Consider the following 57,671-nt stretch of genomic DNA (forward strand, 5'->3'; position numbering starts at 1 on the left):
AGTCCTCACTACAAACCAATCTTATTATGGTTGACGAGCAAGTTAAAATTGTCCTTTCTTAGATGCGGACTAAAGTCCTCACTACAAACCAATCTTATTATGGTTGACGAGCAAGTTAAAATTGTCGGTATAGATCACATTACTGCCAAGCCTGGGAATAAATATATATTTCAAGGGGAAGAGGAAGAAGTATGATGAACTGGGATTATCGAGTATTTTTGGAGGATGCTGGCTACACAATTCGCACGGTGTATTATGACGATATGGGTACGATCGCAGCCTGCGCCGAAAAAGAAACCGCACCTTTTGGAGAATTAGTCGAAGAACTTCAAGAAGAATTAAACTTATTTCTCGCTGCTCTAAAAAAGCCAATAATTTCCGCTTCCGATGTGCCGCTTCCAAGCGATCGCCCGAAAGCAAAAAGAGGAAAATCATTACAAGCAGTCCGGCAACAGCTTGGATTGCGATCGCCAATAACGAAAGAAAGTTCGTTCAGTTCAAAGGATTAATAAAAAACCGAGGTTATCGGTAATAGTTCAAAACTACTGGGTGCCGATATTCATATTTATACCAACTGCCATATCGGGCGCGGACATAAATAACCTGATGAATAGAGCCGATATCCGTTAAGCATAAATGGTTGGATTCCCGTACTGTCAACTGTCAACTGTCAACTGTCAACTGTCAACTGTCAACTGTCAACTGTCAACTGTCCACTGCTATATATGAATGATGATGATTTAAACGAATTAATAGATGCTTTTACCGCAGAAACCCAAGAGTTTCTCCAGTCAATGGAGACTCACCTGCTGGCGATGGAAGCTGCCGATTTGAAACAGCGACAAGCGGCTGTTAAAGAAATGTTTCGGGCGGCTCACTCGATTAAAGGTGCGGGTTCAATGTTGGGCTTTCAAGACGTGTCGGCGGCGGCTCACACGCTGGAGGACTGTTTTGTCATTTTGCGCGATCGCACGGACTTGTCGGCCCTGGAACCGGTCACTATAACTGTTTTGCTGCAAGGGGTGGACACTCTCAAAAAGATTGCGATTGAAGCGATCGGGCACTCGGATGTCAGCACTCCCGATCAAACGGAAAACCTGGAGGCGATCGCCCAAATTCACGCCCAGTTCGAGGCAAAGTACGGCAAGCCGGGGCCGCCACCAGTCCCCGCAGCCAGTCGATCGGCAGCCCCGGAAACCCTGAAACTGATTTTTGAACACGAATTGCCGCCAATCTTCAATCGCCTAGAAACCGAACTTTCCCAAGCTTCCGAGGCAGATTTAGCACAAAGCGTCACCGCCCTCAACCAGGTTTATTACCAACTTTCCGGCTTGGCTGGAATGCTGCAATTGCCGGATTTTGGGAAAGTCGCTGAACCCCTCAGAGATTTGATCGACTCTCCAGATTTGACTTTACAGCGGTTGCAGTCCGAGGGTTGGGCGATCGCCCAAAATTTGCAAACCGCACGAGGGCAACTATTGGAAGGAAGGGCGATCCTCTTCGAGGGCTGCGCTAACGAACTCCCCCAAATCTCCCCCCCACCCCCAAACCACCAGCAAGAACCGACAGCATCGGAGGAATTGGAGGAATTGGAGGAATTGGAGAAACCAGCACTCAAAACTCAAGGCGGGCACGGGGACACCGCCCCTAAAATACTCAAAACTCAGGGCGGGCACGCACCATCCACCGCCCCTACTCAATCTTCAGTCCCCAACCCGCAGCGACCAACAATCCGCGTAGACTTAGAACGCTTGACCGAATTGGTGAATCTAGTCGGGGAATTAGTCATCAACCGTACAAATTTGGAACTTCAAGAATCCGAATTGCGCGGCGAAGTCAAGCGAATTCGCCGCAGTATCGTAGATTTAAATCAATTCGGCGGCCAGTTGCGCGAAGAATACGACAGACTGAGTTTTGCAGACTGGAAAGGGGGAAACGGCAATTCGGGATTAGGAAAACTTGCAGGATCTGAAACAGAATTTCCACTGATTGCTAACGGCAAATCCTCGATCGACCACAATCACTTCGATATCTTAGAGATGGATCGTTATACAGAGTTCCACTCGACAGCCGCAGAAGTCATCGAAACCACCGAAGCAATTTCTCAATCCGCCACCAAATTAGACACCTTAGCAATGAAATTCGAGCGCAGTACCGACCAACTGCGCCGCATCACCGAACAACTTCGCAGCCGCGTCATGCAGTTGCGAGTCGTGAGTTTCAGTCGCGCCGTAGACCACTTACCGAGGGCGCTTCGGGATATGTGCCTCACCTACGATAAAGATGTCAACCTCTTGTTAGTAGGAAGAGATACCAAAATTGACGAAAGTTTGCTCGACGCTTTGCGCGATCCCTTAGTACATTTAGTCAGAAACGCTTTTGACCACGGCATCGAAATGCCCGAAGTTCGGCAAGCAATTGGCAAACCCGCCAGCGGTCAAATTGAAATAGAAGCCCGCCACCAAGGCGGTCAAACTATTATTACAATCGCCGACGACGGCAAAGGTATTGACCCGGAAATCATTCGCCGCAAAATAGTTAAAAAGGGTTTAGCGACGGAAGAACAAGCCCAAGACTTTTCCATTGCCGAACTCTATGATTTTCTATTTTGGCCCGGTTTTAGCACTGCTGAGGAAGTGAGCGACCTTTCCGGGCGGGGAGTCGGACTCGACGTGGTGCGAACAAATTTGCGGACTGTGCGAGGGACTGTGAAGGTGGATTCTCGCCTGGGAAAAGGTACGAGTTTTATCATCAAACTGCCATTGTTGCTGTCAATTACTGAGGCTTTGATGGTAAAGACCGATCGCAATAAAATAGCAGTACCGCTAGATGCAGTCGAGGAAATTCTGCATATTAAAGCTTCGGAAGTTCACACCGCCGGCAATCAGCCGATGCTGTGGTGGCGGGATGAATTTATTCGTTTGGTGCGACTGCAAGATTTGCTCGAATACAGCGTCGTCGGGCCCGATGGCCCCTCTCCAGATCCTTTGACTCAAGATCACATTCCCGTCTTGGTTTTGGCTTCTACCGAAGGAATGCTGGCCGTGGCCGTGGAACGCCTGATCGGCCAGCAGGAAATTGTGGTTAAACCTTTGCCGCCGCCTCTATCCAAGCCTCGCGGGGTTTTGGGGAGTACGATTTTGGGGGACGGTAAAGTTGTAACTATTTTGGATGTGGATGATTTGGTGGGTCAACCTTTATCCAATAGTTCGATCGCCCCTGTGTCTGGTAAAGTGCCACAAGTGGCGCCGACTTCGAGTCAGTCGCCCCAGATTTTAGTAGTAGACGATTCCTATACAATTCGGCAGTTGTTGTCTCTGATGCTGACTCGCGCCCGCTACCGCGTAGTTCAGGCTAAAGACGGCTTAGATGCGCTCGAAAAGCTGCAAAATGGTCTTGATTGCAGTTTGGCGATTGTCGATATTGAAATGCCCCGGATGGATGGATTTGAATTATTGCGCTCTATGCGATCGACCCAGCGGTTTGCTAAGATTCCCGTAGCCATGCTGACATCCCGCAGCGGCGAAAAACACCGACAAATGGCAATGGAATTAGGCGCCAATCAATATTTCACGAAACCTTATAGCGAATCTCAACTTTTAGAAGCAATACCAAAATTAATCAAAAATTAAATAAAGGTACGTTGTTGCGCTTCAGCGCTCTTTCATATATATACAAAGAGCGCTGAAGCGCAACAACATACCTAGAAAAACTTACTATTTCCCAGGCTGTGCCTGGTAACGAGTAGATTACCAATCTAAAATCCAAAATCGAATGACTCACGCCAATTACAATCGCCGCTTTCGCAGTAAGAAACAAGGCACTTCCAGAACTGCTCCTCGAAAACTTGTTTCCTTTGAACTTGGGAACGTTAATTATGCGGTTCCTATAGAAAAAGTGCAGCGCGTTGTCAAAGACTTTAATCCCTACGGTTTTTTAGATAGCGGTCAAAGTTTAGTGCGGCACCAAGAAGAACTAATTACCCTGATTAATTTATCTAAAATATTTCCCAGCAGTCGGAGTATTGCTGACTGCAACTACCTGATTGTTTGCAGCTTAAATAAAAGCGATCGATTGGGAATTCCCATTCCTGATATGCCGAAGATTTTGGAAATTCCCGAAGAAAGCTTCTGTGAAATTCCCGAACTGTACCGCCAACAGCAACTGCCTCCGGTAATAGAAAAATTAATTCGCGCGCCTGACGGTTCCGAAGTTTTTTATCTAAATTTGGATCTATTTAGCCCAACCTAATATAGCAACCGTAAAATTCATGAAGATTTGTAGGGGTAGTGCCCCGGTGCCTACCCCAGTAGCTAAGGGCAACCACGGGGGGATTGCCCCTACAAGAAACTATACAAATAATTTAGGATTGCTTTAGCAATTTTCAGTCATCATCCAAACGAGGAAGCCCAAAATTTGCTCAACCGGAAGCAGAGAATAATCAGTAAGATCGATAGATACGCATTGCTCTTCTAGTTTAAGAAACCGCCAAACTGTACCGCTAGTTACGGTTCCGTAAATAGTCGATATCGGCTGTTGCTTTTGTTGGTTAAAACGTTGAGCGGCAACCATTTCTGCAAGGCATTGCCCCAAACCTGGTTTAAGGTCTTCTTTCTTGGCTTCCACCAAGACAACCGCAGGGGCTTTAATAAATAGTTGTTCCGGGGAACGACTTAGGAGAAAGTCCACATAGCCTGTGAGTTCAGCCTCCGGTTCTACATTGAATTCTTCGCCGGAAAAAACGCTAATCTGCCCTTGAAGCTGCCGTTTGACTTCCAGCAACACAGGATTGATAATCCCCTCAGAACGAGCTTTTTCACTGCTGACTGCGATCGCCCAGGGAATCGTTTCTTTCAGAGTATCCCGAAGTAAAGGACTAGGAGTGACTGGGGCAATTTCTGGTAAGAAACGCGCGCCTTCAATAATAGTAAGATTGAAATCCTCTACAGCTTTACTGAGTGTGAATTTACTGTAAGGCATAGGTTGATTATTTGCGATCGCATATCGTAAAACTTTTAGCTTAAATCAAGAATGTCTTATTTTTGGCTTAATATACTCGATTGAGTGTACCATCTTTACATAGAATTTGCTGTAAATGGTATTCTTGCAAGCAAGAAGTTATTTATCTATGAAAAAAATCACAATATTGTCGATCGCCCTGCTAATTTTTGCCGCCACTCTAGAATATCCGAAGGTGGGGCTGCAATATCGGGCGATCGGGCAAACACCAACGCCCCAAGCACCAACATCTCAACCATCAATAATCCAACCACAAATACCCCAACCACCGACAACTCAACCACCGACAAGTCAACCACCAACACCCCAAGCACCAACACCCCAACCAAAAGCAGAAGATCCCAAAAAGCTCGGTTACGTCTCCCCAGAATTTGCCGAAAGGTTCTCCCAGCAACAAATTGACCAAATCAACGCCAACGTCGAAACACTGTTGCTAACCCAAAGCTGCGTCCGTTGCGACCTCCGAGCTATAAAATTAGTTAACATACGCTTAAAAAATGCGATCGTCACAGGAGCAGATTTCTCAGACGCCAGCCTCAGCGGTAGCACCTTCGAGATCTCAGATTTTGTCAACACCAATATGGCCCGCACAGACTTAAGCGGAGCCCAGTTAATCGGAGCGAGAATCAGCAACACCAACCTCCGCAAAGCCAACTTGACAGGAACCAATCTAGACGGTGCAGACTTGCGATTTTCCGACCTCAGAGACGCAAATCTGTCCAATGCGAACCTCCGGAATGCTAATATAGATGGCGCTAGTATCGATCGAGCCAGCATGGCCGGCACCACAATGCCCGACGGTCGGAAAAATTAATAACATCAAATCCAGCTTGAATATCCCCTTCATTCTTGAGTCCGCGTAGGCGGACTTCGTTTGTGTAGTTGCGGTTTCAACCGCCGAGTCTTATTGATTCGACATCAAACAGCCAAAAACCGCTGAATCACCTCATCACTCAACTCGCTAGTGCTTCCAGAAGCCACAATTCCCCCTTTCTGCATAGCATAATACCAATCAGCTTGCCGCACAAAATGCAAATGCTGCTCCACCAACAAAACCGAAATTCCCCTAGTAGCAACCACGCGGCGCACCGCAGCCTCAATGTCCAAAATAATAGAAGGTTGAATCCCCTCCGTCGGTTCATCCAAAACCAGCAACTTCGGCTCACCCATCAAAGCCCTAGCAATCGCCAACTGCTGCTGCTGTCCCCCGCTCAAATCGCCCCCCATGCGATCGAGCATAGTCTTCAAAACCGGAAACAAATCAAAAATCTCATCAGGAACTTCAGGATTTTTGGTCAGAGTTGGTTTCGCTTCCAAACCTAGTAATAGATTTTCTTTCACAGTCAAACGCGGAATAATTTCGCGCCCTTGAGGCACGTAACCAATCCCCAATTTAGCCCGCTGGTGAGTCAACTTAGAGACAATAGATTGTCCGCCAAAATTAATTGTGCCGCTGCGAGGTTGCAGCAAGCCCATTAAGGTTTTTAGCATAGTAGTTTTGCCAACACCATTGCGGCCGATCAAGCAAACCATTTGCCCCGCATTGACACTTAAATCGACACCGCGCAAAATGTGACTTTCGCCATAGTAAACATTCAAATCAGAAACTTGCAGCATATGATTAATAATTGGTAATTGGTAATTGGTAATTGATAATTTGTATCGTGTCCGTTGAATTACCGCGCTCAAATTTTGTCGCCAGGGCGGGTTTATGTAGATTGTCCGTGAGAATGAAAGATTGTTGGTAAACCCGCCCTTACAAATCTTGTGGTTAATTTACAGAACATGATATGACAACTGTCAACTGTCAACTGTCAACTGTCAACTATCTTCTGGTTTTCCCAAATATACCTCAATTACGCGATCGTCATTTTGCACCTCATCCATCGTTCCCTCGCACAAAACAGCACCCTGATGCAACACCGTCACCTGCCGCGCAATTTGCCGCACAAACTCCATATCATGTTCAATTACCAACACCGAATGACTTTCTGCCAGCGAAATCAGCAACTCTCCAGTTAACACAGTTTCCTCATCAGTCAAACCCGCCACAGGCTCATCCACCAACAACAAATCAGGAGATTGCGCCACCAACATCCCAATTTCCAACCACTGCTTTTCCCCGTGAGAAAGCAAACCAGCCAAAACATCAGCCTTAGCAACCAAACCAATAGTTTCTAACAAACCCGCCACCGTGCGCTTTTCAGCAGCAGGAGCAGGCTTAAACAGAGTTGGAAATACATTTTTATTGCCGTTGCAAGATAGCTCCAAATTTTCGCGCGGCGTTAAATTCAAGTAAACTCGCGGCGTTTGAAACTTGCGGCCAATACCCAGACGCGCAATCTGATACTCCGACAATTGGCGCAAATTTTTCCCCTTAAATATCACTCGCCCTTCCGTCGGCTGCACCTTCCCAGTAATCGAATCGAGAAAAGTTGTTTTCCCCGCACCGTTAGGGCCAATGATAACTCGGAGTTCCCCCGCATCCATGCTGAAATTTAAACCGTTGATGGCTTTGAAACCATCAAAACTAACAGTCAAATTTTCTATCTCTAATACTTTTCCCTTCATAACTTTAATTACGCAATATACAACTGATTTTTCTTGATTTTCCTTAATTGTAGTTGTAGGGTGCGTCAGTCAACAGTCTTTGGAAAAGGCGAAATATCTGCGGGCTGACGCACCTTGCTTAATATCATGTCCGGTCGATTGACCGCAATAAGTAATGTTCGTAGTGCGGACTTCAGTCCGCATTATGCGGACTGAAGTCCGCACTACAAACTTTGATTGTTATGATAACTGACCGGACATGATATAACTGGTTATCCTGATTTTAACGTCCTAGGTGCGTCAGCCAACAGTATTTAGAACAACCCAAAAATCTGCGGGCTGACGCACCCTACATCAGCACTAGCCGCGATTGCTCATAAAGTCAAGCGAAATACTGTTAGAAGTGCTCGTTACAGGAGCTGGATTTGCAGCCATAATCCGCTCAGCCAACTTCGAGAGCGGCAAACTTTGCAAATACACTTTACCCGGCCCGGTTAGCTTGACTAAAAACAAGCCTTCGCCACCAAATAAAGCATTTTTAAAGCCGCCCACAAACTGAATATCGTAATCTACAGTCGGCGCAAAAGCGACCAAACAACCAGTGTCCGCCCGCAACACTTCGCCAACTCCCAAATTTTTCTCAACTATTGTTCCTCCCGCATGAACAAAAGCTAACCCGTTACCCTGTAATTTTTGCAGAATAAAGCCTTCTCCGCCAAAGAAACCGGCACCCAGCCGCTTGGTGAAAGCTACCTCAATTTCAATCCCGTTGGCGGCACAGAGAAATGAGTCTTTTTGACACAAAAATTTACCGCCAAGTTTGCCTAAATCGAGGGGAATAACTTTACCCGGATAGGGGGCGGCAAAAGCGACGCGGGCCTTGCGATTTCCGGCGTTGACAAAGGTGGTAATGAAAAAACCCGCTCCTGTCAGCATCCGCTTGAAACCTTGAAATAGGCCCCCACCTGTGGATGTTTGCATTTGGATGTCGCCTTCCATGTATGTCATGGTTCCAGCTTCAGCCCTGACGCCTTCTTTGGGGTCGAGCTCAATCTCGATGAGTTGCAAATCGTCGCCGTAGATTTTGTAGTCAATAATATCTGCCATACGTTTCCCCTCAAATTTAAAAAAACGAAGCTGGTTGCTACTGATATCTAAGCAGGTGGACATATATATTGCATCTGGGGAGCGAGTCATGTTAACGAAGCGAGCCGCTCCGAAAGCTGGTCTCAAGTCTATGGCGATTGCTTCGTTTCTCTCTTCCGGGTGACATTTATTTATATCCGCCTACTTATATATACACGATATTTTTGCAATCAATGTTCAAGTTCTTCTTTTTCGTGCTGTACTTCGGGGTCTTGTTCCAGGCTGGGGTAAGTAGATACGTACTTCGGTTTTCTGAACAAGCGGCGAATTGGCTCAAAATCATGATATTGCACCCATCCGACTAACCCGTCTGGCAAGACTGTGACTACTATTAAAAATAGCGCGCCTTGGAAAAATAGCCATACTTCGGGGAATTGTTCGCTCAAGAAACTTTTGCCAAAGTTGACTAGCAGCGCTCCCAATATTGCTCCTGATAATGTGGCGCGACCTCCTACTGCTACCCAAATTACCATTTCGATGGAAAATGCTATATCCATTGCCTTTGGCGAAATAATTCCCGTTTGTACGGTGAATAATGCGCCTGCAATCCCCGCCAAGCCTGCGGAAATTGCAAATACTAAAACTTTGTATCCTGTGGGATTGTAGCCGGAGAAACGCAGGCGCACTTCGTCGTCGCGAATTGCTAATAGCAAGCGCCCGAAACGCCCGCTTGTCAGCCAGCGGCAGAGGGCGTAAGTTGCTGCTAGAAATAGTACGGTGAGAATGTAGAAAATATATTGAGTATCTCTGCCGTTTACTGTGGCTCCAAACAGGGTTTTAAAGTCGGTGAGTCCGTTGGTGCCGTTAATCAGTTTTTGCTGACCGTTAAAGAAGTTGAAAAATACAATTGTGGCTGCTTGGGTGAGAATTGAAAAGTAAACGCCTCGAATGCGGTTGCGGAATACTAAGTAACCTAAAAGTCCGCCCAAGATGGCGGGGATGATGAATATTGCGAGGACTGAGAAGGGAAATGAATAGAATGGTTGCCAAAACCAGGGGAGTTCAGTGACACCGTAGAGGTTCATGAATTCGGGTAATTGACTGCTGGTGTTTGGGGGGAATTGCAGTTTTAGGTGCATGGCGAAGGCGTAGCCACCGATCGCAAAAAATACGCCGTGTCCCAGACTGAGCAAACCTGTATATCCCCAAATTAAGTCTATACCGAGAGCTACAATCGCTAGTGCTAAAAATCGTCCCAATTGGTTGAGACGAGCGTCAGCAAGTATTCCTGGGACGATCGCGATCGCAATTAGGGCGATCGCCCCTACAATTGCTGCTTCTTTGAACAGAGCCGTTTTTTCTGTATTCTTCATTTTTTTGCCGCTCAAAGCTGTAGTTTTTAATTCTCAACAGTGCGCCCTTTTTGCGGAAAAATTCCTCCCGGCCGCACTTGCAGAAAAGCCATAATTAAGGCGAATACCATCACTTTTGCCATGCTGGTGGTGGCGAAAAATGTGAAGAAATCAGCTAAGGGCTTGACAGGAGCAAACATTAATGCAAGTGTTCCCGATCCGATGAGATAATTTGCAGTGCCGATCGCCATTGCAGCAACTATACTGCCCATAATCTTGCCCACACCGCCCACAACCACCACCATAAAGGTATCGACTATATAATTTTGTCCGGTATTTGACCCTACAGAACCAATCAAACTAATCGCGCACCCAGCGACACCAGCCAATCCCGAACCCAAAGCAAAAGTCAGCGCATCTACTTGTTCGGTAGGTATTCCCAAACAAGCACTCATGCTGCGATTTTGCGTCACAGCACGAATCCGCAATCCCCACACAGACTTTTGCAAAAATAGGTAAATTCCCACCAAACAAATGCCTGTCAGCGCAATAATAAAAAGTCGGGCGTAGGGTAACTGAAAAGTTCCCAGCGGTATGCCGCCGCGCAGCCATCCGGGCGCAGTCACATCAACGTTTTGAGCGCCAAACCAAGGTTTAGTTACTGCGAGTTGGTAAGTTTGTGCTAAAAATGCGCTCGCCGCCCACGAAATCCCGAGAGACAGAGGCAAAATTATGGCGATAAATGTGCTGCGAGTGCGATCGAAATCGGGGCGCCGCTTGAGCACCTGCAAGCCGCCAAAAAACAGCAAACAAAACACCGCAATTCCCGTTACCAAAACCCAACTGACGCTGCGGACAAACTGCTGTAAAATCAAACTTACGCCCCAAGTTGCCAGCAGAGTTTCTAGCGGCCGCCCGTAGAGATGGCGAATCACCCCTCGTTCGAGAATTAATCCTACTAATGCCGCCACTAAAAAAGCGAGGGGAATTGCAAATAAAATATAAGTTTCAAAGGCAAATTCTCCCATACCTTTGAAGACATTCTGCACTACAAAAGTTGTATAAGCGCCCAACATCATCAACTCGCCGTGAGCCATATTAATCACGCCCATCAGCCCAAAAATAATCGCTAATCCCAGCGCTGCAATTAGCAAAACAGCGCCGATGCTTATGCCATTAAATAAACCATCCAATATCGCCACTTGTTTTCCTCTTACTTTTTAGGTACAATAAATATTTTTTGTAGAGGTGGGTTTTATTTCATTCGTCTCAACTTAGAAGTGACATACTCCTACACTGACGCTCGTACAGTTAGCGTGTAGGCTTCTCACCAAATCCAGCTATTGCTTCGGATACTCGATGAGCTTTAAGAACGGAATGCCCTACCGCTCTGTTTTTGATATTTATTGCCGCATTAAGATCGCGGTCAAGACTACATCCACAATGCGGACAGTCGTGCCATCTGTCATGCAGTTTTTTAGGTACTTTCTCGCCACAATTGGAACAATCTTGACTGGTGCCAGATGCTTTAACTGGGACAACCAATAAACCAGCATTTTCGGCTTGGTTTTTTAGTATCGACAGAAAGCTTGACCATCCGGCATCAAGGACAGATTTTGCCAACCATGTACGTGCAAGTCCTTTGAAATTCAAATCTTCAACCGCGACAACATCATATTTTTTCAACAAGTTGTTAGCTGTTTTGAAATGAAAATCTTTGCGTTTATCGGCAACCTTTTTATGTCGCTTGCCTAACTGTTTCACCGCTTTTAATCTTCGATTGCTTCCTTTTTTCCGACGGGAAACACGTTTTTGAATAACTTTTAAACGTTTTTGAGACTTACGGTAATGCTGAGGTATGGCAACAGTTTCACCCTCAGAAGTTGTCAAAAACTCCTTTAAGCCAACATCAATACCAGTTATTAACTCTGGATTGAAATCGGGTTTAATTGTTGGAACTGTCGCATCTTCCAGGCTGAGAGTTAAATAGTAACCGTCAGCCTTTTTTGTAATAGACGCTGTTTTGATTTTAAAACCATTCGGAACGGGACGATGCAAAATAACTTTAACTTTTCCCAACATCGGAAGATTGATTAAGTTGCCTTGCAAGCATCCATCCTTCATCTGAGGATAAGTAAAAGTTCTGTAACGATCGCGAGACTTAAACCTCGGTTTACCGCTACGCTTCCCGTTACTGTCACCTTTCAAAAATCTGTCAAAAGTTACCTTGACTCTCTTGACAGTATCCTGTAGAACTTGTGAGTAAATTTCGCTATACCAAGGATGAGTTTTCTTCAGCTCGGGCAGTGTTTTCTTTTGACTGTAGTAATCGGGATTGTCCCGTAATTCTGGAAGGTTACAAAGCAGAGGACAGGCGTTGACAGGGCAACGATTTTGTTCGTACCAGTTAAATCTATCTGCCAACAAATAGTTATATTGAGCGCAAAGCATAGACAACCATCTATCTAATTCTATTGCTTGTTGCTTATTTGGGCGTAATTTATACTGGTATGCTGTCCTCATTTATTTCTACCTCCTATTGCTACTATGTTACCATAATTGTGTAACTCTTGATTCGCTACAAATACCCAAGATTGGCAATTCGTCATCGACCGACATCGCTGATTGAACTGCGTTCAATATTGCTCGTCGGTCAATTCCTCATTGCCTCGCATTCATCCCACACTAACCTGAGTACAAGTATAATGGGGATGAATGCTGTGCCAGCTAAAACCCGTATAATAGCGCTGCTGGCGAAGTCTCGATCGCCCTAGATTGCCTGCGGGAGGGAGACTTTGAAACAAAGATCTTGTCCCCCCCCCTCCCTGATGGGAGGTTAGGGGCGATCGAAGATCTGTTGCCAACATTAATTAATAAAATTGGTCTTGGCTACTTATGGTGTCTTGAATTTGCCACCTTTTGCGGGGTCAGACCAATCGCAGGAAAAACCTTTGGTTTCAGCGACAAACTGATTCCAAGGAATCGGCTTCACGGCTTCTGGCGTAGCAAAAGTGATGTTAAACAAACCATCTTCTCTCACTTCGCCCAACCGCACAAATTTAGAAAGGTGATGGTTAACTTCCAGGGTTACTTTGCCACCCGGGGCGTCAAAAGTTTGACCCAAAGCTGCTGCCCGCACTTTTTCCAAATCGTCTGGTGTTCCTGCTTTTTCGACGGCTTGCTTCCACAGGTAAACCATGATGTAAGCTGCTTCCATCGGGTCGTTAGTCACTCTGTCTTTGCCGTATTTTGCCTTGAAAGCTTCCACAAATTTTTTATTTGCCGGAGATTCCACAGTCATGAAGTAATTCCAGGCGGCGTAATGGCCTTTGAGATATTCTACGCCGATCGCCTTTACTTCTTCTTCTGCTATACTGACTGACATTGACGGATATTTGTCCGGGCCCAAACCTGCGCCCTGCAACTGTTTGAAAAATGCGACGTTGCTGTCGCCGTTGAGGGAATTGAAAATGACTCCACCCTCGGGCAAAGCTGCCTTGATTTTAGTAATAATTGGCGTGACTTCTGTACCGCCCAAAGGTATGTAATCTTCGCCAACTAATTCGCCACCTTTGGCTGCTAGCTGTGCTTTGATAATAGTGTTTGCGGTGCGAGGAAAAACGTAGTCCGATCCGACTAAGAAGAATTTTTTGCCCTTATTTTGCAGCAGCCAGTCAACTGCTGGTTCGATTTGCTGGTTCGGCGCAGCCCCGGTATAAAAAATATTCTTGGAACACTCTTGACCCTCGTATTGTACGGGATACCAGAGCATATGATTTTTTTCTTCAAATACTGGTAACACTGCTTTGCGGCTGGCGGATGTCCAGCAGCCAAAGACGGTGACAACTTTGTCTTGATCGATCAATTTTTTAGCTTTTTCGGCAAAAGTCGGCCAGTCTGAGTTGCCGTCTTCTACGATTGCTTGGATTTGTTTTCCGAGGACGCCACCAGCTTTATTGATTTCTTCTATTGCTAATTGTTCGGCCTCCACAACGCTTTTTTCGCTGATTGACATTGTGCCGCTCAAGGAATGCAAAATTCCTACTTTGATCGTGTTCCCACTGCTGGCTGCTGGTGTTGCTGGTGTAGTTCCTGCTGCTGTGGGAGAAGCGGCTGGGGTTGCGGTTGGAGTGGGAGTTCTACAAGCTTTTAGAAATAAACTTGATGTGAGGGTAGCAGAACTGTATAAGAGAAATTTCCGCCGATCGAATCGCTTTGTCATTTTTTCTAGTTACTCCTGAATAGCTCTGTCAGATGATTGAGAATAATAACACATAGCGACTTGATATTAAGACTCGCTTTAGAAGACTGTTGTACTTTTAGATACAAAACTTATTATTGATTGACAAAATCTTGATTTTGTGTGGATTGATAGTAATACCAATTTTTTATGAGGCCCCGTAGAATCTGATCCCCCCTAACCCCCCTTAATAAGGGGGGGACAAGATTCTTCTCAAAGTCCCCCTTCTTAAGGGGGATGCGAGGGGGATCGAGATATATGCAACGACCCATTAAATTGGTATAACTGCGCTAAAAATGAGGTTTACTAACGTATATACGTCTTTTCAGCAATCTGTCTAAAGTTGGAAACCCGGTGGTTTTTGTAGACAAAGACGTTATTGATGTTATGAGACGTGGCAGCAATCGGGTAATGGCAAACTCATAGCCAAATATCAAAGCAGATGCACATCGCCCTTTCTACAAATATAGCAACAGCCAGAGCGGTTGACAGCCAACAGCGACATCTACCTAGACACAAGAAAGAGGATTCGAGTAATGAATCGTCTTCTTTGGTCAACATTCCACTGATATATGGAGAATAGCGGACTCGAACCGCTGGCCTCTGCGGTGCGATCGCAGCGCTCTACCAACTGAGCTAATTCCCCTGATTGACTTTTAATTTAGCATTTTAAATGCCCGATTGCCGAATCTCAAAGCCTTACAGGTCGCATTTGTATTGACTTTGGCAGACAGTCAACTACGTTAGCACGTAACTGCTAAAAACGTCAAGTGTTTTATGCTGTTGGTGGAGTGGGGGCGATCGAGCAAAGTTGGGCTATTCTGTCCAATTCTAAATCCGCAAAATAGTCCACCGTCCAATTAGCTTGGCGTTGGATCATGTGAAACGGGTAAGTGTGAGTCACTCCCGCTACCTGAATCCCCGCTTTTTTTGCCGCTTCTATCCCTGCAAAAGTATCTTCTAATGCCAAACACTCGATCGCTTGCAAGTTAAATCCGGGATATTTCTGGTTGAGAAGTTCCACCGCCAACAGATAACCGTCGGGTGCTGGTTTGCTCGCGATCGAGTCGTCGCCTGCGACAATTAATTCAAAGTTGGCAGCCAAACCCGATCGATCTAACACTAATTCTATATCCGATCGCATTGCCGCGCTAACTACCGCCATTTTTAGTCCGGAAACCCGAATTTTGTCAATAAATTCTGCCACATCTGAATAAATGGGCAATTTTTCCAAACTATTGATTGCTTCCTGATAAGCTTGGGCCTTGCGAAGTAGCAAGCGATCGAGGTATGTTTCTGTCAGATATCGTCCCCGGCGCTTCAGCAGTTCGGTAATACAAGTGCGATCGCTCTTTCCCAAGCACACTTCCCGAAACTCCCCACGTTTGAGTTGGAGATTTTCGTCGAGCATTAGTCGATCGATTATTTTCTCGTGAATCGACTCGTCATTAATAATAACGCCATTAAAATCAAATAAAACTGCTTTTAGAGTCATTAGTCATTAGTTATTGATTCTTGGTTATTGGTTATTGGTTATTGATTCTTGGTTATTGATTCTTGGTTATTGGTTATTGGTTATTGGTTATTGGTTATTGGTTATTGGTTATTGGTTATTGGTAATCGGAACACCAACTATCAACTGTCAACTGTCAACCGTCAACTGTCAACTGTCAACTGTCAACTGTCAACTGTTAACTGTCAACTGTTAACTGTCAACTGTTAACTGTCAACTGTCAACTGTCAACTGTAAGCTGGAATTCCCGGTAAATCACCATCCAAATCAGGAACCAAATCGATCGGATTCCAAACCTTCGCCGCCCGCACCGGTTCCAAATCTTCCCCAGGAAGAGGTTTCACACCCTGCGTTACCTGATGCACCCACCAGTAATCCTGAGTTTGCACCGCCGCGAATCCAGCAGCCCCCGCCCAAGCATCAATACTACCAGTTGCATAAGACTTAATATAAGGCTCTTCAAAGATATCAGTCAGCCACTCTGTCTGCCGCAAAGTTTTTTGGTTTCCGTCCAAAATTGCCACTTGTCCCCCAACCTTCAGCAATCGGAAACTTTCTCGTAAAATTGCCCGCGATACCGCAGGTGGCGTCTCGTGAAACAGCAAGGAAGCTGCAACTAAATCAAAGCTGGCGTCAGCAAAAGCCACGCTTTCGGCATTTCCGTGCAACCACTCAATATTTAAGCCGGCTTTTTGCGATTTCATTTCGGCGACTACCAGCATATATGGCGACAAATCCAGGCCGACAACTTCCGCTTCGGGAAAGGCTTGTTTGAGCATCAGCGTGGTTGAGCCAGTGCCGCATCCCAAATCGATGATTCGGCGCGGCTTCACCCGCACACCGTCTATTAAGCCTTGTCTGACGACTGTTTCGTGGGGAAGCAAAACGTATTGCGTAATTGGATCGTAGGAAACCGCTGCACTGGGGTTGAGGTAGCCGCCTTCGATGCCGTGAAAGTTTTGGCTGCTGTAATATTCGGGATAAACTAGGTTAGGTTGTCGGTGGCGATCGCCCGCTGCTTCCCAGTCGATACCTTCGTAGAGTCGTTTCAGTGCTTGTTCGTCGATCGCCAGTCGTATCAGAGGCGACAAAAAGCGTTCAAAAATTGTATCCTTGCCAACAGCCATAAAACTCCTTGCACAACAACTATTTTAATTTTAGCCAAAGCCAGCCAACTTAGCATTCACTAAATTTACTTTGCCAGAAAGAATTGGTTGAAAGCCTCTCCCTTGGGCGTAGAAATTAAAATCAGACTATTCATTATTCCAATCCTCTTCCTTGTAGGTAGAGGTCGCTCTTAAACTGTCAACTGTCAACTGTCAACTGTCAACTGTTGAACTGCGTTGCAGTCATCCGTGGCGTTCCTTCCCTCTTCCTGCTTGCCTCTTGATACCCCTCCGCGATCGGAATTTTTATCAAAAACTCCGTCCCCCCGCCCTTAGGCTGAGCAATCTTGATACTGCCGCCATGTCCGTCCACTACAATTTTGTAGCTAATTGCTAATCCCAAACCAGTGCCTTGCCCGACTGGTTTTGTAGTAAAAAATGGGTTAAAAATTTGGTCTTGAATGCTTTCGGGAATGCCAGGGCCGTTGTCGGCAATCGTCACCTTCAGAAATTTACCGCCATTTTGTCGAACTACTCCCGTGGAAATAGTAATGATTTTATCCAGGCGCTCGATCTCGTTCAAAGCATCCATCGCATTGCTCAGCAAGTTCATAAACACCTGATTTAGCTGAGACGGATAGCACTCGACTGAAGGCACTTTTCCGTATCTCTTGACTATATAAATCCCATTCTTGATCCGGTTGGAGAGCAGCAGCAAGGTATTTTCGATACCTTCGTGAATGTCCGCCAGTTTTTTGTCAGATTCATCGAGGCGAGAAAAGTTTCGCAAAGAAAGAACTATGGTGCGAATGCGTTCGGTTCCTATTTTCATAGAATTCAACATATGCGGCAAATCTTCCTCAATAAAATCTAACTCGATTGCTTCGGCAAACTCTTCGATTTCCGGAGTCACTTCTGGGAATGTTTGTTTGTACAAACTCACCAAATCTAACAAATCTTTAGTATATTTGGTGGTGTGAGGCAAATTAGCCGAAATGAAGTTAACCGGGTTGTTGATTTCGTGAGCTATCCCGGCCACCATTTGACCCAGGGATGACATTTTCTCGCTCTGCACTAAATGAGTTTGTGTTTTTTTGAGTTCATCTAAGGCACTATTGAGCAGTTTTACTTGGTCTTGGGTTTGACTGTAAAGGTGAGATTGATTGATGGCGATTGCCAGTTGGTCTGCCACAGCTTTTAACAATTGGATTTCCTCCCCGCTCCAAAACCAATGGGTAGCATGACTGCAAATTAAATAACCCTGCCGCTCGTTGTGAGTCTGGACATGGACGGCTAAATAGCTATTAGCTTTAAGTTCGATCGGTTGACTTGCACTCTGGAACCCAGTGTCGCTAGACAGAAGAATTGGCTCGCATTTATCGCTGCGGACTGACGAATTTTCCGAAAAGTAAGGATCGAACTCGATCGCTTCTTTGGGACACTCAAATTCGCATGATTCCCACAGAATTTGTAAGGTTTTATTTTGCGGTTCGTGCCAACCAAAAGCCGCCCGTTCTAGGTGCAATAAATTAACTATTTCTTCCACTGTACTTTGCACAATTATGTCTAGTTCTAGGGAATCTTGAATGCGTCCGGCAATGCGGTTTAGCATGGCTTCTCGCTCCGCTTGAACGCGATTGTTTTCCGAGGAGTAAATTAGCCAAATTGCTGCTAGCATTGCCGGGACGAGCAGTCCGCCGACGACGGATGTCAGCAAATTTAATGCTTGGAGTTGGGATTCAATATTTTCGCGGGGAATTACTAGAGCCATTGACCAGTTAACTTCGCTGAGGGAAGCATAGGCTACATACACCCATTTGTCATCTATTTTTACGAGTTCGATATTCGTCTGATGGCTGGTCATATTGCGCGCAATTGCCGCTAATCCTGGGTCTTGTGATTTTAAAAAAGTTGGGGCTGGCAGGTCGATAGTTCCGATTAATTTATTGTTGGGATGAATAATTGGCACTCCTGCTGAATTAAGCACAAAAGCATAGCTGTCAGAACCGTACTGCAAGCTGTTAGCTACAGAGGCTACTCGGTCTACTTTAATGCTGCCTGCAAGAACTCCAATTACTTTGTTTGGAGTGGGAGGCAATTCCCAAAGTGGAGCTGCAATGATGATTGTTGAAAGCTTGCTGCTGCGTCCGATTAGCGGGTCGGAAACGTTGACCTTTCCGTTCATTGCCTTTTGAAAGTGTTGGCGGTCTTTGGTGTTGGTGTTAGTGCCTAAAGTGTTCTGCACCGATCCATCGGCTTGAACTAATGACAATAAGAAATACTCTTTTAACCTGTAGGTTTCTCCTTGCAAAATTGGTTCAACTAATTTCCAATCGAGAGTGCGAACAGTAGGAGAGTAAGCAATGGTTTCTATTTCTGCTTTGCGACTGCTGAGCCACTTATCGATTTCTTCACTGCCTTTTTCTAATTTTAATAGTGCTATTGCCTTTAAATTGTCGAGGATTAGTCCGCGCACTACGAAATAGCTAATGCAAGCAGTGGTGCTAATAGTTAAAGCCGTGCTGCCCAGTATTAGTAGTGTCAGCAAATGGCGGCGCTGCCGTCTGTGCTGCCAAAGACTGTGCGCTTGCTGCCACCGCAATTGAGCAGAATTACTTATTTTTTGCCACAAGCGGCGCAGCTTTTTTGTTTGATGGGGCGGCTGCACAGACACAGTTCGGGCTTGATTTGCTGGGTTTTGCATCATCAAATGTTCTCGTCGAGAGTCTAATAGATCAAACGGCATTTGTTATTCGTAATCCGGCAGAATTAATATTAGATAAATAGTGAGGGTTTGAGTCCTGATTGGTTATACCAATCAGGGGTTATACCACTTTTATTGTAGATTTTTGATTAAACAATTGAAAATGACTGATTAATCTTGGGATGAAGAACAGAGTTTACAGTGACGTTGTTTGAGAGAAATGGCATTACATTTCTGACTTCACAAATAAATTCCGATCGCGCGATAGCATTCGGTTTTAGCATCAACTTGATATTCAGACTTTCCCTTTGCTTACTTGATATTAGTGATTTAAGATATAGTGGTTGTCAATTTTCGTGAGGTACTTGTCAGTGATCTTACGAATTGCCAATCTGTGACCTGAATCACTTGAGAATTGCTATATCATTAATATCTATCTCGTTTTTATAACAAAATTCTTGTAAATAACACAGAGAAAATACGGAGTTTTTTAAATTAGCAATGTATTATAATGTAGGGTGAAATCCCTGTTGACAATTTGACAAATTTGCGGTATTGATTCAAGGAGAAATTTTTGCGTCCAAAGCTTTTTTGGCCAAGCGGGTTGCATAAACGGTGAGGGCGATCGTTGCTATTAAACCAATGCCGTACAAAGCCCACTCAGCAGTAGTGCGCGATCGCCCTGGCGATCCGATTGCAGCCAAACTACCAGCCAGGGAACCGATATAAACATACATCACGGTTCCGGGAATCATGCCGATCCAAGATGCGAAAAAATAGTCTCTGAGAGATACCTGCGTGACTCCAAAAGCATAGTTGAGCAAATTAAACGGAAAAATTGGCGAAAGCCGCGTCAGCAGTACAATTTTCCATCCTTCAGAGGCAACTGCGGAGTCGATCGCCTGAAACTTGAGATTACCTGCTATCTGTTTGGAAACCCAATCGCGAGTTAAATACCTACCTGTTAAAAAAGCGCAAGTAGCACCCAAAACCGATCCGATGGAAACGCAAACCGTGCCGCCAACAACTCCGAACAAAACGCCAGAACCGAGAGTCAGCAAGGAACCGGGGATAAATAAAACTGTTGCTATAACGTAAATTAGAATAAAAGCTGCGGGGCCCCAAGGGCCGAGATTGGCGATCGACTCCAGGGCATTTTTCAGAATTCCTTGAAAATTGAAAAACTTGGCCGCCACAATCAAAGCCACAGCTAAACCAATCCCTAAAAACAGTTTCCACTTATTTGATGGTGGTGGATTTTGTTCATCGGGCGATCGCAAATCATTCATTTACCTAAACTCCTAAGTCTAAATTGCTTGTAGGGTAGGGACACAGTAGTGTCAACTTAAGTGTGAAATCTTTTGTATCTTTCGTTTTTCCCCGAGTCTAGATCCCCCTAAATCCCCCTTAAGAAGGGGGACTTTGAACGGTACTGCTTTTCGTAGTCTCAAATTAAGTGTGAAAACCTTGATAAATCTAGTTTTTACCATAGTCTAGATCCCCCTAAATCCCCCTTAAGAAGGGAGACTTTGAGAGGAATCTTGTCCCCCCCTTGGGAAGGGGGGTTAGGGGGGATATGGCTTTAATCGCCAGACAGAAGACTGATACTAAGTTTGAACTTAAGTTAACACGATTAAAGGTACCGCGCCGTGTCCCGTATTTCACACAATAGAAAACTGCTATCAACGCAAATTTCTCCTGAAATCAAATCAACGTACCGCCGCAGCTAGAACCGCTACCCGCCGTACAGCCGTAGCAATAAGCAGCAGTTTGCACCTCTTGAATTACATCTAAACTACCAGATTCCAGCAATTTAGCAACAGTTATAGTTTCCCCGCTGCCAGTTTTCGCGGGCAGATTTTCCATTTGGTTAAAATCGCAGTCGTAAACATTGCCCAAATAGTCGATCGACAATTCGTTCCGACACATTAAATGCTCCAGAGTACCAGGATTAAAATTATTCTCCAAAAACTCCAGATAAGGCTTGTGCAGTTTTTTGTGTTCCAAATGAAACTTAGTCCGTCCCACAGGCAAATTAGTAATTGCGAACAAGTGATTGAAACAGATCCCAAAATGTTCGGCTAAATACACCTGATAATCTTGCTGTAACTTGCCCTGTTCCGCCGTCAGCGAAAACTTATCTGTGGTCGGCACCTGTGGATTGTACACCAAATCTAGAATTAAATTTGGGTTTTTTCCGTATCCCAACTGATTCAGCTTTTGCAGCGCCCGAATCGAACTGTCAAAAACACCGCTGCCGCGCATTTTGTCAACATTATCAGCTTGATAACAGGGAAGCGACGCCACAATTCTGAGTTGGTGTTGCGCGCAGTATTCGGGAATATCTTCAAAGCCTTTCTCAAAATAAATCGTCAAATTAGAACGAACAATTACCTCTTTACCTGTCGCCCTAGCAGCTTCCGCCAGCGGTTTAAAACCGTAAAGCATCTCGGGAGCACCGCCCGTGAGGTCAACAGTTTGAATTTGAGGAAAACGGCGAATGATTTCAATTAATTGTTCGCATATTTCCGGGGAAAGTTCTTCAGTTCGTGTTGGGCTAGCTTCTACGTGACAGTGAGTGCAAGCGAGGTTGCAGCGTTTCCCTAGATTAATTTGTAAAACTGCGATCGGCTTTTTAGTTAAAGCTGAGTTGAGTTTGTTTTTGAAAGGTGTGATTGCGGTCTGAATCATGTGCTAAATTTTTAGTCGGTGCTCGCAACGAATGTAGAGGCATTCTGGAGAACGCCTCTGATAATTTAGCACGAATTCTGGGTAAGCGACAAATCCTCGGCGGTTAGAAACCGCGGCTACAAAAGCAAAGTCTGCCTCCGCAGACTGAAGAGAAATTCTTGATTCTTCAACCCGCGCAGGCGCGTGAGTGTTTCTGTAGTCGCGATGTCAATTGCCGGGTAATTCTACAACTCACATCATTTTCGGTTACACTCAGATAGGTCGTAGAGGTCTTATTTGAGGGTTTCAACTAATTTCTCAACTCGTGCTTTAATTTCACCTCGCACGCGATGAAAAGTTTCGATTGGTTGTCCGTCTGGATCGTCGAGTTGCCAATCTTCAAAGACTTCTCGCAATACCCAGGCTTCGGGTAAATTCACGCCGCAGCCGCACAGAGAAATTACTGCGTCGTAATCTTCGGCTTTGAATTCGCTTAAGGCGTTAGATGTTTGATCGGTGATATCAATGCCGATTTCGGACATGACTTGAATGGCTGTCGGGTGAACTCTGCTTGATTCTAAACCGGAACTGGTGACTTCAATCTTGCCGGCGCCGATCGTTTTAGCGAATCCTTCTGCCATTTGCGATCGACAGGAGTTTCTTTTGCAGACGAACATTACTTTTTTCATGGTTTTTGTTGTTGGTTGTTGTTTGTTGGTTGTTGTTTGTTGGTTGTTAGTTGTTAGGGCCCCGGCGGTTATAAACCGCGGCTACACAACCGAAGTCCACCTCCGTGGACTGAAGAGAAATCCTTGATTCTTTAACCCGCGGAGGCGGGTTTTGTCTGTGTAGCCGCGATTTCAATCGCCGGGTGATTTCAACGCCGGGTAATTTAAATCATGGTTTTTGTTAGTTATTAATTGTTGGTTGTTAGTTGTTGGTTGTTGTTTGTGAAGGCCCCGGCGGTTAGAAACCGCGGCTACACAACCGAAGTCCACCTCCGTGGACTGAAGAGAAATCCTTGATTCTTCAACCCGCGGAGGCGGGTTTTGTCTGTGTAGCCGCGATTTCAATCGCCGGGTGATTTCAACGCCGGGTAATTTAAATCATGGTTTTTGTTAGTTATTAATTGTTGGTTGTTAGTTGTTGTTTGTTGGTTGTGAGAGTCCCGGCGGTTAGAAACCGCGGCTACACAACCGAAGTCCACCTCCGTGGACTGAAGAGAAATCCTTGATTCTTCAACCCGCGAAGGCGGGTTTTGTTTGTGTAGCCGCGATTTCAATCGCCGGGTGATTTCAACGCCGGGTAATTTAAATCATGGTTTTTGTTAGTTATTAATTGTTGGTTGTTAGTTGTTGGTTGTTGTTTGTGAAGGCCCCGGCGGTTGGAAACCGCGGCTACACAAGCGAAGTCCACCTCCGTGGACTGAAGATAAATCCTTGATTCTTCAACCCGCGGAGGCGGGTTTTGTCTGTGTAGCCGCGATTTCAATCGCCGGGTGATTCTCCGTGATTTGAATCGCCTTAATTAACTTCCAGGGCGCGATTTGCGATCGCGATCGCCTCCTTGGCCGCTTGTTCCTTGCGTTCGCTGTGGCGATCGGTCAAATAGTCAGTGTGCTCCCGCAACAGCAGGGTAAACTTGTACAATTCCTCCATAACGTCGATCGCCCGATCGCGAAAAGCAGAATCCTTCATTGTCCCATCATCATGAAACTCCTGATAAGCCTTAGCAACCGAAGACTGATTTGGAATCGTAAACATCCGCATCCAGCGGCCCAAAATCCTCAAAGTATTCACAGCATTAAAAGACTGAGAACCGCCGCTAACCTGCATCACCGCCAAAGTCCGACCTTGAGTCGGTCTGACAGCCCCAATACTTAAAGGAATCCAGTCAATTTGATTTTTGATAATGCCCGTAATATTGCCGTGCATTTCTGGACTAGACCAAACTTGACCCTCCGACCAAAGGCTCAATTCCCGCAATTCTTGAACCTTCGGATGCGTATCGGGAACGCTGCCATAAATCGGCAATTCCCGAGGATTGAAGAACCGAACTTCTGCACCGAAACCCTCAATAATTCGAGCCGATTCTTCCGCCAATAAACGGCTGTAAGAACGCTCTCGCAAAGAGCCGTATAAAAATAGAATTCTCGGTTTGTGCGTGAAATTTGCCATAATCCTTTCAATGAAAATCCCGAAATCCGTTAGATATTTGTCGGTAAACAGCGACGGCTAACTGCGCGCCCCAAATCGGAGCAATCCAGTAAACCCAGTGGTGTTCCCAAATGCCACCAATTAAGGCCGGCCCGAGCGATCGAGCCGGATTCATGCTCGCTCCCGTAATTGGCCCCATAAATGCAGCTTCCAAGCCTACAGTCAAGCCAATTGCTATCCCCGCAAAACCGATATGAGCGCGCCTGTCAAGCCCCGAGCCCAGAATCACAAACATCAGGATAAAAGTCAGAACTGTTTCTAAAATTAGAGACTGCAACCAATTACCGTTAAGAGGGATAGTTGCACCGAGATTTGCCACTTTTCCTAAGCTAATTAGTAGCAGTGTGGAAGCTGCGATCGCCCCCGCACACTGCGCCAAAATGTAAGGCAAAACTTTGTATTTTGGGAAAAAACCGCTCGCCCAAAATCCTAAGGTTACGGCTGGGTTAAAGTGGGCGCCGCTGATATGCCCGATCGCATAAATCATCGCGGCTACCACTGCACCAAATACAAAACTAATGCCCAAATGAGTGACAGCACCACCGCTAATTTTGTTCACCATCACCGCGCCGGTGCCTGCAAAAACTAGAATAAACGTGCCGAGGCATTCCGCGATCGCTTCTCGACTGCAATCTCGATTTTCGCCAAAAGCTAACTTCTTTGCTGCTGCACCCATCGCTCTCAACTCATTGGTTCCAAATCATCATATCAAAAAAAATTGATACGTCAAGTCTCAAGGTTCGTAGTGAGGACTTCAGTCCGCATTTGGAGAGGACTGAAGTCCTCACTACGAACCAATAGCGGTTACTTTAACGCAGATCTTGCTAATCAAGAAATATTGATATGTCAACCCGCATCGGAACAAGGGCGCGCCGGCAGCATCTGACTCAAGCGGCGGTACTCGGCGAGGTACTCTTCCAGGGCGAGAAACTGAGCTAAATTGAGGCTGTAGTAGATCCAGCGGCTTTCTTGGCGGCTGCGAACTAAAGCGGCTTCTTTTAGGGTTTTGAGGTGAAAAGAGAGTTTAGACTGAGGGACTCCAAGCCGATCGCACAAGTCGCAAACGCACAACTCCTGTTGGCGCAGCAACTCCAGAATCTGAATCCGCAGGGGGTCAGAAAGAGCGTGAAAGCCAGCGGAGACCAATTTTTCGGAAATCTGCGGTGGTGGGAGGCGATCGGGCGTAGCCCTAGAATTTTTAAGCATCAATTATTTTGAAAAAATCCATACAAAACATCATACTTTCTCAAGCTTCATCCCAGAAAATAGTTGCATTTATGATTGAAATATCCTTCCGAGTAGATATTACTTCGGATTCTGTACCCGCGCCGGCACATCAGTCAATCCGGCTTTTTGCATCAGCGAAATCACGCCTACAGATAGAACCCCACCAATCACTACTCCGACAACTATCAGAATCAAAAATAATTTTTGGAGAGTTTTTTTAGTAGCTGGGTGGTACTGCCTCGGCAACTCTTCACCTCGATCGTCAAGTTGTTGCTCTAAGGGGTCTAGCGGATCGGATGGATTTGAGTTAAAAGGATTCGGTGCTTGATTCATGGCTAGTTATGGTTAAAGGATGTAAACAACTATTTTAACTTGCGATTTGCCATCACAGCTTACATCATACATTCAGAATTTTACTCAACACTCGATAAAATTTATTAAGATACCGAGGATTTTAGAAACATTATTGATAAAATATTCGTCGGTATCAATCTCGATCGCAATTCCTTCTAGCTTAAAGAATTTCCAGATACTCCCAGTTGTCACAACTCCATAAATTGTCTGAATGTTATTTTCTTGACGCTGGTTAAATATTTGTGCTGCGATCGTTTCTGCCATGCACTCCCCCAAGCCGGATAGAATGTTGTCGTTTTTTGCTTCAACCAAAGCGATGACTGGGGATTCAATGACTAGCTGTTCGGGCGATCGGCTAATTAGAAAATAGCAATAACCGCTCAAACCCCTAGCAGGGTCTACAGTAAATTACCCATCACTGACCTGAGTACAGGTACAGTGTGGGCTTTCAATAGCCCTGAAATGATCTTGCACATTGCAAAATAATCTCGAACCTTCAGGCTTATTTACGAAAGCCCCAATAGCAGCAATATTTTTACTGCCGTTTAAGTCTGCATCACCTTTCCATCCACAATGACCACAAGCAAACTTTTTGCCGTTTCTATAAGATTCACCCTGTACGGGCTGAATATGATTGCATTTGTGGCACATTTGGCTAGTGTATCTAGGCTCAACAAACAAAATCTTTACGCTATGCTTTATGGCTTTGTAGATTAGGAATTGGCGCAACTGGAAAAACGCCCAGCTATTGCTAAGTCTTCGCTCTTTTTTCGAGCGTGGCTGCTGATTAGTCCGCTCCCTAATTCCAGTCAAATCTTCCAAAGCTATAACTTGTTTTTTGTGTTTCGCGCTGGTTACGATACGGTGACTGATGGTGTGATTTACCCAAGTCTGAAAGTGTTTTTCCTTGCCCGACAACCGTTTCAACAATTCTCGACATCTGCGCCGAGAACTGCGAGTGCCTTTCGCGGCTTTTCGCTGGATATTTGCTCTCAACTTGGCATAATGATTTCTAACTTTGGTAGTTTCTTTACCGCTAAATGTATCTCCATCGGAAGTAACTGCAATGTCAGTCCTACCCAAATCACAGCCCAAAACTCGATCGCTTGGTGGAGGCTCGACTGGCTGAGACTCAAGCTGAATGTTCAGATAGTAACTACCATCTTTCCGTTTGCACAAAGTAGCAGTCTTGGGTTTTTGACCTTTCAACAATCCAAGTTGGTAGTTTCCGATGGCCAGTGCAAACCGCTCCCTACCAACAATAGTAGTCAAACTTACCGTCCAATCTTTTTCCCTGAAAGAAAAGATACGAGCATCGTAAGTGACGCTAGTAGGAGCAAACTTGTTGACTGGCGAACCATCTTTTTTGGCTGTTTTTCTGTTACCAGAAACCCGTCTGATAGCATGGATTGCCAACTGCGCCGAAAGTCCAAACATATCTCTGACATCGTGATATATCAAGGATTGCATCGCCAATTCGTTTGTCAGAGTTGGCGATACAGTTTGATTCACATATTCGCAAGCATTCGCGAACGCCTGAAGTGTTGCATCAATTTTGATGGACTGCTCAGGCGTTACTTGGAGTTTGCAAGATACTGTCAGGACTTGTTTCATGGCATAATTCTATCACGCATTGAAGAAATTTTGTCTGCGTTTATAAATAATTTGTTCAGCTCTTAAGCCTCACGCGCATTCCTCCCGTCACTCAAGGTCGTACCGTGTTTGGTGCGGGACTCCTGCTGTTTTAGTTGAACTCTCTACCTGAAAATAAACTCATCCGTTCCGGCAGCCGTTTTTTGATTTCAACTAATATCGGCGCGACAATTAGCTCGGAGCGAGCTTTATCGGAATTAATTTCTAGTGCTAAAGGTAGATTGAATTGCAAAGTTTCTTGCAAAAAAATGCTGGGTTCTATTTCGGGGATGTCGGCAAACAAGCCAACCCTCCTAGTAAAAGTTATGCCAAAATTTCTCTTAATTTGTTCGAGGCTAAATTGACTGTACGGCATTTAACTCCCTCTTCCAACACAATCAAAAAACCTCTATAGCAATCCTAAATCATTTGTGAATTTCTTACTCCCTCCCCTTAATAAGGGGAGGGTTGGGGTGGGGTAAAAAACTTTACGACTCCTGCAAGGACTGCTCTCGCCCTCATTCACTCTCTTGTCTTGAAAAACATCTGCGTTTATCTGTGTTTATCTGCCCTGCATCTGCGGTTGTTCTATCAATCAAAGATTTAGGCAATTCAAGTCTAATAACTTGTTTAAAACATCGCAAAGAGGGCTGGGCGGGTTTATCTGATTCTACTGCTTTTACAGATTTTTGGTGAACCCGCCTCTAAAAAATTTTAGGCTTCTGTTTTCTCTAAGCGATTGAGAGAAAATGTTGCGGCCTCAGCTACTTGAGAATTTTTATCTTTTTCTAAGTATTTCAAAGCCGAAACACTCTTCACACTCGGCAAATTGCCCAAAGCTTCAGCCAGCCTCTGACGGATCAGCCAATCTTCTGACTGAGCAAAGTTGAGGATGCGATCGATCGCATCAATTGCCTTAATTTCGCCCAAAGCCGAAATCGCCGCCTGCTGGATCACCACTTGTTCGCAGTCGAGAGCTTTCAGCAGCACGTCGCGAGCCCGCGGATCTTTGAGATTTCCCAGAGAAACCGCCGCACTAAAGCGCACCAGCCATTCAGTATCTTCGTAAAAAGCGCGCACCAAAGCCTCAAAAGCTCTGATATCTTCCAGATAGCCCAAAGCGCCAGCAGCGTCAGCGCGAATCCCGTAGTCCGGGTCAGTTTCTAGCAATTTGACTAGAATGGGATAGCACTCTGCTGTCGGTTTGACTCCGAGAGCAAACACAGCCATCGATCGCACTTGCAAACTTTCGTCGTTCAACACCTTTTTAATCAAAGGTACAGCCGTTTCAGCCGACACGTTTCGTAAGTTAGCCAAAGCCACCATGCGATCGGCTGAGTTTTCGCTTTCTAACTTGGCTGCAATTTGCTCTAAGCTTAAAGTTGTCATTATCGGTAAATTTTGTAGTAAAACTTTACATTCGGCTTATTTTGATTATAGGGGAGTCTCAGGAAAAAAGCAGGCAGTAAAAACCGCCCCAGGATTTGAACTCAGTGAAATTACTGATTAGTGAGACTATTAATCTAAAGCTCAAATTGCACGAAAATAATAAATGAGCAAGTCTATTATTTAAAATTCCAGGACAGGCGAGGTGTTTGGGCCGTTCCCTAAGGCTTTGCCCGATTTTTATACCATTTTCACAAAATAATGGAACTCTAGGGAAGCTCCAAACCGTTATGTAATAAGCTATTCCGAATCGAAAATCAAAAATCGAAAATGGTCTTAGCCGTCCTCCGATCACCTGCAATTAACTATGCCCTTTTATCACCCGCCCTTTTACTCCTCAGCCTTAGAACAAGCGATCGACCGCTACCCCCTAACTGCCGGGCCAGAAACTTCCTTAGCAGTGGCGATCGCCCTGATGAGTCAGTTGCAAAACAGTTGTCCCCTAGTCAAAGGGCCTTTACCCTCAGACAAGGGGGCGATGAGCGAATCATCACCGCCGGACAAGGTGCGGGCCCGCTGCGTCCTCGTCGTGCAGAACCAGCAGACTATCGCCACAGGCAACTTATCCGAAAACCCCAGTCGCGGGCTGTTAATCGGCATATTAACCCCCGCCGACTTGGTGAGGCTGATTGCTTCTGGGAAAATAAACAGCCTGCAAAAAGTAGCCCTGCACAAAATACCAATTGCCGAAGTCATGTCTCCGGTGTCGGTTTCTCTCACAGAATCCGACGATCAAGACGTGTTTACCGCTTTATCGTTATTTCGGCAGCACCGAATTCGCTATTTGCCTATTGTCAATCAATTCCGGCACTTGGTAGGAGTGCTGACGCGGGAAAGAATTCGCCAAGTATTGCAACCTTCCAACATTCTCAAATTGCGGCGGGTAGCAGAATTGATGACTACGCCAATTACAGCGCCCCACACCGCCTCGCTGCTGAGCATCAGCGAACTGATGTCCGAGCATCAAGTCAGTTGCGTAGTCATTACCAAAAACAAAGAATTAACAATGGAGAAGCCCAAAGAGGACTCTACCTCCGTTTTTCACTATTCCTTTCACCAACCTTTGGGAATTGTTACCGAATACGACATCGTGCAAGCACAGTATCTCGAACTAAATTTCGAGCAAACTCCAGCTCAAAAAGTCATGAGAACTCCCCTGCAATTTCTGGAACCTTCCGATTCCCTGTGGACGGCGCACAAACAAATGCAGCAGCAACAAGTGCAGCGGTTGGTGGTGTGCGGCGGGCGCGGAGAACTGCTGGGAATTATTACTCAAACCAGCTTGCTCAGAGTCCTCGATCCGACAGAAATGTACCGAGTTGTCAAACAGTTGCAGCAGTCGGTTTATCAACTGCAATCGGAAAAATTGGAACTGCTGCAAAGCCGCAATGCTAAATTGGAACAGCAGGTGCGCGAACGGACTGCCAAACTCCACGAACAGGCGCAGCGCGATCGGCTGTTAACTCAAATTTCCTTCCGGATTCACCAATCCTTAAACCTCGAAGAAATTCTCAACGCCAGCGTCGATGAAGTCCGGCAAGTTTTGCAAGCCGACAGAGTAGCGATCGTGCGTTGGGAGTCGAGCAATTTTGGCATTTTTGTGGCAGAATCCGTTGCCCCCAAGTGGTCTTCTATCTTGGGAGAAATCATGCCAGACAATATTTGGCAGGAAGCTGCATTTGCGATCGAACAGGAGATCTATGCCGTCCCAGACATCGACAAAGCTAGTTTGAGTGCCGAAAATTATGCGCGGTTGCAGCAAGCGCAAATCAAAGCTTATTTAATTGTACCAATTTTGCAAGACGGCAATTTGTGGGGGATGATGTGCGTCCATCAGTGTTCCAAATCCCGGAAGTGGCAGGCTTCGGAATTGGATTTGCTGCTGCAACTGGCAACTCAAATCGCGATCGCCATTCAGCAAGCCCAACTCTACCAGCAAGTACAAAATCTCAACACCGACCTCGAACGCCAAGTCCAAGAACGCACCACCCAATTGCAACAAAAAGTGCAGGAACTCCAGCATTTAAACGTTCTAAAAGATGAATTTCTCAGCACGGTTTCTCACGAATTGCGGACGCCTTTATCTAATATGAAAATGGCTATTCATATGCTGAGAATTTCTCCCACACCAGACCGACGCCAGATTTATTTAGAAATTTTAGAAACAGAATGTACTAGGGAAACCGATTTAATTAATGCTTTGCTCGATTTGCAGCGGCTCGAAGCAGCAACTTGTCCGATCGACCTCGAACCAGTAAACTTAGATGTGTGGCTGCCTACGATTATCGACCCGTTTTACACCCGAGCCCAGAACCGCCACCAGCATTTGCGAGTAGAGTTCGATCGCCACCTCCCCACGATCAGTTCCAACCGCGCTAGTTTGGGACGAATTTTAGCAGAACTCCTCAACAATGCCTGCAAGTATACTGCCAATGAGGGCGAAATCTCTTTGAAAGTTGAGTACAAAAAGGGAGACGGGGAAAAAGCAGAAAGCGGGAAAAATTCCGCACAAGCAAGTGTTAGGGCTTCGGAAATTCAATTTACATTCAGCAATCAATCTTCCATTGCGATCGAAGAATTGCCTCGAATTTTCGATAAATTTTATCGAGTTCCCAATGCCGATCCCTGGAAACAAGGAGGTACAGGTTTGGGTTTAGCTTTGGTTCAAAAACTTGTGGAACAGTTACAGGGAAAAATTGAGGTTGAAAGCAGCAAGGGCTGGACTAATTTTACCGTCACATTTCCCACCAAGCCAGATGCGAATTAGTCCGCTACCAGCCGATTTTAGATCTGAGATTGACTTGCAGCATTGAATCTGGGAACTTGAACAGGAGTCTAAAATTTTGGGGTGGGTCATCTTTTTTACTCTTATACCAACGGTCAACGGTCAACTGTCAACTGTCAACTGTCAACTGTCAACTGTTAACTGTCAACTGTCAACTAAGAGGGCAGGCACGCACCATCCACTGCCCCTACAACGGTCAACGGTCAACTGTCAACTGTCAACTGTCAACTGTCAACTGTCAACAGAATCTCATTCTTTTTTGGGAGCTAGTTTGTGGATGCCTGACGGTACTGGTGTCAAATTCAAATATTCATGTTTATCTTCCACGAGTGATGATGCTTTAGATATTTGATACTTCTTGCCTTTGGTAGGATTATTAGCCACGGTGCCCAAGCAGGGTATGCCAAAATTTTCTAATTGACTGAAAACTGTTTTGACTACAGAAGACTTCACCTGGCGAACTGATACAACCATCAGTATTCCATCTGTGCGCGCCGCTAAAAAATTCGTATCTTTACTATCAACCAGCGGTGGGGTATCGTAGATAACAAAGTCAAATGTGGCGTGCAGTTCTTCCATTAAATACTGCATTTGAGATGAGGCAAGCCGTCTGGCAGTACCGGGGACAGGAATACCGGCTGTTAATACAAACAGATTATCTGCTAGGTGCGATCGCTGGATAATTTCATCCGGTTCATTTTTATTTTCTAGCAAGTTGCTCAATCCATTGACATTAGGCAGTTCCAACAGCCTGTGCAGGCTGGGCGAATGCAAGTTCGCGTCTACCAACAGCACTCGCTGACCCGCCAGCGCTGCCACGTGGGCTAGGTTTAAAGCAACGGTAGATTTGCCTTCGCCAACTGTAGCCGAACCAACTACCAAAGAGCTAATCGTTCGATTTGAAGAAAGAAAGCGGATATTAGTATAAAGAGAGTCAAAAGCTTCTATAAATTCCGAAGCATTTTTATGATTCCCCTGTTTGCCTTCAAGATAAGCATAGGCATTAGCAATAGAAGGCGGAAATTTTTTAGCATTTTTGTCACGAGGAATTACTCCCAATAAAGGCGCATCAAACGCATCTTTAATGTCATCAGCACAGTAGAAAATGTTGCGGATTTTTTCAATAAGAATAGCCGCTCCCAGGCCTAACACGAGTCCTCCAAAAATTCCCATCACAAAGTTGTTTGTACTTTTCGAGGCAACTGGAATGAATTTGTTTGATTTGAGATCTTTTGGTATCTGGGGTTGAGAAATAATTTCCCAAGGTATTTGGCTTTGGGCTGCTTGGACGCGCAGAGTTTCCCGCTGAGTTAAAAGTTGCTGGCGGCTGGTGGAGGCTATGTCTAATTGCTGTTGCAGTTCGTTGTAGCGACGAGCTACAATCGGAAAATCTCTTAATTTTCGGGTCAACTCTTCTTTACTTTGGGCGATCGCCTGACTGCGAGCTTCTAAGACTTGAACTTGGTTCGCAGTATCCACCAATTGTTTGATCAAGCCTATGCGAATCGAGTTTTGAAAATTCTGAACTTTAGAATTGGCTTGAGAGCCTACCAAATTTTGCCCCAAAATGCGATCGGTTTGCTTGTTGAGCAAAGCTACTAAATTTGCCCGCTTGCGCTCTAAAGCTTCCACTATCGGGTTAGCAGATTTAAACCGAGCTGTTTCTACAGCAATCTGACCTTCTACTTCCTTAACCTTGGTCAGCAACTCTTTATATTGAGGTTCTTCACTTAAAGCTGAAGCCGCAATAGCTTCATTTGGTGTAAAATCTAATTGTTTTTGCAAGTTAGCGTACAGCATTTTCTGTTCCTGGAGCAGCCTTTGAGTTTCTAACTCTAAAGTTTCCATAGCGCGAACTTGCACGATCAATTGCGCGCCTTGTTCTTTAGGATCGGTAATTTTTTGCTGCTGCTGTATCATCTGTAACTCAGACTTCAGGTCATTTACGCGCTTGTTGAGTCCCGGAAGCTGGTTTTCAATAAAATTAACACCTTGACCAATGCGAGTCTTGCGTTCGTCAAGGCTGTACTTTAAATATTTCTTTTTAGTTTCTTCTAAAACGAACTGAACTAAGTCAGGCTCTTGCCCGAGGAAACGAACTTCCAAAATTTTAGTTTGCGTCAACTCATTTTCTCCGAGGCGCAACACGAGTAATCCTTTTTTAAGAAGTTCCTCGGTCATTTTTGGATATTTTTGTTGGACTTGTTTGGTAATGGCCGACAGCATCTGAGGACTCTGGAGAATTTGAAGCTGAGTTGGATAGTCCAAACTAAAAAATTCTCGATTAGGCACTCCACCCCCCTCACCGCGATTGGCGAGGGCAGATGCGTCGGTAAGTCTTGCCTCCGTTGTCACAGGTTCCACCAGTATCCGAAAATCGCCTTGATATGTTTTCTTGCCTCCCTTGACCTTATAATAAACTCCACCGCCTGCTAGAGCTACAATCGCAATGATGACTAGGGCTTGTCGTTGAAAAGTCCTGAACAAGGGCTTTAGATTCAATCCTTTCTGGGGTGCGCCACTTAACTCTTCTCCCTCGTCAACGGGAAATTGCTGCACCTGTCTGCTCTGGTTGCTAATTGGTACGATATGAGCGTCCTGTTCTTTTTCCATGTTGACCTCTTTCATATTGTTTTGGTAAAATCAGCTTGGTTCTGCGAGCCTTCTGGTTGATGCTTTCACCCTTGACTTCAGGATATCACAGGAGATTCTGGGTTGGTTGGTTCTGTTTCCTGCCAATAGTTCTCACTACTTTCACATAATATACAAAAATAACTAAATTCATATCTTGTACCGACTGCAAAAGTTATTTTACTAACTGAATAGAGAGTTGTCTCCAACTGTATTTCTGGTGGCTGTGTTCTGCTTGTATTCAGGGTTTATGGGTGACTCTACCTACTTTTTCGGATGTCGCTGAGCTTCTTCGCAGCTTCCGCACAACTTTACCAAAATTTTACAATTTTACAATTTTACGTCACACCTCGGTGGCCGATCGCCCTGGTATTGCCTTGTCATCTCTGCCATTTTTGCGATCGCCACCAATAGCTGCACTACCTGTTAACTTACCCACGAACCGATCGGCTAAAAAGTTTTGCATTTTATACGTAGATATAATTAACACCATTGGGCCGATTTGTGGAACGACAACTAATCCAATCAATTTCCGACAAAAATCTGTCTTTATCTTTTAATTGTCAATTTTTTTAAGATCTGGATCGCCTTTTAAGTTTATATAATTAAACTGCGATAACATCATATCACCCACCGATCTATATAATGGGCAAACGACATAAAAATTAATATTTTGTTAATACAAAGTCGATCGACATTTGGAAAAACTCAAGGCTTCTGGGTTTTGCTACCGGGCGGATGGCGCTGGGCGATGTGATGTTTTGTCGCTGAAACATGGGGTTTCTGGGCTTTTCCACTCTTGCTAAAACCATCGCTATGATTCGCCATCCTATGAGAGCTATATCAATATTAGCCGGAAACCCGCAACGGGGTGTTTTTTGGGATTAACCGATGAAAGAGGTTTATAACACAATACGGTTAACTTAAGAACAATCTGACTTGCAAAAAATGCCTGTATTGCCTATAAAATAGCGATCGGAAATTCGTCAAAAAGCGTTAAGTTAACCGTATTGGTTTATAACACGTTCTTCATTCAGTTGACAGTTGACTTGGGGCAGCACTTGACAAAGGAAGGAAGAGGATTGGATTAATGAATAGTCGGATTTTAATTTCTCCATACAAGGGTTCCGGCTTTCAACCAATTCTTTCGGGTAAGAGGATACAAATAGTTGGCAAGCAATCTGGTAATTGTTCTGGAATCTGAGCCGGATGAGCTTTTGACAAGTGTTATTTTGTGATACTCATTAGACTTGCATTGCATAAATATTCCCTTGATACAACAACCGCTCATTAACGCTGATTAGAGAGAGCACAAATGCAATTAAAGTCTATTGAATATTACTGATTCTGTGCTTTCTTTTCTCGAAGTTTCAACAAAATCTCTGCGTGAACTTCGCGGGTAATCGGATAGAAATATGTAAGAATCATGCCGCAAATTAAAGCAATTGTGGGCAGCGGCCCGATCGCAACTCGAATCGCGAACAGGGCAGAATCCGGCTGTATAGGTGCAGCCTGTCCCTGAACAGTAGCGAGAAATCCAGCTTGTTCTAATGCTTGGCCTACCAACCACAAGCCGATCGCCAAACCAATTTTTTGCAGCAACACCATAAACGAATAGAACACGCCTTCGCGTCTTTCTCCTGTTTGGAGTTCGTCGAGTTCAATCACATCCGGTATCATCGACCAAGGTACAAGATAAGCAGTAGAAACTCCCACACCAGCCATAACTGCTAAGAGGTACATTTGAACTACCTGTCCGGGTTGCAGGAAAAACAGTCCGGCTTGGGCGATAATCCACAAACTCATGCCCATAAAATAAACAGCTTTTTTGCCGTAGCGTTCGCTAACTCTACTCCAAACAGATAGCATGGCGAGTGCGGTGCCTTGAACGGCGATCGCAGTTTGGGTAAAAGTTGCTGGCGGCAGATTCATCCAGTTGATGACAAAGTAAGGCAAAATCGAAGCAGTTAATTGCACTCCCAGCCAAGAACAGAGATAAATTCCAATTACGTACAAAAAAGGGCGATTGTTAAATGCAATCCGCAACTGTTCTCCTATCGGCAAAGAGGTTGAATTGTCTTCTGCGGGATTGTCTTGCAATTGAGAGAGGACGTGTTTTCGGGTTCCGAAAAAGCACCAATACAAAGGCAATACTGAAATTACTGTACAGATGGCGCCTAATATTAAGTATTTTTGGGTGTCATCTTTAACTAAGGCAAAGATAATTTGCGCGATAATTAATGACAAAATGCTGCCGCCGATCGAGAAAGTAAACCGGAAACTGTTAAGGCTAGTGCGTTCGTTGTAGTCTTGGGTTAATTCTGGGGTGAGGGCGGTGTAAGGCAGGTTGACGGCGGTGTAGGCGGTGTTAAACAATATGCCGATCGCCACATAGTACCAAAACAATATCGTAGGATCTTTGCTGGGAACAATCCACTGCAAAAAGAAGAAGATGCCGAAAGGAATTGCGCCGTAAACCATCCAAGGATAGCGGCGGCCCCATGGGTGAGAGGTGCGATCGCTCAAAACCCCCACAATCGGGTCATTTATCGCATCCCAAACCTTGCCGATCAGCAAAATGTTACTAGCAGTCCCCGCAGCCAAACCAGCCACGTTGGTAAAGAAAAACATTAGGAAAAACACCAGAACATTCGCAGTAATTGCGGGGCCAAGGTCTCCCGCACCGTATGCTAATTTTGTGGAGAAACTGAGTTTTTTGGTTTCTGGGTTGTCGGCGGCCCTTTCAAGGGGCGGAGTGTTGCTCATAAACTTTGATTTCGGGATTTTTGGGCGATCGCAGTCTTTCCAGTATGGAGTATAACTCGCGCTACGCTGTAATACTAAGTTTTTTTTTGGCGATCGGGACTTTTCTGAAGATTTCGTAATTGGTAATTAGTAATTGGTAATTCAATAGTAGAGGCAGGTTTTACCAACAATCTTTAATTCCCACCAACAATTGAAATAAACCCGCCCGCACCAAGCGACAGAAATTTCGATCGCACATTTGAATGATTTGTGATTTGTAATTGGTAATTTGTAATTGATAATTGGACTTATGCACCTATAGCAATCCTTGATTCCTGGACGCAACTGGAACTTTTATGGAAATATTTTTTGGGTCACTTGTTGCGTTTGAGCGCTTAAATATAAGATCGCCCAAGCGCAACAACGTACCTTAATGTGAGAGTTGCGTCTAGGACTGACCTGGTTGAAAGTAATAAGTTGAAATGTTTGAATGTTGTGAATTATTCAATTGAAAATTCCAAATCTAAAATTACTAGGTTAGCAATCTAGATTTGACGGTAATGGCTCCCACACACCATAAAATAGCGTTGACCATCTCCGAACGCTGGATGTCCTCTTCAGCTAAAAAACTCGCAAACTCTTCATCAATATTCAGGTGGTCTGCAAAAGCATAAAGCACGCGTTTGTAGTTTGTGGGCATGGGTGTTAATGTGACTTTTACTAAATTTAACAGCGCGTTCAAACAGTTAAGCATAATCCCTGATTCGTCAATATCTTCTGCATCGAGCAAGTACAGGGTTTCTGCAATGTCGCAGATAGCGTCTATTTGTGTGGGTGGTGTTCCCAGTTCGCTGACATCTATATCGCACAGTTTGAGAGCATTAATCGCTAGTTGTGGACGGGTAAAAAATACAAGTTGACCGCCAGCTACTAAAGGCGGTTCTTCTTCTCCACAGACAATGAGAGTATACAGATTCGGTACTTCGGTGTCGGGGTCGATGCGGAAACCTAACAGCCGCAGCAATTTTTCTTGATTGGGGTTGGCTGTTTGCAGTTTGGTTGCGAAAAGTTTTGATTGTGACATGATTTTTTAATTGCGATAAAATTAATGCTATTAAACCAGATTTCTAGGCAAAATCCGGGCTTGAGTGAGACACCTACAAATAAACTGGGTTGAAGAAGCCAGAGTGCACAAGTTGTGTGCTACAAATTTTGTTGGATGATGTCGCAGCATTCAGCGACGGTTGCTCTTTTTTCCATGGCTGCGACTAGGGCTTCGTAAGCGGATTGATGGCTTTCGATTAGGGTTTTTGCTCGCAGCGAACCCCAGTTTTGTTTGAGTTGAATTTCGGAAACGGGACGGCGCAGTTGTGTTAAAATTGCGCTAATTTTTGTACGGTCTTCTGCTCCTCCTATGGCGTTACCGTAAACAACTTTTTCGGCGACTATTCCGGCCATCCACACGGTGCAGTATTGGTCTAAAAGTTGGACGGAAAGAGTGCCGTTTTCGAGTTGAGATGCTAGTTGTTGGTCTGCAAATCGAACGCCGCCTTGGGCTGTTTGACCTTGTTTGAATGCTTCAAGAGCGTTGAGGGCGTAGCTGGTTACGGGAATTCCCAAGAGGTGGGCGACGAGGAAGTGTCCGGCTTCGTGGTGGAGGATACGATCGCGCTTTTCTTTAGAACTTCCCCCCAGCAAATCTACTAATATTGTACCGCCTTGACCTTGCCACTGGAAACTGTCGAGGGTGGCTAGCCCCAACAGGCAAAAGGTGGCGATCGCAGGTACGGCCTCTGGTAGGTTGAATAGGGGGCCCAATAATATGGAAACGGTGATGGCGAAGATAGAAATAGCGATAATATTCAAAGAAGTGTCTTTCATTATTGGGAATTGGTTATTTGTTATTGGTTATTTGTTATTGGTTATTTGTTATTGGTTATTTGTGATTAGACCAACAACTAGCAACTAACAACTGACTACGGACTAATGTTGAGTTTCGTAGTGTATATCGCACATTTGACCAAAATCTACACAAGCCAGATCGCGCGGGCCGGTGCGCGAGGGCCCGGACTTTAGCTTAAAATGCCATCTTCCAGTTTGACTGAAAATTGTCGATCCCAAGCCGCCTACATTAAAAAGATATTAAAATAAATCAAAGTCAAGTAAAAGTGTTAGTGGAATCCTTCATGTCAGTTTTGGCAGCGATCGCAGTTTTAGGTATCTTGATAGTCGTTCACGAACTCGGCCACTTCCTGGCGGCGAGACTTCAACACATTCACGTCAACCGCTTCTCCATCGGTTTCGGGCCCATCCTGTGGAAGTACCAAGGCCCGGAAACTGAGTACGCCCTCCGCGCCTTTCCCCTGGGAGGTTTCGTGGGTTTCCCGGATGACGATCCAGACAGCACTATTCCCCCCAATGACCCGAATTTGCTACGCAACCGCCCTGTGATTGATCGGGCGATCGTGATTAGTGCAGGAGTAATTGCCAACTTAATTTTTGCTTACTTCCTGCTGGTGGTGCAATTAACCACCGTTGGCGCTGCATCTATGAACTACCTACCGGGAGTTAAAGTCCCGGAAGTCGCTGCGGAAGTTAGTTCGGCGGCAAAACAAGCGGGAATTCGATCGGGCGACATTGTTCTGTCCGTTGATGGCAAGGAATTGGGCGCGAACCGCGAAGCAATCAAATCTCTAGTCTCAGCCATCCAAGATCATCCCAACCAAGCCTTGGCGTTAGAAATTCAGCGCGAAGAACAAAAATTTGTGGTGACAGTTACTCCCGAATTGTCCCCCGACGGTAAAGGTAAGATTGGCGTGCAGCTAACTTCTAACGGTACCGTCGTGCGGGAACGGGCAGGAATTGTAGAGGCGTTTAGCAAGGCTGCAACTGAGTTTGAGCGAATTGTATTGCTGACGTTTCAAGGTTTCGGGCAGTTACTTAGCAATTTCAGTCAGACTGCTGAAAAGTTGTCCGGGCCTGTGGCAATTGTAGCCATTGGTGCAGGAATTGCGCGATCGGATGCTGCGAATTTGTTTCAGTTTGCGGTATTAATTAGTATAAATTTGGCTGTGATTAATATCTTGCCTTTGCCTGCTTTAGATGGCGGTCAGCTAGCTTTTCTGTTAATAGAAGGACTGCGCGGCAAGCCTCTGCCGAACCGCCTTCAAGAAAATGTAATGCAGACTGGTTTGGTGCTGTTGTTGGGTTTGGGAATTTTCTTGATAGTTCGCGATACTGCTAATTTGGCGGGCTTTGATTTGATCCGCACTCTTCGCCAGCAGTAGTCAGTTGACAGTTGACAGTTGATCTGTGGTAGGGGCAGTGCCCCCGTGCCTGCCCTCTCCGTTGGCAGTTGACAGTCGATCTGCGGTAGTCATTAGTGATTGGTCAGCAGCCATTAGTCATGACATAGCCGAGGGCTGCTGACTCATATAAATTAACCCGTAAAATTGGAGAAATAGCAATGGTCACACAACTGCAATCTCCCGAAAAAGCAAAGATTATCTATCCAGATGATAACGGCGAACCAATGTCAGATAATACCGAACAGTTTAGATTGATCGTGTGGATCAAAGAAAATTTAGAACTGTTATTTGCCAGCAGGGCTGATGTTTTTGTAGCGGGAAACTTACTGTGGTATCCAGTAGAAGAAAATAACAAGATTTCTCAAGCGCCAGATGCGATGGTAGTCTTCGGAAGACCGAAAGGTTATCGAGGTTCATACCAACAATGGAATGAAGAGAACATTGTGCCGCAAGTAGCGTTTGAAATTTGGTCGCCGGGAAATCGGCTGACTCCGATGCTCCAAAAACTGAGATTTTACGAACAGTACGGCGTAGAAGAATATTATCTGTACAATCCAGCAAATGTGGATTTAACTATATGGGAGCGCCGAGAGCAAGGATTAGAAGCAATCGAAGAAGTTAACGGTTGGGTAAGTCCAAGAATGGGAGTGCGGTTTCAACTATCAGAAACTGAACTGCAAATATTCAGGCCTGATGGAACACCGTTTGTGAGTTTTGTGGAACTCGCTCAACTTCGAGAACAAGCAGAATTAAGAGCCGAACAAGAACGGCAAAGGGCAGAACAAGAACGGCAAAGGGCAGAACAAGAACAGCAAAGGGCAGAACAAGAACGGCAAAGGGCAGAACAAGCAGAAGCTTTGCTGGAGCAAGAACGATCGCGCTCGCAAGCTTTAGAAGCTCGCCTCCGAGACATGGGGATTGACCTCAATCAGTTGTAAATGAGTAATATCATGTCCGGTCGATTGACCGCAATAAGTAAGGTTTGTAGTGCGGACTTTAGTCCGCTCTTATGCGGACTAAAGTCCGCACTACAAACCGTTTTTGTTATACTAATTTACCGGACATGATATAAGATTAAATTGGGAGTATCTCAGTTTTAATTTTATAGTGCTGTCCCCGCTCGCGATCGCGACTCGCGATCGAGGACAGCACTGTATAATTCCGATGTCACCGGCAAGAATATAACTAATGACCAATGACTTCTGACCAATGACCAATGACCAATGACCAATGACCAAAAAGTTAAGTTTAAAACAAAGATCCCTCGAAATTCTAATTCGCCTCAAACGGCTGTATCCAGAAGCCCCTTGCACTCTCAACTACGAAACTCCCGTGCAGTTGATGGTGGCGACGATTCTGGCGGCTCAGTGTACGGATGAGCGCGTAAATCTGGTAACGCCGGCTTTGTTTGAGCGTTTCCCGGATGCGGAGGCTTTGGCAAATGCTGATTTGGATGAATTGGAGCGTCTGGTGCGATCGACTGGTTTCTACCGGAATAAGTCTAAAAATATTAAAGCTGCTTGTTGGGCGATCGTCAACAAATTCAACAATCAAGTGCCGCAGCAAATGGAACTGCTGCTAGAATTGCCAGGAGTTGCCCGCAAAACCGCTAATGTCGTCCTCGCCCACGCTTTTGATATTCATCAAGGCGTGACGGTAGACACTCACGTCAAGCGTTTGAGTCAGCGGTTGGGATTGACTGAAAACGCCGATCCAATTCGGATCGAGCGGGATTTGATGCTATTGTTGCCGCAGCCGGATTGGGAAAATTGGTCAATTCGGTTGGTGTATCACGGCCGAGCAGTTTGTAATGCGAGAAAGCCGATTTGCCATATTTGCGAACTTGCAGATTTATGTCCTTCTGCTAATAGTTAGATGTTTTATTAATTTCAGGGACAGGCAAGATGCCTGTCCCACAAAATAACAGAAATGATTGTGAAATAGTCATCTTGCCAGTTGCAAAAAAAGCTTAAATAATTGTGGAACAGGCATCTTGCCAGTTGCAAAAAAAGCTTAAATAATTGTGGAACAGGCATCTTGCCAGTTGCAAAAATCTTGTCAACAAAAAAAGTAATTAAAATAAAAATGATCTAAAACAACCAAAATATAGTAAAATAGTAGATTGTGATTTATCTAAGGATATCAACAGATTATGGCCAAAAAGAGCATGGTCGAGCGCGAGAAAAAGCGCCAAGCACTTGTAGACAAGTACGCTGACAAGCGCGAAGACCTGAAAGAGCAGTTCGACCAAGCAGCGAACCAGATGGACAAAATGGCGATTCACCGCCAACTGCAACAGCTACCCCGCGGCAGTTCGCGGACTCGCTTGCGGAACCGCTGCTGGGCTACTGGTCGCCCCAGAGGTTACTACCGCGATTTCGGACTGTCTCGCAACATGATGCGAGAAATGGCTCACGAAGGTCTTTTGCCCGGTGTTGTGAAGTCTAGCTGGTAGAAGTCAGTTGACAGTTGACAGTTGACAGTTGACAGTTAATATTTGTTAGTTGTCATTAGTCTGAAGGAAGAAGGAAAAAGGAAGAAAGAAGAAGGAAAAAAAACTTATAAATAATCTGCAAGATTATGTTTGGGGTTTATTTTTGTTTCAGATTTCAGCTCAAACTTCCTTCTTGCTTTGTCCTTCTTGCTTCTTCCTACTTCTTCCTTTAGACATCCGTTACTTGCATCCGTTGCGGAACCTTCTTGCTTCATTGGCCGCAGCATTTATCGATACCGAGACTTTCGAGTAATAAATCGCTGACGGCATTGGCGATCGCAAATTCGCCGTAAAAGCTTTTAGAAAAATCATAGGCCTGCATTTCGGTGACGATCGCAATTACGAGGCTGCCCAAATCGTTTTCGCCTTCCATGCGCTGGCGGAGGTAGATTTGGGCGGCTCTTTTAGCTATTTGCTGGTTGGCTGCTTCTGGGATAAACTCGGAGTCTAGCCATGCCAGCAGCGTTTCTTGGAGCCATTGGCCTTCTTGCTCGGGGTTTTGGGCCGGCGGCAAGGTAATAGGTTGGATGGTTTCAGACATGATTATTCCTAATTCCTAATGTTGACTTTGAAAAGTTAGCGACCAAATGACAAGCGATAAATTTATGCAATATGATATAGCGTCAATTATACAGGGATACGCGCAAGGCTTCTTCTTGATGGCGAATGATGGTGAGGACAGTCTGGGGTGGTATTCGAGCCGCCAGCGGGCGCTGATACCCCTGGATGAGAGATTTACCTATCCGCGATCGCTCCGCCGGGCCTTGAATCAAAATCGGTTTTCGGTGGCTGTGAACCGCGATTTTGGGGCGGTGGTTGAGGGTTGTGCCGATCGAGAAACAACTTGGATTTCTAAGGAGCTCAAGCAGATTTACTGGGGTTTGTATGAAGCTGGTTGGGCGTACAGCTTCGAGACTTGGTGCGGCGACGAATTGGCGGGCGGTATTTTGGGATTGTCTATAGGTGGCGCATTTATCGGGGAATCGATGTTTTACCAGATTCCCGAGGGTTCCAAGGTGGCGATGGTGAAGTTGGTGGAGAGATTGCGCGATCGATCTTATCTACTTTTCGACGCTCAAATGAACAATCCGCACCTCGAAAGATTCGGAGCTTATACTGTTAAAGAGAAACAATATAATGCTATTTTGCAGGCAGCTTTGAAGCGCAAGTGTTCGCTGGTGTAAGTATTGTATCCTTGGGAGACGGAACAAAACAAGTCTCGCAAACAAGCAGCAGCTAAAATCACCTACGCCTTAATTGGAGTGGGAATAAACATCTATCGAGAGGGGAAGAAAGAGAGAGGGGGAGAGGGAGAAATTAGCGATCCTTTCCAAAAATTAATACCACTCTACCTTTCTCATCCACCATTTTCCATTGCCCGTTGCACTTTCTCAACTTGCTTAGGTGCTTCCATTTCACTGAATAGTTGAATTGCCTCCTGAAAATTAGTTTGACTTTTCTGGGTATTACCCATCTTTTGGTCAGTTAAAGCACGCTGATAGTAAGCTTCAGCTAAGTCACATTTAGCACCGATTTTTTCCAGGATTTCTATTGCTTCTGAATGATGTGAAAGTGCTGTCTCAAAATCTCTTTTTTCTCGATAAAGCTCTGCTAGACCAGTGAAAGCTTTAGCCTTAACCTGAGTATAGTGACTCTCTTCAGCATAGGCGAGTGCTCTGTTGTACATTGCAAAAGATTTTTGAGTATCCCCTAGGTTTTTATATGTTAAACCCAGAAACAATGGGGCATATCCTGTACTCCATGAATTCAACTTTGCTGTAAATAGGTGACTGTAAGCGTTTTTAGCTAAATTAGAAGATTTTTCTAAAGAGCCTAAGCATGAATTCAAAAATGCAAGGTAAGACCAGATGTCTACTAAAGCATCATCTATATAACCTTTTTCAATCTCACTAGCAGTAGGATGAGCGTTTTTAGACAATATTTGAACTTTCTCAAAAAGCTCAATAGCTTCTTTAAGTTGCCAAAGCTCTAAATAGCATAAAGCTTTATTAAACAAACTATGTCGTGTCAATTTTTTTAGCTCAAATTTTATACGATCGCTACCAATAAAATTTTCTAAGGATTGATGGGCGACTATTTCTGATTTTTCGTGAGAGGCGATTGCTTGTCGTATATTGCCAGTCAACCAATATAAATCACCTAATATGTTATGAAGTAGGCTTAAAACATAGCTGGGCTTAATATGACTAATTATCAAATTAATTGAATAAATCATTTCTTGTAATAAGCCTAGTCTGTAAAATGAGCGCCCCAAAGGCTCTGTATCTTCCCATTTATTAGCTCTGTGGTTAATAATTACATTTGCCGCTGAAATAAAGTTTTTAATTTCTATATAGTGATAGTAAGCTTCAAAAGCTTTCAGTGCATTTTCCAGAGTTTCAACAGCCTTAACACTCTCTGTCCAAAACTCTGCTGCTATATGGTTTGCAGTCTGCCAATCTTCACTTGCTCTCAACCGGGCGATCGCTTCTTCCCGAATCATCGGATGCAGCCAGTATTCTATTTTTTGAGACTCTACTAAAGAGCGATTTCGCAAAGATTCAATAATGCGTCTGCGCCGTACTTCTTCAACATCCCACAGTAAACACAACAATCCCTCAGTCGGGACATTCGGCACATCCTGATAGCGATAGCATCCCAAACGACAGAGAAGTTGATAGGCTTGACAATCAATTTCTTGCAAACGATTAAATTGATTGGTAACTAAATTTTTTAAGTCTGGTTTCACCAAGAGCTCGACGCTATTTTCCCGCCAATAAGCCGCCATATCTCCATCAAAATCCTGTCCGATTGCACCGCATAAAATCTCCATTGCTTTGGCATTACCTCCATAAGCATTGTGCATCGCCTTGAGAGTGGGAGTATGTATATTGACATTGCGATTGCTAAAAAAATGTTGCCATGCTTGCTTATCTAATCCGGGTAAAGGATAATGCTTTACATTCACACCATCGTCACATAAGCGATCGCGACTCGTAATCAACGTCACCGACTGCACCGTCGAATCACCTAAAATTCGCAACAGTTCGACATAACGGCGATGGGGTTCAATAAACCTGCCTTGTTTATCCAGTGCTGGTTCTAAGTTATCAATTAATACTCCAACTTTACGAGTCTGGAGTTGTCGTTTTAGCCGCCCCAGCATCACCCCAAATTCCCGCCCTGGTTCTTCTTTAAAATCTCGCTTGAGCCATTCTTCAACTACACTTTCAACTGGGGTTATGCTCTCCTTTTCCTTTGCCATTTGGATATCTATAACCAAATCAAACCTTTGAGATTTGAGATATTCCGACGCCAAGGTGGTTTTACCGACACCTCCAGCAGCTTGGATGACGATGATTTTGGCTCGGTCGATCAAGGTGTTGAGGTCTGCGAGCGCTGTTTTGCGCCCTACAAAATCGGCAGAAGAAGGTTTTTGTGCAGGGCATGGCTCTTGCCTGCTCTTTTCTGTGGCTGTTTCCGTTACTTTTACCCGCTCAGGGATATCGCCCATCTTTACCAAATCTGGTCTGTATTGCTTGAACAACTCAATCAACTCAGGACGTATTGAGCGCTCGCCCGGTCGAGGTGTGAGCCGAAATACTTTGCAGATATTCTCAATATGTTTTCTGACAGTTCCTTCTACAATCTGTAGAGTTTGTGCGATCGCTAGATCTTCTTGCCCAGCTAATACCAGCAATAAAACCTCCTGCTGCCTATCTGTTAGTTTCTTAAATCTTTCGGTGAACTGCTGTTGGCTCATAATTCTCAGCACATCGCAAGGCTTCTACACAGGTTTATACACAGCCAAGTCTTGTGAATCATTATACACAAGTCTTGTTCTGTGTATGTGTGTACTGCTTTGATAAAAACAGTTCAGAGCAAATTCACGAAATTTTGTTGGAGGTTTTTAGTATGGCTAGTATTTATGGAGACAACTCGAATAACACCCTGTCTGGCACTGGTTTCAACGACGACATACATGGTGGAGGTGGGAACGACTTACTGTCTGGCTATGGTGGCAATGACAGTCTATATGGAGACAATGGCAACGATAATTTACTAGGTGGGCTTGGTAACGACTATCTCAATGGCGGTGCTGGAAACGATATCCTTGATGGTTTTTTGTACAGTGCCAATGGCAATGGTGAAGTCGATCGTTTACGAGGTGATTCTGGCTGGGACACTTTTGTAATTGGTGATTCGTACGGAAAAGGCTACCTCGGTAATAGCTGGGCAGTCATTGAAGACTTTAACTGGCGAGAAGATTACATCAAAGTCCAAGGAAGTCTATCTCAATATGATTTCAGAAGTGGAAGTGCTTATGGCTATTCATCTAATGATACGGCGATTGTTTTGAAGAACAATCCCAATGAAGTCTTAGCTATTGCACTCAACGTATCAACAGCCAACGGCTCTATTCAGTTATCTACACGAGATTTCTTACCGACTTAAACTACCCTGTTTAGAGCTGTGAATACTCTCTTTATCACACCCTGCTCAACTCGTTAAACAGCCCAGCCTCTCGGCTGGGTTGAGGGGAAAAGTCCAAGTTTAACGACAAACACAATATTAGAGCGCCAATGAGCGATCGCCCTTATTTGCGATCGCCCTTTCTTCCTTAACCTCAACCTCATCAACCTGTAAGCTTTCACCCCGCCGCCAAAACTCATCCAGCAACTGAAAAAAATACTCAAATCCCTCTTTTTCGTCCACTGAATAAAGCATGATAATTTTGGCCCAACAATTCACGGACTGTACCTGAAATCGTTTCTGCAACCAGGTCTGAAACTCCCCGTAAAATTCATTTTCTTGTGTTGTTGGCTCAATTCCCAATTCCCGCCTCGCCGTTTTATAGCCCGCCAAAAACACAAACAAATCGCTAACCGAAGCTTTTCCAAAATACATCCCCGGTCTAGCTTTAACCTTTTCTAAGATATCTAATAACCCACTCATATTTACCTCTAACTTTAGCTAATTATTCCATTTTACAATTTTTCTATTTCTTCCACAACAAATTGGTCGCTCGGAGAGTGAAAATCCTTAATCCACTCTTCCCTTAACATTCCATTTGTTGAGAAATTATCAAACACTAGACCTCGGACTTCAACCCCGTAATGTTTGCCGTTGACTGTAATCGACTCTGTAACTCCCTGACGTTCTAGACGTTCGCTGATGATATAATCCTCATCTTGATACTTGGTTCTCAGTCTCAGAATCTTTCCCTGAACCCCTTGTTGTTCTAGCCATTCCATAACAGCAGCAGCACAGCGATCGCACTCAAGAATTTTAAATTGACTGACTATATTTCCAATCTCTTGATAAATCTCTAAATTTGACAAGTAGCTCATCTTTTTATTAAGAGCTTAGATAAATATACAAAACTCTAGCATAAAATAGACAGACACATAAGAAACCGGGTTTTTTGCGGTTTTGCCGATCGTAACGCGTCTTCTTAGAAAAAACCTGGTTTCTGACCACCCCTGCGTAACTCTGATTCTTTTCAGGGTCAATGGGAGATTTTGCCGATCGCCCCCAACTCAAAATCTATATACTACAATATATAATACAGATATTAGAGCCAAAATCCTTGGGGGTGCAAAAGAATCCTAATCGCGGCCCCATGAATGTGCAAAAATACTGAAGCCAACTTTATTAAACTCTGCACGGAGCAATTGCTGTGGACTCCAGATACAACCCCCAATCCATAGAAGAAAAATGGCAACAGACATGGGCTGAGCAAAACTTAGACCAAATGCCAGAAGATACCGAAAAGCCTAAATTTTATGCCTTATCCATGTTCCCCTACCCGTCGGGAAGCCTGCACATGGGGCACGTCCGCAACTACACAATCATCGATGTAATTGCCAGACTCAAGCGGATGCAAGGCTATCGCGTACTCAATCCCATGGGATGGGACGCTTTTGGTTTGCCGGCAGAAAATGCGGCTATCGAACGCGGAGTTCCCCCCGCACAATGGACTTATCAAAATATTTCCCAGATGAAAGGCTTATTTCGCCGCCTGGGTATTTCTTTCGACTGGACAAAAGAAGTTACAACCTGTTCTCCCGATTATTATCGGTGGACTCAGTGGCTGTTTTTGCAATTTTTAGAAGCAGGATTAGCATATCAGAAAGAAGCGGCAGTTAACTGGGACCCGATCGACCAAACTGTCTTAGCCAACGAACAAGTAGACAACGAGGGTCGTTCCTGGCGTTCCGGTGCCAAAGTCGAGCGCAAATTATTGCGGCAGTGGTTCCTCAAAATTACCGATTACGCCGAACAGTTATTAAACGACTTAGATAAATTGCCAGATTGGCCCGAAAGAGTCAAATTAATGCAAGCCAATTGGATTGGTAAATCTGTCGGCGCTTACTTAGAATTTCCCATTGTCGGCATGGATGAAAAAGTCGCCGTTTTTACCACCCGTCCCGATACAATTTATGGCGTGAGTTATGTTGTTTTAGCACCGGAACATCCATTAACTCAGCGCGTGACCACGGCAGATCAAAAAGCCGCTGTTGATACCTTCATCAAAGAAGTTGCATTGCAAAGCGAAATGGATCGCACGGCTGATGACAAACCGAAGCGCGGTATCCCCACAGGTGGCAAAGTAATCAACCCTTTCAACGATGAAGAAATCCCGATTTGGATTGCGGATTACGTGCTGTACGAATACGGCACCGGCGCAGTCATGGGAGTACCCGCCCACGACACGCGAGATTTCAAGTTTGCCAAGCAATATGAACTACCTATTAAAGTAGTAATTGTGGATGATGATGAACTTCCGCTGACGGAAGCTTACACGGAACCAGGAATTATGATTAATTCCGAAAGCTTCAACGGGATGGATTCAGTTAAAGGCAAAGCTGCAATTATTCAAGCTGCGGTAAATTCAGGTTGTGGCAAGGCACGCGTGCAATATCGCTTGAGAGATTGGCTAATTTCTAGACAGCGTTATTGGGGCGCTCCGATTCCAGTAATTCACTGTCCTAAATGCGGAACAGTGCCTGTCCCACAATCGGATTTACCCGTATTGTTGCCGGAAAATGTACAATTTACTGGCAAAGGTTCGCCGTTAGCAAAGATGCCGGAATGGGTAAACGTTCCTTGTCCGAGTTGCGGCACTCCGGCGCAGCGCGAAACGGATACGATGGATACTTTTATGGATTCATCGTGGTATTTTTTGCGCTATCCCGATGCTCAAAATCAAGAGCAAGTCTTTGATTCGGCGAAAACGAATGATTGGATGCCTGTTGACCAATATGTCGGCGGTATCGAGCACGCAATCCTGCATTTGCTGTATTCTCGCTTCTTTACTAAGGTTTTGCGCGATCGGGGTTTAATCAATTGCGATGAACCATTTAAGCGCTTGTTAACTCAAGGCATGGTGCAAGCCAAAGCCTACAAAAATCCTGTAACTGGCAAATATGTTGCCGCATCAGATGTAGACTCGGAAAATCCTAAAGATCCGCAAACTGGGGAAGCTTTGGAAGTCTTCTATGAGAAGATGTCCAAATCTAAATATAACGGTGTTGACCCCTTGGAAGTTATGGGGAAATATGGGGTTGATACGGCGCGGATGTTTATTTTATTCAAAGCACCCCCGGAGAAGGATTTGGAGTGGGATGACGCTGATGTGGAAGGGCAATTTCGCTTTTTAAATCGCGTTTGGCGCGTGGTGACAGAGTTTGCTGCCCCCCCCCCAGCCCCCCCTTGCCAAGGGGGGGAGAAAGATAATTTCTCGCCAGCCAGGGCGGGCATCGGGGCACCACCCCTACAAGGGGGGGAGAAAGATAATTTGAGAAAAATAGAGAAGGATTTGCGGCGGGCTATTCACACTGCAATTAAGGAAGTTCGAGAAGATTTGGAGGGCGAGTATCAGTTTAATACTGCTGTTTCCGAAATGATGAAGTTGAACAATGCGCTGGCTGATGCTAAATGTAAGGATTCGCCCGTTTATGCAGAGGGAATTAATACTTTGATTTTGCTGTTAGCGCCTTTTTCGCCGCACATTGCTGATGAATTGTGGCATTTGATTGGCAACAGCGAATCTGTACACTTGCAAACTTGGCCTGTTGCAGATCCATCTGCTTTAGTTACTGATGAAATTACGCTGGTAATTCAAGTTATGGGTAAGACGCGCGGCACTATTCAAGTGCCTTCTGGTGCTGATAAAGCTGCTTTGGAAAATTACGCCCGCGAGTCTGATTTGGCGAAGCGCCACCTGGAGGGTAAGGAGATTAAAAAGGTGATTGTGGTTCCTGGAAAGTTGGTTAATTTCGTTGTAGCTGGATAAGGATGAGAAACCCGGTTTCTTGCGATAAACCGGGTGCATTAAATAGTTCGTAGTGAGGACTTTAGTCCTTCTTGCGCCGTTCGTAGTGAGGACTTTAGTCCTTCTTGCGCCGTTCGTAGTGAGGACTTTAGTCCTTCTTGCGCGCGGACTGAAGTCCTCACTACGAACCGATATTGGGGTGCTTTAAGGGAGATAATAGTTGTTTTTAATACTGTTAAATCACCGATCGCTAATTGTACCGCCATGGGCAAATTACCAAAGAAATACAGATATTTGCATAAATGGATATTATTTTTGGTTAAATTTTGGTCGATCGCCTACATCGTCTGTTGCATAATCTTGTTTATCCTGCAAACTCGTCTCATTTTTAGTCCCACACGCGCGATCGCCAAAACACCCGATGCTTTCAACATCCCCTACGAAGACGTTTGGTTGCCAGTTAACGGGCGATCGCCCAAAACGGACAAAACAGACAAGATTCACGGTTGGTGGCTGCCAACCGCCAATCCACAGCCGCTAGGAACCCTATTGTACCTGCACGGCAAGGGTTTTAACATCGGTACGAATATCAATCAATCTTACCAGTTTCGGCAATTGGGTTTTTCCGTATTGCTGATCGATTATCGCGGATACGGGCGCAGTCAAGGCAGTTTTCCCAGCGAAGCTCGGGTGTATGAAGATGCGGAAACAGCTTATAATTATTTAGTCAAACAGCGGCAATTGTCGCCTAGCGAAATCTTTTTGTACGGTCATTCACTCGGAGGTGCTGTTGCTATAGAATTAGCAGTTGCACACCCTAAAGTGGCGGGCTTAATTGTTCAAAGTTCGTTCACTTCCATGCTGGATATGGTACAACGCCAAAGTTTGATGCGGCTGTTTCCGGTGCGGCTGCTGCTGACGCAAAAGTTTGATTCTTTGAATAAAGTTAAGTTGCTCAAAATTCCGGTTTTGTTCGCCCACGGAAGTGCTGATCCTTTGATTCCGGCGGCGATGAGTGAAAAGTTGTATGCTGCTGCTGGTGAACCTAAGCAAATTTTGCTGGTTCCTAATGCTAAGCATAATAATGGAGATGCTTTTTTTAACAGCAGCGAATACCGCAAAACTATTGTTGATTTTGCCGAAAAATCTAAAATTAAGATGAATAAATAGGTTCGTAGTAAGGACTTTAGTCCTCTCTGCTTTGATGCGGACAGCGAATACCGCAAAACTATTGTTGACTTTGCCAAAAAATCTAAAATTAAGATGAATAAATAGGTTCGTAGTAAGGACTTTAGTCCTCTCTGCTTTGATGCGGACAGCGAATACCGCAAAACTATTGTTGACTTTGCCGAAAAATCTAAAATTAAGATGAATAAATAGGTTCGTAGTAAGGACTTTAGTCCTCTCTGCTTTGATGCGGACAGCGAATACCATAAAACTATTGTTGACTTTGCCGAAAAATCTAAAATTAAGATGAATAAATAGGTTCGTAGTAAGGACTTTAGTCCTCTCTGCTTTGATGCGGACTAAAGTCCTCACTACGAACCTGCGAGTCCTCTCTCATTTGATGCGGACTAAAGTCCTCACTACGAACCTGCGAGTCCTCTCTCATTTGATGCGGACTAAAGTCCTCACTACGAACCTGAATTTGATGCGGACTAAAGTCCTCACTACGAACCTGATAATATTATTTCTATTTTATCTCCAACTTGTAGTTGCAAAACGGATTGAGCGCTGCCGCCGTTAACGGCAATTTCTAGCCAACCGTCAGAACCAATTATGGCTATTAAATCACCTGGCTTGCTATCGCTGTAGGTCTTACCGCTGGCTATGTGAATTGTATCAGAACTATTGCTAATTATGGCTGACCAATTGTTACCTATAATGGAATTATTGGGGATATTGGTAATTAGATTGCCGAAGCGATCGACATATTGAACGCAACCTACCGCACCTGTGGCTGTAACGGCGAAATTTGGTATCTCTAGCTGCACTAAACTTGCAGGGTGTACCGCCCTTCCCAACTCTTCCAGCGGCACTCCATTCGCCAAATGAGCGCCCGCTGCTGCAAAAATATCGCGACCGTGAAACGTGCTGCTGGGCTCCGGTGTACGCCAATATTGCGGATTGGTGAGCTCCACAGATGCGATCCTCTTCGAGGGCTTCGCTAACGCACTTTCGCGACTCAACACGCCACTAAACAGCCCGTTATCCGGCCCGACAAGGAAGCAACTAGCACATTGAATGGCGATCGCGCGTCTCTTGCTACCCACTCCCGGATCGACGACAGCAACGTGTACCGTTTCCGCTGGAAAATAAGCAAAAGCAGTCATCAAACAAAACCTGGCCGCCGCAATATTTTGGGAGGGTATTTGGTGCGTAATGTCAATTACTTTTAACTGCGGGTTGATTTGGGCGATCGTACCTTTCATCACTCCCACATAAACATCGCTCAATCCAAAATCCGTCAGCAGAGTTATAATTCTATTTTTAGACATATAAGTAGTTGACAGTTAACAGTTGACAGTTCACAGTTAGATAGTACAAGAATAAAACCGTTTATAAAGTTGGTATATATCCAGAGGTAAAAGTATGGGTTCGCAATGGGAAAACTTTCTGCAAAACTTAGGAGAATGGCAAGGTTCCTTCACTCAGCTATCAACGCGGGGAGAGGTACTTAAAGATACTCCCAGCATTATCTCTCTAGAAGGACTCAACGATAACAAAACTGTGCGGTTAAAACTGCGGCGTTTCTCCCCAAATCCCAGCGGTGGCGAACCAGAAGTCAGCGAACTTGTTCGAGAATATCAGAGTTTGGGACGAGATATCCTGTTTTTTGAGAATGGAAATTTTTGTCAGGGAACTATTCAACTATCCCCTTATTCTGAATCTGGTGCCGAGTTTGGTTTTATCTACAATTATCGCCGGTTGCGCTTTGTTCAACTCTACAATACCGACGGCAATTTATCCCAACTTACCTTAATTCGGGAAAAGCAGCTAGATAAAAATATCCCCGAACGTCCGCCTTTAACTGTTGGCGATTTGCTGGGACAATGGGAGGGCGAGGCCGTGACGATTTATCCAGACTGGCGTTCACCCGATCGCTATTCTACCAAACTGCAATTGGATTTGCAAAATGGCGATCGCATAGTACAGAAAATCATTTTTGGCAGCAATCCTAATGTTATCAGTTCTAGCGGCAGCATAGATGGTTCTGCGATTAATTTTAACGAAGGTGCAACGCCCGTGCAAGTTTTGCTGCTTCCCGATGGAGGTTCTTGCACTTGTCCGGTGAAAATTGAATCCAGAAAACCTATATTTTTTGAGGCCGGTTGGTTGGTAGAACCTGACTTGCGATTTCGGATGATTCGCAGTTACAATGACAAGGGTGAATGGGTAAGTTTGACTTTAGTTACTGAACGCAAAATTAGTCATTAGTCAACTCGTACCACTAAACTACGTTTGTAGTGAGGACTTTAGTCCGCATCTTTAATCAGAGGACTAAAGTCCTCACTACAAACCTTTTTGATTATTTTATTGTGAACAAAAGCGAAGGTTATTCGCCGACCTTTGTTTCTTGAGTTTGCGATTGAATCACCGCACTCCAATCATCATCATTATTAACCACAGCTTCCAGATGCTTGTGTCCTTCCCCATCACTTTTAGCTGCTGTTTCCAACTCTTTGCTAAGAGTAGAATCTGCCATTGCTTTCCGCAATTTTAGCTTCTTTTCCTCATAGGCTTGTTGCTCCGCAGCCGACATTGCCGATCGCGCTGCTTGACCTACCGTACTCGCCCACATCTCGCTCTGGGCGCCGTTTCCAGGCGGAATACTGCCGATTTCTGCAATCCAAGCATCCCGCAAACTTTCCATTTCTTCCCGTTTTGGGAATTTAAAAGTTTGCACCCGCACAAAAGCACAATTTTCCGCGCCGTTTTGGGCAATGTGACCGTTGATTGAAAGCAGAATGTTTCGCGAATAACCTACATATTGAGTGTTGCCAGAACAGTCCGTAACAGCGTAAACACCGGCAACTTTCGCATTACTTGCTAGAGCGCGCCAAGTATCCATCGACATTACTTGCGTACCGTCATTTTCTAATTCAGAAATAGCAGTAGATGCGCTGTGTTCTGAGTCTGAACTGTATAAAAAGTTGTGCAGTCCTTCATGGGCGACAGGTACATTTTGATGTTCAATTGCTACGTCTCGATCGGCATTCACTTGATTGGCTTCCATAAAACTCAATTTCTCACAAAGGGGTAATTTTACTAATTAAATCTGTCGTATTATAAGCTACTCTGCATTCAAATTGTATATCAAGAAATCATCAAAGTCTTGTGGGGCGATACTCAGAGCATCACCCCAAATATGCAACTTAAATGCGTAACAGCTTATCAGTGGAGTTTCTAACTTGCTGCAATTTGTTGCAATTCTTCATCAGTCAATTTAACTTCGATCGCCTTTACAGAGTCCTCAATGCTCGATAATTTTGTGGCGCCGGGAATCGGAACGACACAGGGCGATTTTGCCATCAACCAAGCTAATACTATACAGTAAACTGAAACGTTTTTTTCGGCAGCTAATTTGGCGATCGCAGGCATATCTTGCAAGCTAGTGGCCCGACGGCTTCCCCCCAAAGGACTCCAGGGAAAAAATGTCAGTTTTTCGGCTTCGCAATATTCCAGTACGCCGTCGGATTCCGGCTGTCTGTGCCACGGATTGTACTGATTCTGCACCGAGACAATTTCTACTGTATCGCGGGCGCGTTTGATCTGCTCTACAGAAAAGTTGGAAACTCCGATAAATCGAACCATTCCTGCTTCTACTGCTTCTTTTGCGGGTGCTAGGGCTGCTTCGATTGTATAGGCTGGATCGGGCGAGTGGTACTGCCAAAGGTCGATCGGCTTTTGACCGCCCAAAGCGTCAAAACTTTCGCGGATTGTCTGCCGTAAATGGTGGGGATTACCGTTGCGCGTCCAGGCACCTTGAGGGCGCATTAAGCCACCTTTCGTTGCCACAGTAACGGCCCGAATATCTCCCGTATACTCTTGCAAAGCTTTGGCAATCAACTGCTCGTTGTGATGTTTGTCAGATTCATCTTGGCAATAAGAATCTGCGGTGTCAATCAGACTAACGCCCAAATCGAGGGCACGGTGAATTACTTCAATTGCTTGCGCTTCTGGCGGCCGGCCGCTTAACGACATCGGCATACCACCCAGACCGATCGCACTGATATTAAAATTACTGTTGCCCAGTTTTTTTCTTTTCATTCGTTGGCCCTCGTTTGTGTGGTTGATTGAGAGTTTAGATTTTAAGGATATGTAGAAATTTTACTGTTTTTTTTAGAATATAACTAGATAGGGAAAAAAAATATTTATCCGTCGGCTGTACTGCATTCAAAATGTAGATTTTCATGTATAATTCCCGACTGGTCAAACCTTCTCTCGTTTTTTACCAAAAATAATTGGTTTGAAGCCGAAACCGCGATCGGAAGAAATCAAAAAAAGACGATTCATTACTCAAATCCTTTTCCTTCTTTCTCAAATGCTGTCAGCCGTCAACTGTCAACTGTCAACCGTCAACTGTCAACTGTCAACTGTCAACCGTCAACTGTCAACTGTCAACTGTCAACTGTCAACTGTCAACTGTCAACTGTCAACTGTCAACTGTCAACTGTCAACTGTCAACTATCAACTGTCAACTGAATGAATTAACTCGAAGCGCTGGTGTAAAAGCGGAGTGCAAATTGCCAGAAGTACCGGGAGAAAAATAAAAGCCCGATCGCCAAAATTCCCGCCCCTGCGATCCAAACCATGTCACCTCTGCCCAGCATGGCTTCTGCCGGCACAGTAGTCAAGAAGGCAACGGGAACTACAAAGGTAAAGAAAAATCGATAAGCTGCGGGATAAGCTGCCATCGGAAATCTACCCGCTTCTAACAATCCTCTCAGGACTTCGGTAACATTGTAAATCTTGACAAACCAAATGCTGGTTGCACCTAACATAAACCAGATACTGTAAAGAGTAATTGTTCCGAATAACAGCGGTATTGCTGTTAAAAAATAGTTACCTATTCCTACTCCCAATTTATTAGCAGCATACAGCAGCAATACAGTGCCGAAGATTAAATCCGGGATTCCCCAAGGAGAAACAGTGTTTGCAGATAGCCAGAATTGCGAACTGATGGGTTTGAGGAGGACAAAATCGAGAGTACCTTGCTGGACTCGATCGACAATACGGCTGAGGTTGGGCGCCAGAAAAGTTGACGAAAACCCCTGCAAAACCGTAAAAATGCCGAGTACAACTAAAGCTTCT

53 protein-coding genes and 1 tRNA gene (1 of these 54 running past the window's edge) are annotated in these 57,671 nt (G+C 44.9%); 17 read left to right on the plus strand and 37 right to left on the minus strand.

Going from position 1 to position 57,671, the window contains the following annotated elements:
- The 4 genes from QZ938_RS11675 to QZ938_RS11690 all read left to right on the plus strand — a co-directional run.
- Positions 1–195 (plus strand): hypothetical protein (locus QZ938_RS11675; protein WP_293349137.1); only part of this gene is annotated, 195 nt, incomplete at its 5' end.
- A complete protein-coding gene (locus tag QZ938_RS11680; protein ID WP_293349123.1) occupies positions 192–509 on the plus strand; it encodes a hypothetical protein in 318 nt (105 codons plus the stop codon). The genes QZ938_RS11675 and QZ938_RS11680, both read left to right, overlap by 4 nt.
- 216 nt (positions 510–725) lie before the next feature.
- The gene (locus QZ938_RS11685; RefSeq protein WP_293349111.1) at positions 726–3,632 is read left to right on the plus strand and encodes a hybrid sensor histidine kinase/response regulator; all 2,907 of its coding nucleotides are present in this window, start codon (positions 726–728) and stop codon (positions 3,630–3,632) included.
- Positions 3,633–3,774: 142 nt separating this feature from the next.
- On the plus strand, positions 3,775–4,251 hold the full coding sequence (locus tag QZ938_RS11690) for a chemotaxis protein CheW (RefSeq protein WP_293349108.1): 477 nt from the start codon (positions 3,775–3,777) through the stop codon (positions 4,249–4,251).
- Positions 4,252–4,374: 123 nt separating this feature from the next.
- Here QZ938_RS11690 and QZ938_RS11695 read toward each other — a convergent pair whose 3' ends face one another.
- Positions 4,375–4,980 carry a hypothetical protein gene (locus QZ938_RS11695; protein WP_293142840.1) on the minus strand — a complete coding sequence of 202 codons (606 nt, stop codon included), beginning with the start codon at positions 4,978–4,980 and terminating at the stop codon, positions 4,375–4,377.
- A gap of 148 nt (positions 4,981–5,128) precedes the next feature.
- On the opposite strand from QZ938_RS11695, the gene QZ938_RS11700 reads away from it, so the two are divergent.
- Complete coding sequence (locus QZ938_RS11700; RefSeq protein WP_293349105.1) at positions 5,129–5,833, plus strand: pentapeptide repeat-containing protein; 705 nt, start codon at positions 5,129–5,131, stop codon at positions 5,831–5,833.
- Between the two features lie 104 nt (positions 5,834–5,937).
- Here the strand turns inward: QZ938_RS11700 and urtE are convergent, their stop codons facing one another.
- From urtE to QZ938_RS11750, 10 genes are all read right to left on the minus strand, one after another.
- Positions 5,938–6,636, minus strand: coding sequence for an urea ABC transporter ATP-binding subunit UrtE (gene urtE / locus QZ938_RS11705; protein WP_293142834.1), 699 nt, complete (start codon positions 6,634–6,636; stop codon positions 5,938–5,940).
- A gap of 204 nt (positions 6,637–6,840) precedes the next feature.
- Positions 6,841–7,590, minus strand: coding sequence for an urea ABC transporter ATP-binding protein UrtD (gene urtD / locus QZ938_RS11710; protein ID WP_293142831.1), 750 nt, complete (start codon positions 7,588–7,590; stop codon positions 6,841–6,843).
- A 339-nt stretch (positions 7,591–7,929) separates the two neighbouring features.
- Positions 7,930–8,676 (minus strand): TIGR00266 family protein, encoded by a 747-nt coding sequence (locus QZ938_RS11715; RefSeq protein ID WP_293142828.1) that lies wholly within the window; start codon positions 8,674–8,676, stop codon positions 7,930–7,932.
- Positions 8,677–8,885: 209 nt separating this feature from the next.
- Positions 8,886–10,028: an urea ABC transporter permease subunit UrtC gene (gene urtC, locus QZ938_RS11720; RefSeq protein ID WP_293349102.1), complete on the minus strand. Its 1,143-nt coding sequence runs from the start codon at positions 10,026–10,028 to the stop codon at positions 8,886–8,888.
- Between the two features lie 26 nt (positions 10,029–10,054).
- Positions 10,055–11,209, minus strand: coding sequence for an urea ABC transporter permease subunit UrtB (locus tag QZ938_RS11725; RefSeq protein ID WP_293349099.1), 1,155 nt, complete (start codon positions 11,207–11,209; stop codon positions 10,055–10,057).
- 109 nt (positions 11,210–11,318) lie between these two features.
- Positions 11,319–12,530 carry a transposase gene (locus QZ938_RS11730; RefSeq protein ID WP_293142819.1) on the minus strand — a complete coding sequence of 404 codons (1,212 nt, stop codon included), beginning with the start codon at positions 12,528–12,530 and terminating at the stop codon, positions 11,319–11,321.
- A gap of 152 nt (positions 12,531–12,682) precedes the next feature.
- Entirely contained in the window at positions 12,683–12,811 is a 129-nt protein-coding gene (locus QZ938_RS11735) for a hypothetical protein (protein ID WP_293142816.1), read from the minus strand.
- An 89-nt stretch (positions 12,812–12,900) separates the two neighbouring features.
- Positions 12,901–14,229 carry an urea ABC transporter substrate-binding protein gene (gene urtA / locus QZ938_RS11740; RefSeq protein WP_293349096.1) on the minus strand — a complete coding sequence of 443 codons (1,329 nt, stop codon included), beginning with the start codon at positions 14,227–14,229 and terminating at the stop codon, positions 12,901–12,903.
- A gap of 591 nt (positions 14,230–14,820) precedes the next feature.
- A tRNA-Ala gene (locus QZ938_RS11745) sits at positions 14,821–14,893 on the minus strand.
- Positions 14,894–15,022: 129 nt separating this feature from the next.
- Positions 15,023–15,742 carry an HAD family phosphatase gene (locus tag QZ938_RS11750; RefSeq protein ID WP_293142810.1) on the minus strand — a complete coding sequence of 240 codons (720 nt, stop codon included), beginning with the start codon at positions 15,740–15,742 and terminating at the stop codon, positions 15,023–15,025.
- A gap of 13 nt (positions 15,743–15,755) precedes the next feature.
- On the opposite strand from QZ938_RS11750, the gene QZ938_RS11755 reads away from it, so the two are divergent.
- Positions 15,756–15,956, plus strand: a complete 201-nt coding sequence (locus tag QZ938_RS11755; protein ID WP_293349093.1) for a hypothetical protein — start codon at positions 15,756–15,758, stop codon at positions 15,954–15,956.
- Positions 15,957–15,987: 31 nt separating this feature from the next.
- Here QZ938_RS11755 and QZ938_RS11760 read toward each other — a convergent pair whose 3' ends face one another.
- The 13 genes from QZ938_RS11760 to QZ938_RS11820 form a co-directional block, all read right to left on the minus strand.
- Complete coding sequence (locus tag QZ938_RS11760; RefSeq protein ID WP_293349090.1) at positions 15,988–16,887, minus strand: class I SAM-dependent methyltransferase; 900 nt, start codon at positions 16,885–16,887, stop codon at positions 15,988–15,990.
- Between the two features lie 199 nt (positions 16,888–17,086).
- Entirely contained in the window at positions 17,087–19,573 is a 2,487-nt protein-coding gene (locus QZ938_RS11765) for an ATP-binding protein (protein ID WP_293142804.1), read from the minus strand.
- 557 nt (positions 19,574–20,130) lie between these two features.
- On the minus strand, positions 20,131–20,859 hold the full coding sequence (locus QZ938_RS11770; RefSeq protein ID WP_293142801.1) for a TVP38/TMEM64 family protein: 729 nt from the start codon (positions 20,857–20,859) through the stop codon (positions 20,131–20,133).
- A 415-nt stretch (positions 20,860–21,274) separates the two neighbouring features.
- A complete protein-coding gene (gene arsS, locus QZ938_RS11775; RefSeq protein WP_293349087.1) occupies positions 21,275–22,261 on the minus strand; it encodes an arsenosugar biosynthesis radical SAM (seleno)protein ArsS in 987 nt (328 codons plus the stop codon).
- A gap of 272 nt (positions 22,262–22,533) precedes the next feature.
- Entirely contained in the window at positions 22,534–22,929 is a 396-nt protein-coding gene (arsC, locus tag QZ938_RS11780) for an arsenate reductase, glutathione/glutaredoxin type (protein WP_293142795.1), read from the minus strand.
- Between the two features lie 834 nt (positions 22,930–23,763).
- Entirely contained in the window at positions 23,764–24,417 is a 654-nt protein-coding gene (gene arsH / locus QZ938_RS11785) for an arsenical resistance protein ArsH (protein WP_293349084.1), read from the minus strand.
- 7 nt (positions 24,418–24,424) lie between these two features.
- Positions 24,425–25,132, minus strand: a complete 708-nt coding sequence (locus QZ938_RS11790; protein WP_293349081.1) for an MIP/aquaporin family protein — start codon at positions 25,130–25,132, stop codon at positions 24,425–24,427.
- 170 nt (positions 25,133–25,302) lie between these two features.
- On the minus strand, positions 25,303–25,662 hold the full coding sequence (locus QZ938_RS11795; protein ID WP_293349079.1) for a helix-turn-helix transcriptional regulator: 360 nt from the start codon (positions 25,660–25,662) through the stop codon (positions 25,303–25,305).
- A gap of 99 nt (positions 25,663–25,761) precedes the next feature.
- Entirely contained in the window at positions 25,762–26,016 is a 255-nt protein-coding gene (locus QZ938_RS11800; protein ID WP_293142783.1) for a hypothetical protein, read from the minus strand.
- Positions 26,017–26,100: 84 nt separating this feature from the next.
- Positions 26,101–26,421, minus strand: a complete 321-nt coding sequence (locus QZ938_RS11805; protein WP_293349076.1) for a hypothetical protein — start codon at positions 26,419–26,421, stop codon at positions 26,101–26,103.
- Between the two features lie 24 nt (positions 26,422–26,445).
- Positions 26,446–27,651 (minus strand): transposase, encoded by a 1,206-nt coding sequence (locus QZ938_RS11810; protein WP_293349073.1) that lies wholly within the window; start codon positions 27,649–27,651, stop codon positions 26,446–26,448.
- 130 nt (positions 27,652–27,781) lie between these two features.
- Positions 27,782–28,045 carry a hypothetical protein gene (locus QZ938_RS11815; protein ID WP_293142777.1) on the minus strand — a complete coding sequence of 88 codons (264 nt, stop codon included), beginning with the start codon at positions 28,043–28,045 and terminating at the stop codon, positions 27,782–27,784.
- Between the two features lie 338 nt (positions 28,046–28,383).
- Positions 28,384–29,058: a HEAT repeat domain-containing protein gene (locus QZ938_RS11820; RefSeq protein ID WP_293142775.1), complete on the minus strand. Its 675-nt coding sequence runs from the start codon at positions 29,056–29,058 to the stop codon at positions 28,384–28,386.
- Between the two features lie 364 nt (positions 29,059–29,422).
- Between QZ938_RS11820 and QZ938_RS11825 the strand changes: the two genes are divergently transcribed.
- Positions 29,423–31,882, plus strand: coding sequence for a CBS domain-containing protein (locus tag QZ938_RS11825; RefSeq protein ID WP_293349070.1), 2,460 nt, complete (start codon positions 29,423–29,425; stop codon positions 31,880–31,882).
- A 267-nt stretch (positions 31,883–32,149) separates the two neighbouring features.
- On the opposite strand, the gene QZ938_RS11830 is transcribed toward QZ938_RS11825, so the two are convergent.
- The 5 genes from QZ938_RS11830 to QZ938_RS11850 all read right to left on the minus strand — a co-directional run bounded on the left by QZ938_RS11830 (position 32,150) and on the right by QZ938_RS11850 (position 39,157).
- Entirely contained in the window at positions 32,150–34,513 is a 2,364-nt protein-coding gene (locus tag QZ938_RS11830; protein WP_293349067.1) for a tyrosine-protein kinase domain-containing protein, read from the minus strand.
- Positions 34,514–34,874: 361 nt separating this feature from the next.
- On the minus strand, positions 34,875–35,024 hold the full coding sequence (locus QZ938_RS11835; protein WP_293142760.1) for a hypothetical protein: 150 nt from the start codon (positions 35,022–35,024) through the stop codon (positions 34,875–34,877).
- An 845-nt stretch (positions 35,025–35,869) separates the two neighbouring features.
- The gene (locus QZ938_RS11840) at positions 35,870–37,297 is read right to left on the minus strand and encodes an MFS transporter (RefSeq protein ID WP_293349064.1); all 1,428 of its coding nucleotides are present in this window, start codon (positions 37,295–37,297) and stop codon (positions 35,870–35,872) included.
- A gap of 511 nt (positions 37,298–37,808) precedes the next feature.
- Positions 37,809–38,360, minus strand: a complete 552-nt coding sequence (locus tag QZ938_RS11845) for a hypothetical protein (protein ID WP_293142754.1) — start codon at positions 38,358–38,360, stop codon at positions 37,809–37,811.
- A gap of 119 nt (positions 38,361–38,479) precedes the next feature.
- Complete coding sequence (locus tag QZ938_RS11850) at positions 38,480–39,157, minus strand: ATP-dependent Zn protease (RefSeq protein ID WP_293142749.1); 678 nt, start codon at positions 39,155–39,157, stop codon at positions 38,480–38,482.
- 305 nt (positions 39,158–39,462) lie between these two features.
- Here QZ938_RS11850 and rseP point away from each other — a divergent pair, with 305 nt between their 5' ends.
- The 4 genes from rseP to rpsN all read left to right on the plus strand — a co-directional run bounded on the left by rseP (position 39,463) and on the right by rpsN (position 43,039).
- Positions 39,463–40,563: an RIP metalloprotease RseP gene (gene rseP / locus QZ938_RS11855; RefSeq protein ID WP_293142746.1), complete on the plus strand. Its 1,101-nt coding sequence runs from the start codon at positions 39,463–39,465 to the stop codon at positions 40,561–40,563.
- A gap of 179 nt (positions 40,564–40,742) precedes the next feature.
- Positions 40,743–41,522: a Uma2 family endonuclease gene (locus tag QZ938_RS11860; protein ID WP_293349061.1), complete on the plus strand. Its 780-nt coding sequence runs from the start codon at positions 40,743–40,745 to the stop codon at positions 41,520–41,522.
- A gap of 292 nt (positions 41,523–41,814) precedes the next feature.
- A complete protein-coding gene (nth, locus tag QZ938_RS11865; RefSeq protein ID WP_293349058.1) occupies positions 41,815–42,459 on the plus strand; it encodes an endonuclease III in 645 nt (214 codons plus the stop codon).
- A gap of 277 nt (positions 42,460–42,736) precedes the next feature.
- Positions 42,737–43,039 (plus strand): 30S ribosomal protein S14, encoded by a 303-nt coding sequence (rpsN, locus tag QZ938_RS11870; protein ID WP_293338232.1) that lies wholly within the window; start codon positions 42,737–42,739, stop codon positions 43,037–43,039.
- Between the two features lie 250 nt (positions 43,040–43,289).
- Here the strand turns inward: rpsN and QZ938_RS11875 are convergent, their stop codons facing one another.
- Positions 43,290–43,619, minus strand: coding sequence for a hypothetical protein (locus tag QZ938_RS11875; protein ID WP_293142731.1), 330 nt, complete (start codon positions 43,617–43,619; stop codon positions 43,290–43,292).
- A 64-nt stretch (positions 43,620–43,683) separates the two neighbouring features.
- On the opposite strand from QZ938_RS11875, the gene aat reads away from it, so the two are divergent.
- The gene (gene aat / locus QZ938_RS11880; protein WP_293349055.1) at positions 43,684–44,262 is read left to right on the plus strand and encodes a leucyl/phenylalanyl-tRNA--protein transferase; all 579 of its coding nucleotides are present in this window, start codon (positions 43,684–43,686) and stop codon (positions 44,260–44,262) included.
- Positions 44,263–44,435: 173 nt separating this feature from the next.
- On the opposite strand, the gene QZ938_RS11885 is transcribed toward aat, so the two are convergent.
- Positions 44,436–46,841, minus strand: coding sequence for a tetratricopeptide repeat protein (locus QZ938_RS11885; protein WP_293349052.1), 2,406 nt, complete (start codon positions 46,839–46,841; stop codon positions 44,436–44,438).
- Between the two features lie 152 nt (positions 46,842–46,993).
- On the opposite strand from QZ938_RS11885, the gene QZ938_RS11890 reads away from it, so the two are divergent.
- Complete coding sequence (locus QZ938_RS11890) at positions 46,994–47,533, plus strand: hypothetical protein (RefSeq protein WP_293349049.1); 540 nt, start codon at positions 46,994–46,996, stop codon at positions 47,531–47,533.
- A 117-nt stretch (positions 47,534–47,650) separates the two neighbouring features.
- On the opposite strand, the gene QZ938_RS11895 is transcribed toward QZ938_RS11890, so the two are convergent.
- Positions 47,651–48,034 carry a hypothetical protein gene (locus QZ938_RS11895; protein ID WP_293349046.1) on the minus strand — a complete coding sequence of 128 codons (384 nt, stop codon included), beginning with the start codon at positions 48,032–48,034 and terminating at the stop codon, positions 47,651–47,653.
- Between the two features lie 32 nt (positions 48,035–48,066).
- A complete protein-coding gene (locus QZ938_RS11900) occupies positions 48,067–48,429 on the minus strand; it encodes a papain fold toxin domain-containing protein (RefSeq protein WP_293349043.1) in 363 nt (120 codons plus the stop codon).
- Positions 48,430–48,758: 329 nt separating this feature from the next.
- On the opposite strand from QZ938_RS11900, the gene leuS reads away from it, so the two are divergent.
- Both leuS and QZ938_RS11910 read left to right on the plus strand, forming a co-directional pair.
- Positions 48,759–51,377 carry a leucine--tRNA ligase gene (gene leuS / locus QZ938_RS11905; RefSeq protein ID WP_293349040.1) on the plus strand — a complete coding sequence of 873 codons (2,619 nt, stop codon included), beginning with the start codon at positions 48,759–48,761 and terminating at the stop codon, positions 51,375–51,377.
- Between the two features lie 243 nt (positions 51,378–51,620).
- The gene (locus tag QZ938_RS11910) at positions 51,621–52,526 is read left to right on the plus strand and encodes an alpha/beta fold hydrolase (protein ID WP_293349037.1); all 906 of its coding nucleotides are present in this window, start codon (positions 51,621–51,623) and stop codon (positions 52,524–52,526) included.
- A 500-nt stretch (positions 52,527–53,026) separates the two neighbouring features.
- Here the strand turns inward: QZ938_RS11910 and QZ938_RS11915 are convergent, their stop codons facing one another.
- Positions 53,027–53,854 (minus strand): SAM-dependent chlorinase/fluorinase, encoded by an 828-nt coding sequence (locus QZ938_RS11915; protein ID WP_293349034.1) that lies wholly within the window; start codon positions 53,852–53,854, stop codon positions 53,027–53,029.
- A 94-nt stretch (positions 53,855–53,948) separates the two neighbouring features.
- On the opposite strand from QZ938_RS11915, the gene QZ938_RS11920 reads away from it, so the two are divergent.
- The gene (locus tag QZ938_RS11920; protein WP_293142712.1) at positions 53,949–54,794 is read left to right on the plus strand and encodes a DUF3598 family protein; all 846 of its coding nucleotides are present in this window, start codon (positions 53,949–53,951) and stop codon (positions 54,792–54,794) included.
- A 118-nt stretch (positions 54,795–54,912) separates the two neighbouring features.
- Here QZ938_RS11920 and QZ938_RS11925 read toward each other — a convergent pair whose 3' ends face one another.
- Together QZ938_RS11925 and QZ938_RS11930 are read right to left on the minus strand one after the other, a co-directional pair.
- Positions 54,913–55,593, minus strand: a complete 681-nt coding sequence (locus QZ938_RS11925; protein WP_293142709.1) for a GIY-YIG nuclease family protein — start codon at positions 55,591–55,593, stop codon at positions 54,913–54,915.
- Positions 55,594–55,763: 170 nt separating this feature from the next.
- Entirely contained in the window at positions 55,764–56,627 is an 864-nt protein-coding gene (locus QZ938_RS11930) for an aldo/keto reductase (RefSeq protein WP_293349031.1), read from the minus strand.
- Positions 56,628–56,826: 199 nt separating this feature from the next.
- Here QZ938_RS11930 and QZ938_RS11935 point away from each other — a divergent pair, with 199 nt between their 5' ends.
- Positions 56,827–57,066, plus strand: a complete 240-nt coding sequence (locus QZ938_RS11935; RefSeq protein ID WP_293349028.1) for a hypothetical protein — start codon at positions 56,827–56,829, stop codon at positions 57,064–57,066.
- Between the two features lies 1 nt (position 57,067).
- Here the strand turns inward: QZ938_RS11935 and QZ938_RS11940 are convergent, their stop codons facing one another.
- Positions 57,068–57,671, minus strand: the 3' portion of a protein-coding gene (locus tag QZ938_RS11940; protein ID WP_325315485.1) for an ABC transporter permease. The gene runs 191 nt beyond the window's last position; only the last 604 of its 795 coding nucleotides appear in the window; the start codon falls outside the window, past its right edge; its stop codon occupies positions 57,068–57,070.

The sequence above is a fragment of the Microcoleus sp. CAWBG27 genome (genome assembly GCF_020883145.1).
In the GTDB taxonomy this organism is placed as follows: Bacteria; Cyanobacteriota; Cyanobacteriia; order Cyanobacteriales; family Microcoleaceae; genus Microcoleus.

Excerpts from the sequence above, each read along its gene's own strand:
- QZ938_RS11680 (WP_293349123.1), top strand. The coding sequence starts at position 192 with ATGATGAACTGGGATTATCGAGTATTTTTGGAGGATGCTGGCTACACA.
- QZ938_RS11685 (WP_293349111.1), top strand. The coding sequence starts at position 726 with ATGAATGATGATGATTTAAACGAATTAATAGATGCTTTTACCGCAGAA.
- QZ938_RS11690 (WP_293349108.1), top strand. The coding sequence starts at position 3,775 with ATGACTCACGCCAATTACAATCGCCGCTTTCGCAGTAAGAAACAAGGC.
- QZ938_RS11695 (WP_293142840.1), bottom strand. The coding sequence starts at position 4,980 with ATGCCTTACAGTAAATTCACACTCAGTAAAGCTGTAGAGGATTTCAAT.
- QZ938_RS11700 (WP_293349105.1), top strand. The coding sequence starts at position 5,129 with ATGAAAAAAATCACAATATTGTCGATCGCCCTGCTAATTTTTGCCGCC.
- urtE (WP_293142834.1), bottom strand. The coding sequence starts at position 6,636 with ATGCTGCAAGTTTCTGATTTGAATGTTTACTATGGCGAAAGTCACATT.
- urtD (WP_293142831.1), bottom strand. The coding sequence starts at position 7,590 with ATGAAGGGAAAAGTATTAGAGATAGAAAATTTGACTGTTAGTTTTGAT.
- QZ938_RS11715 (WP_293142828.1), bottom strand. The coding sequence starts at position 8,676 with ATGGCAGATATTATTGACTACAAAATCTACGGCGACGATTTGCAACTC.
- urtC (WP_293349102.1), bottom strand. The coding sequence starts at position 10,028 with ATGAAGAATACAGAAAAAACGGCTCTGTTCAAAGAAGCAGCAATTGTA.
- QZ938_RS11730 (WP_293142819.1), bottom strand. The coding sequence starts at position 12,530 with ATGAGGACAGCATACCAGTATAAATTACGCCCAAATAAGCAACAAGCA.
- urtA (WP_293349096.1), bottom strand. The coding sequence starts at position 14,229 with ATGACAAAGCGATTCGATCGGCGGAAATTTCTCTTATACAGTTCTGCT.
- QZ938_RS11750 (WP_293142810.1), bottom strand. The coding sequence starts at position 15,742 with ATGACTCTAAAAGCAGTTTTATTTGATTTTAATGGCGTTATTATTAAT.
- QZ938_RS11760 (WP_293349090.1), bottom strand. The coding sequence starts at position 16,887 with ATGGCTGTTGGCAAGGATACAATTTTTGAACGCTTTTTGTCGCCTCTG.
- QZ938_RS11765 (WP_293142804.1), bottom strand. The coding sequence starts at position 19,573 with ATGATGCAAAACCCAGCAAATCAAGCCCGAACTGTGTCTGTGCAGCCG.
- QZ938_RS11770 (WP_293142801.1), bottom strand. The coding sequence starts at position 20,859 with ATGAATGATTTGCGATCGCCCGATGAACAAAATCCACCACCATCAAAT.
- arsS (WP_293349087.1), bottom strand. The coding sequence starts at position 22,261 with ATGATTCAGACCGCAATCACACCTTTCAAAAACAAACTCAACTCAGCT.
- arsC (WP_293142795.1), bottom strand. The coding sequence starts at position 22,929 with ATGAAAAAAGTAATGTTCGTCTGCAAAAGAAACTCCTGTCGATCGCAA.
- arsH (WP_293349084.1), bottom strand. The coding sequence starts at position 24,417 with ATGGCAAATTTCACGCACAAACCGAGAATTCTATTTTTATACGGCTCT.
- QZ938_RS11790 (WP_293349081.1), bottom strand. The coding sequence starts at position 25,132 with ATGGGTGCAGCAGCAAAGAAGTTAGCTTTTGGCGAAAATCGAGATTGC.
- QZ938_RS11795 (WP_293349079.1), bottom strand. The coding sequence starts at position 25,662 with ATGCTTAAAAATTCTAGGGCTACGCCCGATCGCCTCCCACCACCGCAG.
- QZ938_RS11800 (WP_293142783.1), bottom strand. The coding sequence starts at position 26,016 with ATGAATCAAGCACCGAATCCTTTTAACTCAAATCCATCCGATCCGCTA.
- QZ938_RS11810 (WP_293349073.1), bottom strand. The coding sequence starts at position 27,651 with ATGAAACAAGTCCTGACAGTATCTTGCAAACTCCAAGTAACGCCTGAG.
- QZ938_RS11815 (WP_293142777.1), bottom strand. The coding sequence starts at position 28,045 with ATGCCGTACAGTCAATTTAGCCTCGAACAAATTAAGAGAAATTTTGGC.
- QZ938_RS11820 (WP_293142775.1), bottom strand. The coding sequence starts at position 29,058 with ATGACAACTTTAAGCTTAGAGCAAATTGCAGCCAAGTTAGAAAGCGAA.
- QZ938_RS11825 (WP_293349070.1), top strand. The coding sequence starts at position 29,423 with ATGCCCTTTTATCACCCGCCCTTTTACTCCTCAGCCTTAGAACAAGCG.
- QZ938_RS11830 (WP_293349067.1), bottom strand. The coding sequence starts at position 34,513 with ATGGAAAAAGAACAGGACGCTCATATCGTACCAATTAGCAACCAGAGC.
- QZ938_RS11835 (WP_293142760.1), bottom strand. The coding sequence starts at position 35,024 with ATGGTGTTAATTATATCTACGTATAAAATGCAAAACTTTTTAGCCGAT.
- QZ938_RS11840 (WP_293349064.1), bottom strand. The coding sequence starts at position 37,297 with ATGAGCAACACTCCGCCCCTTGAAAGGGCCGCCGACAACCCAGAAACC.
- QZ938_RS11845 (WP_293142754.1), bottom strand. The coding sequence starts at position 38,360 with ATGTCACAATCAAAACTTTTCGCAACCAAACTGCAAACAGCCAACCCC.
- QZ938_RS11850 (WP_293142749.1), bottom strand. The coding sequence starts at position 39,157 with ATGAAAGACACTTCTTTGAATATTATCGCTATTTCTATCTTCGCCATC.
- rseP (WP_293142746.1), top strand. The coding sequence starts at position 39,463 with ATGTCAGTTTTGGCAGCGATCGCAGTTTTAGGTATCTTGATAGTCGTT.
- QZ938_RS11860 (WP_293349061.1), top strand. The coding sequence starts at position 40,743 with ATGGTCACACAACTGCAATCTCCCGAAAAAGCAAAGATTATCTATCCA.
- nth (WP_293349058.1), top strand. The coding sequence starts at position 41,815 with ATGACCAAAAAGTTAAGTTTAAAACAAAGATCCCTCGAAATTCTAATT.
- rpsN (WP_293338232.1), top strand. The coding sequence starts at position 42,737 with ATGGCCAAAAAGAGCATGGTCGAGCGCGAGAAAAAGCGCCAAGCACTT.
- QZ938_RS11875 (WP_293142731.1), bottom strand. The coding sequence starts at position 43,619 with ATGTCTGAAACCATCCAACCTATTACCTTGCCGCCGGCCCAAAACCCC.
- aat (WP_293349055.1), top strand. The coding sequence starts at position 43,684 with ATGCAATATGATATAGCGTCAATTATACAGGGATACGCGCAAGGCTTC.
- QZ938_RS11885 (WP_293349052.1), bottom strand. The coding sequence starts at position 46,841 with ATGAGCCAACAGCAGTTCACCGAAAGATTTAAGAAACTAACAGATAGG.
- QZ938_RS11890 (WP_293349049.1), top strand. The coding sequence starts at position 46,994 with ATGGCTAGTATTTATGGAGACAACTCGAATAACACCCTGTCTGGCACT.
- QZ938_RS11895 (WP_293349046.1), bottom strand. The coding sequence starts at position 48,034 with ATGAGTGGGTTATTAGATATCTTAGAAAAGGTTAAAGCTAGACCGGGG.
- QZ938_RS11900 (WP_293349043.1), bottom strand. The coding sequence starts at position 48,429 with ATGAGCTACTTGTCAAATTTAGAGATTTATCAAGAGATTGGAAATATA.
- QZ938_RS11910 (WP_293349037.1), top strand. The coding sequence starts at position 51,621 with ATGGGCAAATTACCAAAGAAATACAGATATTTGCATAAATGGATATTA.
- QZ938_RS11915 (WP_293349034.1), bottom strand. The coding sequence starts at position 53,854 with ATGTCTAAAAATAGAATTATAACTCTGCTGACGGATTTTGGATTGAGC.
- QZ938_RS11920 (WP_293142712.1), top strand. The coding sequence starts at position 53,949 with ATGGGTTCGCAATGGGAAAACTTTCTGCAAAACTTAGGAGAATGGCAA.
- QZ938_RS11925 (WP_293142709.1), bottom strand. The coding sequence starts at position 55,593 with ATGGAAGCCAATCAAGTGAATGCCGATCGAGACGTAGCAATTGAACAT.
- QZ938_RS11930 (WP_293349031.1), bottom strand. The coding sequence starts at position 56,627 with ATGAAAAGAAAAAAACTGGGCAACAGTAATTTTAATATCAGTGCGATC.